Annotated in this window: 37 protein-coding genes (1 of these 37 cut by a window edge); 12 read left to right on the top strand and 25 right to left on the bottom strand. The window is 66.0% G+C overall.

The window, feature by feature from the left end; all coding sequences use genetic code 11:
* The first annotated feature begins 496 nt into the window (after positions 1-496).
* Positions 497-877: a tautomerase family protein gene (locus B5X73_RS16435; protein ID WP_079522575.1), complete on the top strand. Its 381-nt coding sequence runs from the start codon at positions 497-499 to the stop codon at positions 875-877.
* 4 nt (positions 878-881) lie between these two features.
* Here the strand turns inward: B5X73_RS16435 and B5X73_RS16430 are convergent, their stop codons facing one another.
* From B5X73_RS16430 to pilG, 20 genes are all read right to left on the bottom strand, one after another.
* On the bottom strand, positions 882-2,165 hold the full coding sequence (locus tag B5X73_RS16430; protein ID WP_079522574.1) for a threonine/serine exporter family protein: 1,284 nt from the start codon (positions 2,163-2,165) through the stop codon (positions 882-884).
* Positions 2,158-2,610: an NfeD family protein gene (locus tag B5X73_RS16425; RefSeq protein ID WP_079522573.1), complete on the bottom strand. Its 453-nt coding sequence runs from the start codon at positions 2,608-2,610 to the stop codon at positions 2,158-2,160. The genes B5X73_RS16430 and B5X73_RS16425 overlap by 8 nt, the downstream gene beginning before the upstream one ends.
* A gap of 4 nt (positions 2,611-2,614) precedes the next feature.
* Positions 2,615-3,589, bottom strand: coding sequence for an SPFH domain-containing protein (locus tag B5X73_RS16420; RefSeq protein WP_079522572.1), 975 nt, complete (start codon positions 3,587-3,589; stop codon positions 2,615-2,617).
* Positions 3,590-3,641: 52 nt separating this feature from the next.
* Entirely contained in the window at positions 3,642-5,006 is a 1,365-nt protein-coding gene (locus tag B5X73_RS16415; protein ID WP_254857318.1) for a sensor histidine kinase, read from the bottom strand.
* 37 nt (positions 5,007-5,043) lie between these two features.
* Positions 5,044-6,378 (bottom strand): sigma-54-dependent transcriptional regulator, encoded by a 1,335-nt coding sequence (locus tag B5X73_RS16410; protein ID WP_043695251.1) that lies wholly within the window; start codon positions 6,376-6,378, stop codon positions 5,044-5,046.
* A 75-nt stretch (positions 6,379-6,453) separates the two neighbouring features.
* A complete protein-coding gene (locus tag B5X73_RS16405; RefSeq protein WP_079522587.1) occupies positions 6,454-7,665 on the bottom strand; it encodes an ABC transporter permease in 1,212 nt (403 codons plus the stop codon).
* Positions 7,666-7,672: 7 nt separating this feature from the next.
* Positions 7,673-8,974 (bottom strand): ABC transporter permease, encoded by a 1,302-nt coding sequence (locus tag B5X73_RS16400; protein ID WP_079522570.1) that lies wholly within the window; start codon positions 8,972-8,974, stop codon positions 7,673-7,675.
* Positions 8,975-8,989: 15 nt separating this feature from the next.
* A complete protein-coding gene (locus B5X73_RS16395; protein WP_079522569.1) occupies positions 8,990-10,204 on the bottom strand; it encodes an ABC transporter permease in 1,215 nt (404 codons plus the stop codon).
* A gap of 10 nt (positions 10,205-10,214) precedes the next feature.
* Complete coding sequence (locus tag B5X73_RS16390) at positions 10,215-11,522, bottom strand: ABC transporter permease (protein WP_079522568.1); 1,308 nt, start codon at positions 11,520-11,522, stop codon at positions 10,215-10,217.
* A 32-nt stretch (positions 11,523-11,554) separates the two neighbouring features.
* Positions 11,555-12,265 carry an ABC transporter ATP-binding protein gene (locus B5X73_RS16385; protein WP_036111317.1) on the bottom strand — a complete coding sequence of 237 codons (711 nt, stop codon included), beginning with the start codon at positions 12,263-12,265 and terminating at the stop codon, positions 11,555-11,557.
* A 34-nt stretch (positions 12,266-12,299) separates the two neighbouring features.
* A complete protein-coding gene (locus tag B5X73_RS16380; RefSeq protein WP_036111315.1) occupies positions 12,300-13,571 on the bottom strand; it encodes an efflux RND transporter periplasmic adaptor subunit in 1,272 nt (423 codons plus the stop codon).
* Positions 13,572-13,733: 162 nt separating this feature from the next.
* Positions 13,734-14,297: a hypothetical protein gene (locus tag B5X73_RS16375; protein WP_051943389.1), complete on the bottom strand. Its 564-nt coding sequence runs from the start codon at positions 14,295-14,297 to the stop codon at positions 13,734-13,736.
* A gap of 89 nt (positions 14,298-14,386) precedes the next feature.
* Entirely contained in the window at positions 14,387-14,524 is a 138-nt protein-coding gene (locus B5X73_RS16370; RefSeq protein ID WP_051944201.1) for a hemin uptake protein HemP, read from the bottom strand.
* Between the two features lie 172 nt (positions 14,525-14,696).
* The gene (locus tag B5X73_RS16365; RefSeq protein WP_036111313.1) at positions 14,697-15,188 is read right to left on the bottom strand and encodes a chemotaxis protein CheW; all 492 of its coding nucleotides are present in this window, start codon (positions 15,186-15,188) and stop codon (positions 14,697-14,699) included.
* Positions 15,185-16,900: a chemotaxis protein CheB gene (locus B5X73_RS16360; RefSeq protein WP_139382812.1), complete on the bottom strand. Its 1,716-nt coding sequence runs from the start codon at positions 16,898-16,900 to the stop codon at positions 15,185-15,187. The genes B5X73_RS16365 and B5X73_RS16360 overlap by 4 nt, the downstream gene beginning before the upstream one ends.
* Positions 16,893-23,582, bottom strand: a complete 6,690-nt coding sequence (locus B5X73_RS16355) for an Hpt domain-containing protein (RefSeq protein ID WP_139382811.1) — start codon at positions 23,580-23,582, stop codon at positions 16,893-16,895. The genes B5X73_RS16360 and B5X73_RS16355 overlap by 8 nt, the downstream gene beginning before the upstream one ends.
* 4 nt (positions 23,583-23,586) lie before the next feature.
* A complete protein-coding gene (locus B5X73_RS16350) occupies positions 23,587-25,620 on the bottom strand; it encodes a methyl-accepting chemotaxis protein (RefSeq protein ID WP_036111308.1) in 2,034 nt (677 codons plus the stop codon).
* 171 nt (positions 25,621-25,791) lie between these two features.
* Positions 25,792-26,337, bottom strand: coding sequence for a chemotaxis protein CheW (locus B5X73_RS16345; protein WP_036111305.1), 546 nt, complete (start codon positions 26,335-26,337; stop codon positions 25,792-25,794).
* A 7-nt stretch (positions 26,338-26,344) separates the two neighbouring features.
* Complete coding sequence (locus B5X73_RS16340; protein ID WP_036111303.1) at positions 26,345-26,719, bottom strand: response regulator; 375 nt, start codon at positions 26,717-26,719, stop codon at positions 26,345-26,347.
* 37 nt (positions 26,720-26,756) lie between these two features.
* Entirely contained in the window at positions 26,757-27,113 is a 357-nt protein-coding gene (gene pilG / locus B5X73_RS16335) for a twitching motility response regulator PilG (protein ID WP_051944199.1), read from the bottom strand.
* A gap of 300 nt (positions 27,114-27,413) precedes the next feature.
* On the opposite strand from pilG, the gene gshB reads away from it, so the two are divergent.
* Positions 27,414-28,358 (top strand): glutathione synthase, encoded by a 945-nt coding sequence (gene gshB / locus B5X73_RS16330; protein ID WP_079522564.1) that lies wholly within the window; start codon positions 27,414-27,416, stop codon positions 28,356-28,358.
* The gene (locus B5X73_RS16325; RefSeq protein ID WP_036111297.1) at positions 28,355-29,215 is read left to right on the top strand and encodes an energy transducer TonB; all 861 of its coding nucleotides are present in this window, start codon (positions 28,355-28,357) and stop codon (positions 29,213-29,215) included. Before gshB ends, B5X73_RS16325 begins: the two co-directional genes overlap by 4 nt.
* A 168-nt stretch (positions 29,216-29,383) precedes the next feature.
* Here B5X73_RS16325 and B5X73_RS16320 read toward each other — a convergent pair whose 3' ends face one another.
* Positions 29,384-29,713, bottom strand: a complete 330-nt coding sequence (locus tag B5X73_RS16320) for a hypothetical protein (RefSeq protein ID WP_217699786.1) — start codon at positions 29,711-29,713, stop codon at positions 29,384-29,386.
* A gap of 91 nt (positions 29,714-29,804) precedes the next feature.
* On the opposite strand from B5X73_RS16320, the gene B5X73_RS16315 reads away from it, so the two are divergent.
* The 5 genes from B5X73_RS16315 to B5X73_RS16295 all read left to right on the top strand — a co-directional run bounded on the left by B5X73_RS16315 (position 29,805) and on the right by B5X73_RS16295 (position 34,153).
* Positions 29,805-30,371, top strand: a complete 567-nt coding sequence (locus B5X73_RS16315; RefSeq protein WP_079522563.1) for a YqgE/AlgH family protein — start codon at positions 29,805-29,807, stop codon at positions 30,369-30,371.
* Positions 30,372-30,384: 13 nt separating this feature from the next.
* A complete protein-coding gene (gene ruvX / locus B5X73_RS16310; protein WP_036111291.1) occupies positions 30,385-30,804 on the top strand; it encodes a Holliday junction resolvase RuvX in 420 nt (139 codons plus the stop codon).
* A gap of 24 nt (positions 30,805-30,828) precedes the next feature.
* The gene (locus B5X73_RS16305; protein ID WP_079522562.1) at positions 30,829-31,755 is read left to right on the top strand and encodes an aspartate carbamoyltransferase catalytic subunit; all 927 of its coding nucleotides are present in this window, start codon (positions 30,829-30,831) and stop codon (positions 31,753-31,755) included.
* Positions 31,756-31,819: 64 nt separating this feature from the next.
* Entirely contained in the window at positions 31,820-33,568 is a 1,749-nt protein-coding gene (locus B5X73_RS16300) for a hypothetical protein (RefSeq protein WP_079522561.1), read from the top strand.
* A 219-nt stretch (positions 33,569-33,787) separates the two neighbouring features.
* On the top strand, positions 33,788-34,153 hold the full coding sequence (locus tag B5X73_RS16295; protein WP_036111283.1) for a BON domain-containing protein: 366 nt from the start codon (positions 33,788-33,790) through the stop codon (positions 34,151-34,153).
* A gap of 123 nt (positions 34,154-34,276) precedes the next feature.
* Here the strand turns inward: B5X73_RS16295 and B5X73_RS16290 are convergent, their stop codons facing one another.
* On the bottom strand, positions 34,277-35,440 hold the full coding sequence (locus B5X73_RS16290; protein WP_036111280.1) for a PilT/PilU family type 4a pilus ATPase: 1,164 nt from the start codon (positions 35,438-35,440) through the stop codon (positions 34,277-34,279).
* 93 nt (positions 35,441-35,533) lie between these two features.
* The gene (locus B5X73_RS16285) at positions 35,534-36,571 is read right to left on the bottom strand and encodes a type IV pilus twitching motility protein PilT (RefSeq protein ID WP_036111278.1); all 1,038 of its coding nucleotides are present in this window, start codon (positions 36,569-36,571) and stop codon (positions 35,534-35,536) included.
* 117 nt (positions 36,572-36,688) lie between these two features.
* On the opposite strand from B5X73_RS16285, the gene proC reads away from it, so the two are divergent.
* Positions 36,689-37,513, top strand: a complete 825-nt coding sequence (gene proC / locus B5X73_RS16280) for a pyrroline-5-carboxylate reductase (RefSeq protein ID WP_079522560.1) — start codon at positions 36,689-36,691, stop codon at positions 37,511-37,513.
* Positions 37,510-38,091, top strand: coding sequence for a YggT family protein (locus B5X73_RS16275; protein ID WP_079522559.1), 582 nt, complete (start codon positions 37,510-37,512; stop codon positions 38,089-38,091). Before proC ends, B5X73_RS16275 begins: the two co-directional genes overlap by 4 nt.
* A 25-nt stretch (positions 38,092-38,116) precedes the next feature.
* Here B5X73_RS16275 and B5X73_RS16270 read toward each other — a convergent pair whose 3' ends face one another.
* Together B5X73_RS16270 and hrpA are read right to left on the bottom strand one after the other, a co-directional pair.
* Complete coding sequence (locus tag B5X73_RS16270; protein ID WP_079522585.1) at positions 38,117-40,222, bottom strand: bifunctional (p)ppGpp synthetase/guanosine-3',5'-bis(diphosphate) 3'-pyrophosphohydrolase; 2,106 nt, start codon at positions 40,220-40,222, stop codon at positions 38,117-38,119.
* Between the two features lie 20 nt (positions 40,223-40,242).
* Positions 40,243-44,280, bottom strand: a complete 4,038-nt coding sequence (hrpA, locus tag B5X73_RS16265) for an ATP-dependent RNA helicase HrpA (protein ID WP_079522558.1) — start codon at positions 44,278-44,280, stop codon at positions 40,243-40,245.
* 118 nt (positions 44,281-44,398) lie between these two features.
* Here hrpA and B5X73_RS16260 point away from each other — a divergent pair, with 118 nt between their 5' ends.
* Positions 44,399-44,866 carry a Dps family protein gene (locus B5X73_RS16260; protein ID WP_043695287.1) on the top strand — a complete coding sequence of 156 codons (468 nt, stop codon included), beginning with the start codon at positions 44,399-44,401 and terminating at the stop codon, positions 44,864-44,866.
* 230 nt (positions 44,867-45,096) lie between these two features.
* A protein-coding gene (locus B5X73_RS16255) for a glycosyltransferase (RefSeq protein WP_239709174.1) crosses the window boundary here: on the top strand, positions 45,097-45,534 show its 5' end (the start). It continues 2,205 nt past the right edge of the window; only the first 438 of its 2,643 coding nucleotides appear in the window; its start codon is at positions 45,097-45,099; its stop codon lies off the right edge, out of view.

Genomic DNA, 45,534 nt, shown 5'->3' with positions numbered 1-45,534 from the left:
GCGCAATGGTGGGATACATGGCGGCCTGTAGGAGCGCGCCCTGCGCGCGAAAAGCCAACAAAGCGAAGAAGCCACACCCCGCTCGACCACCAACCCACCTCGGTACACCAAAGAGACGGCGGGGGTGACCCTCGGGGCCGGTAGCCGCAGGCGAGGGCTTCGACTGGAAGAGGCCGCGAGAGCGGGGCCGGTCAGGGATGACCGGCCGTTTTCGGGGAGGCAGGGACAGCCGACTCGAAAACCCCCAGGCGAAGCCCGACCCGGCCGTAGGCCATTGATACACGGCCGCGGTAGCGGCCTTTCATTGAGGGGTCGCCGCAGGCGTGGCCGCGAGGGTCACCCCCGCCGGCTCTCCAACGCGACACAAAACGCTCGCGACAAAACCAAACGCGATGGCGCAAGCCGAGCCGAACCAAGCCCGCGAGATCGAAAGCACGCCCTTGACGCTCCCCCGCCCCCGGCGTAAACCGGGCGGATTATCCCCGGAGCCAACCACATGCCCCTCGTCCGAATCGATGTCCGCCGTGGCAAGGATGCCGCCTATCGCAGCGCGCTCGGCAAAGCCGTTCATGACGCTCTGGTCAGCATCGGCGTGCCGCACGATGACCGTTTCCAGGTCATCGCCGAACACGATGCGGAAGGTCTCGTCTACGACGCGCACTACCTCGGTATCGAGCGCACCGACGACATCGTCATCGTGCAGATCGCCTTCAACGACACGCGCACCCTCGAGCAGAAGAAAGCGCTGTATCAGGCGATCGCGGAAAATCTGGGCAAGTCGCCAGGCGTCAAACCGGGCGACGTTTTCGTCAATCTCGTCGAGGTCAAAAAAGAAAACTGGTCGTTCGGCAACGGCGTGGCGCAATACGCCAGCTGACCGCTCAAAGCGAACGACGCGGCGCGACGATCAGGTCGCCGAACAACAGGCCCGCCACCAGTGACACCAGCAGCGTGACACCGAGCAGGCCCGTATCCATGCCTAGTGAGGCATCCCGATCCAGCAGGTAGGACACGCTGCGGAAGCTTACCGAGCCCGGCACCAGCAGGATGATGCCGGGCTCGCGTACCACGGCGCCCGGTTGCTGGGCGTAGCGCGCATAGACATTGCTGAGTGAGCCCAGCAGGAGACCGCCGACAAACACGCCGAACGGCGCGCCCGGCAGCGAGCCCGAAATGCTGCCGCCCCAACGCGTGGCGAGATAACCGAGAATGACGGCCCCCATCACGACCAGCCAGTCGCGCCGGGCGGCGCGGAACAGGATGGCGAACGAGAACGCGCCGACCGCGAGCATCGGCCAGTCGGCCCAGCCGGGAAGTGGCGGCAGCGAGTAATCGCGCGACACGATACCGAAGGCCTCGCACAGCTGGCTGGCCGCCACGGTACCGAAGGTCAGCTTCAGCAGTGTGGCTACCGCGCCACCCATGCGCGCGACACCGGCCACGAGATGTTGACTGGAAATTTCGCGCACGGCCGTGGTCAGCGCCATGCCGGGCATCAGCACGATCAGGCTGCCGAGGATCACCGACTTGACCGCCAGCGGCACCAGGTAGGCGCTGACGACGATCGCGATGGCTGTGGCGACCATGGCGCTGATCGCATCGCTGGCGGCGGCGAGCCGCGGTCGGCTGCCCGACGCGACGGTAATCGAACCGATGAGAACGCCGATGAAACCCGCGGTGACCAGATCGGGCCACGCACTGTGCAACAGCAGGCCGACGACGGTCGCCGCGCAGAGGCCATAGCTCGCGATCACGCCGAGCTCGGCACGGAAGGTTTCCGGCGCACCCAGCTTGCGTAACAGGTGGAAGCCTTCGCGCAGTTCCATCCGGCCGTCGATCACGACGTCGGCGATGCGGTCGGCTTCGCAGAGTCGCGCGAGGTTGACGTCGCCGGGCGGCAGGCGCATGACCTGCGTGACCTGGGCGACGCCGTCGTCGCCCTGCCCCAGATCGGCGAACGACACGATGATCGCGGTGGGGCTGGACCAGACCTCGGCGGAGAGCCCCAGACGCTGCGCGGAGCGACCGATGGCGGTCTCCAGGCGTGGTGCGGTGGTGCCGTACTGGTGCAGGCGACGCGCCAGCTCGGTGAGGAACGCGATGCGGGTGTTGATCGCCGTGGTGGCGAAGCTCACCGGAACGGTCAGCGGTGCGACCTCAGGCAACGTCCGTCGCCTTCACGCGCAGGGTGGTGCCGTCGATGCCGATGACCTCGACGGTGGCACCCAGGGGCAGATCCGGGCCGGTGACCAGCCACATGCCGTCGCCCACCCTCGCCTTGCCGCGCCCCTGCACGATCGGCTCGCACAGCGTGTAGCGCTGACCGATCAGCTGTTCGCCACGACGGTTGAGGCGTTCGTTGCCTGCCGGAACGCGGTTGAGCCGCGGCCGCACCCATTTCCAGTATAGGAAGCAGGACGCGAATGCGAGGACGACGAAAATCACGGCCTGCGCAAGCGCGGTCAGACCGGGGACGGCCAGGAGCACGACGCCCATGACCGCCGCGGCGAGACCGATCCACAGCATGAAGTAACCCGGCAACAGCACCTCGCCGCCGAGCAGCAGCAAGGCGGCGATCCACCACAGGTAATGCAGCGCGATCTGGCTCATGGCGTCAGCGCGGCAGTGGCGGGGTGCGGTTGATGGTGCCGTCGCCCTGCGGCGGACGCGGCTGTTGCTGCGTGGCCAGCGAGGATTTGGCCAGCTCGGCGATGCCCGCCAGCGAACCGAGGATGCCCGTGGCTTCCATCGGCAGCAGCAACGTCTTCTGGTTGGGCGACTTGGCCATTTCCTTCAGTGCCTCGACGTAGTTGTTGGCCACGAAGTAATTCAGTGCGTTGACGTCGCCATGCGAGATGGCGTTGGAGACCATCGTCGTCGCCTTGGCTTCGGCCTCGGCGAGGCGCTCGCGTGCTTCGGCTTCGCGGAAAGCGGCTTCTTTTTTGCCCTCGGCGCTCAGGATGGCGGACTGCTTTTCGCCTTCCGCCTTGAGGATGGCCGCCTGACGGAAGCCCTCGGCATCGAGGATGTTGGCGCGCTTCTCGCGCTCGGCCTTCATCTGCCGGGCCATCGCGTCGACCAGATCGCGCGGCGGCGAGATGTCCTTGATTTCGATACGGGTGACCTTGACGCCCCACGGATGCGTGGCCTCGTCGATCACGCCCAGCAGCTTGGCATTGATCGCGTCGCGCTGGCTGAGGCTCTCGTCGAGATCCATCGAACCGAGCACCGTACGGATATTGGTCATGATCAGCGCCAGCGCCGCGCCTTCGAGGTTCGCGACTTCATACGCGGCCTTGGCGGCATCCAGCACCTGGTAGAAGACGACGCCATCCACGCGGACCACCGCGTTGTCCTTGGTGATGACGTCCTGCGAGGGAACCTCGAGGACCTGCTCCATCATGTTCATCTTGCGACCGATCGCATAGACGAAGGGAATCAGAAAATGCAGACCCGGTGTCAGCGTGCCGGTGTACTTGCCGAACATCTCGACCGTCCACTCGTAGCCCTGAGGCACGATGCGGATCAGCTTCGCCAGCACGGTGACGGCAACCACCACGACGACGAACGCGACGACGATATTTCCCATGGCCCTTCGCTCCCTATTTCCGGTGTCTTGCCCGGAGTATAGGCGAAGCGACTCAGGCCGGACCGGCGGGAAGCAACAGGGTGACGCGAAGGCCGCCGCCGTCGCGGTTGGACAGCGCGATACGGCCGCCATGGGCTTCCGAAATTTCTCGGGCAAGCGCCAGCCCAAGACCGGTACCCGAGCGCTTGGTCGAATAAAACGGCAGTAACGCCTGCGCCAGCACGGTGTCGCTCATGCCCGGACCGCGGTCGGCCACCTCGATCAGGGTCTCGCGGCCGATGTGGTGGACCGCCAGGCTGACCTCCGTGGCCTCCCCGCCGGCCTCGTGCGCGTTCTTGATGAGATTGATCAGCACCTGCTCGACCTGGGTACGATCGAACCACCCCGGATGCTCGGGCAAGGGCGCGGCAAGGCGAAATTCTGCGTGCAGAGCCAGATCGTCGAGAAACGGCGCCCAGGGGACCTCGCGGGCTTGCGGCGCAGGCAGTTTGGCGAAGCTGGCGTAGCCGGCAATGAAACTGTGCAGGTGTTTCGCACGGTCGCCGATGGAGGCGAATACGCCGGGCAAGCGGGCGAGATCGCCGCGACGTGCGAGTTCGGCACCGGAATGCGACAGCGACGAGATGGGCGCCAGGGAATTGTTGAGTTCGTGACTGATGACGCGGATGACCCGCTTCCACGTATGTACTTCCTGGCGGGAAAGCTCACGCGTCATGCGTCGGTAGAGCTGAAGCCGGTGAGGCCGCCCCTGCAGACGGAAGCCCCGCTGTGAAAGGTGGAAGGTCTCTTCGCTGCCATCCATCTCGACGTTGAACAGCGCGTCCTCGCCGGCGCCGGCGGCATCGCGAAGGTTGGCGGGCATGGCTTCGAGCACCGTCGCGAAGTCGAGACCCGCCAACGCCCGGCCTTCGTTAAAGAGATGCCGCGCCGCGATGTTCGCGTAGGTGACCTTGCCTGTCGCATCGGTCAACACGAGGGCGACGGGCGTGTTCTGTACCACGGTGTCCAGCAGCAGCTCGCGCTGGGCGAGATGCTGGCGTTGTTCGCGCAGCGTCTGGCCGAGCTCGTTGTGCATGTGGATCAGGTCGCCGAGTTCGTCGTTGCGACCCGATCCGATCGAGATGCTGAAGTCGCCATCGCGATAACTGGCCAGTGCGCTTTCCAGGGCACGCATCAGGCGACGCAGGGGCTCGACCAGAAGGTGCGCCACCCAGGCCGACAGCGGCAGCAACACGAGAAGACAGATGACCAGGGCCGTGGTGCCGTCGAACGCCTCGATCGGCCCCGGCGTGGGCAGTTTGCCGGTCTTGTCAGGCACGGCGCGCATCCACGCCAGCACCTGCGGGAAAGGCCAGATGGACACGCCCGCGAACACCAGCGCGCCGACGATGGCCGATGCGGCCACCACGATCGTCATGCGTCCCTCTAGCGTGAGCGTCCTCATCGGCGGCCCGTCAGACAGCCAGCCCGTATCGCTCCATCCGCCGGTAGAGCGCTTGCCGTGACAGGCCCAGGCTGTTCGCGGCGCGACTGATGACCCCGCCCGCCGAGGCCAGGGCTGCTTCGACCGACTCGCGGCTGGGTTCGTCGAGGTTGCGCGTGGCGTTCGCCGACGGCGGCGGCAGGTTGAGGTGTACCGGCTCGATGCGACCATCCGGTGCCAGCAGCGCCGCACGCGCGATGGCGTTTTTCAGCTCACGTACGTTGCCCGGCCATGTGTGCGCCAGCAGCGCTTCGCGAGCGTCTTCGGTCAATGTGGCCTTGCCGTCCAGGAAATGCCCGGCCAGCGGCAGGATATCGTCGCTGCGCTCGGAGAGCGGCGGCAGGTTCACGTCGATGACGTTGAGGCGGTAATAGAGGTCTTCGCGGAACGTGCCCGCGGCGATCATCGCCTTGAGGTCGGCATTGGTCGCGCTGACCAGGCGCACCTTCACCTGTCGCGTCCGCCCCGAACCCAGTCGCTCGAACTGGCCCGTCTCGAGCACGCGCAGCAGCTTCATCTGCCCCGGCAGCGGCAGGTTGCCGATCTCGTCGAGGAACAACGTGCCGCCATGAGCCATCTCGAAGCGGCCCTCGCGCGCCTTGTTGGCGCCCGTATACGCGCCGGCGTCGGCACCGAACAGCTCGGCCTCGATCAGCTCCCCGGGAAGCGCACCGCAATTGACCGCGACGAACGGCCCGTGCCTCACGGCGGAATTGGCGTGCACGATCGCGGCGATGCGTTCCTTGCCGGCACCGTTGGGACCGGTCACCAGCACGGATACGTCGGAACGCGCGACCTGACATGCGAGCTCGATCGTGCGGCTCATGGCCTCGGAAGCGAATACCAGGCCATCGAGTTCGTAGCGGCTTTCCAGAGCTTCACGCCGGCGACGGCGTTCGACATGGACGCGCGTGGCCTCGCGGTTGGCTTCGGCCAGTTCCAGCAGGTTTTCCACCGTCGCCAGCAGCTTGTTGTCATCCCACGGCTTGGCCAGATAATCGGACGCGCCGGCCTTGACCAGTTCCACCGCGGCTTCGAGGTGCGTCCACGCCGTGAGCAGGATCACCGGCAGGTCGGTGTAACGCGCGCGGATGGCCTTGAACAGCGCGATGCCTTCCTCCCCCGACGTGGTGTCGGCGGTGAAGTTCATGTCCTGAATGACGACATCGATCCGTTCACGGCCAAGCATCGCCAGGCCTTCTTCGGGTGTGAGCGCGACAAGGGGCCGGATCTCGCGGAGGCTGAGAGCAAGCGAAAGGGCCTCGCCGACGGCGGGGTTGTCGTCAATGATCAGTACGCAGCGCATGTGAACCTTTGGCATGCAGGCATGGATGCTTCTCGATGACCAAAAGGTTGAAAGCCTTTCGCATGAATCTTTATTCTAACCACGTGTCGCGACCACCGGGGGGACGGCCGCCGCGCGCAGGGCCGGTGCCAGCACGGCGACCTGCCCGAGCAGCCAGAGGATGATCGCCCCGGCCGGCAGATAGACCAGCGGAAGTCTCGGCACTTCGTATTGCCACATCAGCAGCAGGTTCATCCCGTAAGCCAGCACCATGCCTAGGCCGATCCCGATGCTGGCCAGCAGGAAGTTTTCGGTCTGAAAGTAGCGCAGCACGTCGACCCGGCGCGCGCCCAGTGCCCGCCGTACGCCGATCTGCCGACGCCGCTGGCCCACCCAGAAGCTGGCCAGACCGACGATGCCCAGCGCGGTCACCGTGAGCAGTGCGATACACACACCGACCAGCAAGACAGCCATGGCACGATCGCTGGCGAAATACGCGTCGCGGATGTCGCTGTAACGCTGTTTGCCGGTGACCACCCGTCGCGGGTCGAGCTGGCGAAGTTTGGCCGCGGCGGCCGTCAGTACGCGGTCCGCCTCGCCCGGCCTTACACGCAGCACGAAGGCCGCGCCCATCGCAGGATATTCCCGGAGCGGCACCATCGTGCTGAAGGCGACCTGCCCACGGTCGCCGCCCCCGGCGCGCGACAGGCGTTTCACGACACCGACCACACGCATATCGTTATCGCCGACGAACACGCTTCGACCGATCGGATGTCCGTCGGGGAACAGCCGGTCGGCGGCGTCTTTCGAAAGGATGATCGACGGGGCCACCTTGACCTTCGCGCTGACGACATCGTCCATCCAGCGATACTCGTCGGGGTGGAACCACCGGCCTTCGGCCAGCTGCACACCCATGATCTCGCCGATGCGTTCGCCGTAGAAATTGCCCGTATTCAGGCTCGACACATGCTGATCGCGCTGAAGACCGAGACCACTGTTCCAGCTACGGTCGCCGAAAGGCACCGAGTTGGCCACAGTGGCGTCTTCCACACCCGGGATCTCGCGAAGAGCGGCCAGATCCGCGAGGGTGCGAGCATGCATGTCGGTGTGGATACCGATGTCCCCCACTTCGATGCGCACCAGACGGTCTTCGTCGACACCACTGGGCGTGTCCATCCACGCCAGCCGGTCGCGCACCAGGAAAACCGCGTTGCAGACGATCGCGCACGTCAGGGCGATCTGCAGGACGAGCAGCGTGCAGGTGAAGCGATGGCGTCGCAGTGTGGAGAGGATAGGTCCGATCTGCATGTTCATGTCATTGACTCTTCAGCTGCAGCGCGGGTGTGATGCTGCACGCGCGCCAGGCGGGAAGCAGGCCGGCGATCAACGTAGCGATCACCGAAAGCAGCAACGTGGCGACGAGCATGGCCAGATCGAGATGAGCCAGCCGGGCGAACGCATCGGGCTGCCTTCGCACCAGGGCGAGTCCGGCCCACGCGAGGATCAGCCCACCCACGCCTCCGGCCACACCGATCAGGCCGGCCTCGGTGAGCAATTGCGCAAACACGCTGCGCCGTGACGCGCCCAGCGCACGCCGCACACCGACTTCGCCGGCGCGTCGCATGAACTTGGCCAGCATCAGCCCCACGGTGTTGACCAGGCACACGACAAAAAAGCCGAGGGCAAGCCACACCTGCAGGCGTACATCGCTCGGAACGACCTTCTGCTCTTCCAGGAAAGCGAGCAGGCCGGTCACCTCCGGGTGCTGGAGACGCTGAAAACGGCCAAGCGCCGCCTGCTCGTGCGCGTAGCCGTCGAGGTAGCGACGATACGCTTCGAGGTGCGCCGCACTGTCGAGCTGTACCCAGTACTGCAGCCAGGTGCACGAGGCACGTTCCATCTCGTTCTCGGCGGTCGACCCCTCGCCCCAGCAGCTGATCCCACCTTCGCGGCCCATCTCCAGCGCGCGGGCCGTCGAGAGCGGGACGAACACGCCTTCGCTGCCCGAAAAGCTGCCGGTATAGATATCGTAGAAATGCGGCACGGGTCGCCAGACATCGAGCACGCCGATGATGCGAAGATCCGCCCCGTTAGCGCGTATCGTCCGGCCGACGCTGTTGGTGCCGCCGAACAGCCGGTCGTTCAGATCGGCGCCGATCACGGCCACGTGTGCCCTGGACTCGTCCTCCGCATCGCTCCACGGCTGCCCGTAGCGGAACGGCACATCGAACATCGGGAAGAAGTCCGCCGTCGTATAGCGCGAGTGCTCGATGAACGGATCCATGGCCCGATCGTCGGACTGGACCGGTACCGTGCCACCCACCATCAGGGCTTGCCGGTCCGCCCGACGGTCCTTCAGCAAGCGCATGCCGTCGATCCAGGTGACCTGCACGGGTAGCTTCGTATCCTCCGCGTGGCTCAGATCGCGAGGGTCCAGCCGGGGCATGTAGATCGATCCGCTGCGTTCCGGCAGCGGATCGCCCGACAACACGTGCAGGACGGTCAGCGTGGTCATGCTGGCCCCGATCCCTAGCGCGACGGCGAGAATCATGAGCGCCGTCAGTGCCCTGCTCCGCCTCAGGCTGCGAAAGGCGAGTTCCAGGTAATAGGCGAACATCGATACTTCCACGCCTCAGACGCTCCGCGTCGCTTCGACAGGCGACACCCGCGACGCGCGCAGCGCCGGCGCGAACACCGCCGCCTGACCGAGGCCGAGCAACGCGACCACACCGACCATCACGTACGTAAACGAAAGCCGCTTCATCTCGAAATGCGTGAACATCCACTGGCTCAGCCCCAGCGCGAGCATCGTGCCGACGACCACGCCGGCGAGCGCGATCAGGAAGTTCTCGGTCATGAAGTAACTGAGGATATCGCTGCGCTTCGCCCCCAATGCGCGCCGCACACCGATCTGCTTACGCCGCTGCCCGACCCAGAAGCTCGACAAGCCCACGATGCCCGCCGCCGTGATGGCCAGCAACACGCCGCAGACGACGCTCATCAGGATCGCCATGCCGCGATCCGCCTCGTAGGCGTTCGCACGCACCGTTTCGAAGGTGCGGATGCCATATTTTTCGGGAAGGACACGCATGCGGTTGACGTCGAACAGGACTTTGGGAACGCTCTTGAATACGGCGTCCTGCTGCCCCGGCTTGGTACGGATCATGAAACTCTGTCCGCCGTCGTTGAACGTCAGCGGCATGATCGTCACGCTGTCCATGAAGTCCATGTCGATCCACGGAACGGTCAGCTTCGCCACGATGCCGATGATGGTCGAAGGCTTCCCGCCTCGGTAATAGATGACCTTGCCCAGCGCATCGCCGTTGGGAAAAAGTTTGTCGGCCAGCGTCTTGGTCACGATCACCTGCGGCGGGGACGGCGACTCCTGGCGCTCGAACGAGCCGACCTCGGAGGCAGTGAAATTCCGGCCGGCGATGAGCTGCACGCCCAGCGTCTTGAGCGTGTGCTCGTCGCCGAAGTAGAGCGCGGTCTGCGCGCCGCCCTTGGTCGCATCCGGTGCCGTGCGCGCGGTCAATGACCAGCCACCCCGGCGCAGCGGATACGTGTTGGTGACATACGCATCTTCCACGCCGGGCATGGCGCGAATGGCCTGGATGTCCGTCCTGATGATCGGAAGGTAGGTCGAGGGCGCACCTACATACCGGTTCTGCACGGCGATCAGGTTCGACTCGTTCATGCCTGTCGGCCGGTTCGCCCGCTCGACGCGCTCATGCACGATGAACAGGGCATTGCAGACGATGGCCAGGGTCAACGCGATCTGCAGCGCGATGAGGATGGTGCCGGCCTTATGCCGACGCAGCGCGGCGAGGATGGGAAGTATCTGCACGATGAAATCCTCAGTTCGACTTCAGCTGCCAGGCGGGCTGCACTTGGGCGGCGCGCCAGGTCGGATAGAAAGCGGCGATGATCGACGCGGCGATCGACACCACGAGCGTGAGCAGCACGAGCATCGGGTCCAGTGTCGCCAGCCGGGCGATGGGCTCGGGGAAGACCAGCCCCACGCCGAGCACACCCAGCCCGGTAAGGATCAGGCCCAGGACGCCCCCTGCGACACCGATCGTGCCCGCCTCGATCAGGAACTGCGCGTAGATATGCAGCCGTGACGCGCCCAGCGCCCGGCGAACGCCGATTTCAGGCGCCCGACGCATGAACTTCGCCAGCAGCAGACCCACCGTGTTGACCAGGCAGATCACCAGGAAGCCCAGCGATACGACCAGCGACACCTGCGACTCCGGCGGAACGACGTTCTGCACCGACAACCAGTCCATCACGTCACGCACGCGCCCGTTGGGTGCCCAGCGAAAACGGCCCGCACGTTGTTGTTCGGCGCCATAGCCGGCGATGTACTGACGGTAGGACTCCGCCGCGGCACGGGTCGGCAGCTCCGCCCAGAGCGACAGCCAGATGCACTCGGAACGCAGATAGTTGTCCCAGCCTTCACCGGGATCGGCGACGCAGTTGTTATTGCCACTATTGGGCAGCTTGAGATCGACAGCCCGGTTGAACGGCACATACACCGAGGCGCCATCGTTGAACCCGCTCGTATTGGGCACGTCGAAAAACAGCGGCTGCGGCGCCCAGTCCTGGATCACGCCGCTGATGCGGAACAGATGGCCATCGATGTTGATCTGCTTGCCGACGCTCTGGCCGCCGTCGAACAGCTTGTCGTTGAGCGTCTTCGAGATCACCGCGACGCTGGCATGGCGCTCGTCGTCGTCCAGCGTCCATGCCTGTCCCTGAATGAAGGGCACATCGAACATCGGGAAGAAGTCGGCGCCTGTCGCGTACGCACCTTCGCGCACCGGTAAACGGCTCGGGTCGTCCGGGATCACGGAAATGCCGATCGGATAGGTCACCGTCTGCCGTTCGGCCTTGTGTGCCCGCAGCAGCGCCGTCGCGTCCTTGTACGACAATGCCGGGGGTGGCTCGCCCTTCTCCGTATTCTCGGGACCCCAGTTGTCGACCTGCACGTTGTAGAGCACGGCCGACTTCTGTGGAATCGGATCCCGCGACGTCGCGCGGAACACCGAGTACGTCGTCATCGACGCGGCCACGCCGAAGCCGATGGCCATCACCATCAGTGCGGTGAGGACCGGGTTGCGCCGCAGGCTGCGCATACCGAGTTGGAGGTAGTAACTGAACATGGACGGATTCCCCCGGAGAAGCGGCGGTACGATCAGGAGTGGGCGACGTTGGGATGCGAGTGGAAGCGCGGTTCTTCAGCGAGGTCGACCACCTGGCCGTCGATCACGTGGACGTTGCGCTGCGCGCGTGCGGCGAGTTCCGGATCGTGAGTCACCATGACGATGGTGGCGCCTTCACGGTGGATCTCTTCCAGCAGTTCCATCACGCCGCGGGCCATCTGCGTATCGAGGTTACCGGTCGGTTCGTCGGCCAGAAGAAGACGCGGTGAGCCGGCGAGTGCGCGGGCGATGGCGACACGCTGCTGCTGACCGCCGGAGAGTTCGGCCGGGTAATGCCTCGCGCGCGAGGCCAGGCCGACACGCTCGAGCGCGTCCATGATGCGCTGCTTGCGCTCGGCGGCTTTCATCCCGCGATAGCGCAGCGGCACTTCGACGTTGTCGAACACGTTGAGGTCGGGGATCAGGTTGAACGCCTGGAAGATGAAGCCGATCTTCTCGTTGCGGATCTTCGAGCGGGCGTTATCGTCGAGCTTGCTCACTTCGACGCCGTCCAGGTGGTACTCGCCACCGGTGAACGTCTCGAGCAGGCCGGCGATGGTGAGGAAGGTGGTCTTGCCCGAGCCGGACGGTCCGGTGACGGCCACGAACTCGCCTTCCTTCACATCGATGTTGAAGTCGCGCAGGGCGTAGGTCTCGACGACTTCCGTGCGGTAGACCTTGGCGAGATGGTTCATCTTGAGCATGACGTTTCCCTCGGTGGATGAATGGTTGGAACGGTTAACGGCTGATGGCGATGTGCTTGGCGGTGCCAAAGGTGTCCGCCCCGGAGATGACGATCTTGTCGCCCTCCTTCAGGCCGTCCAGAATCTCGACCTTGTCGATGCTGCTGGCACCGACACGGATATCGCGACGATCGGCCATGCCGTCGGCCACGACGTAAGCGTAGCGCCCGGCGCTTTCGTCCACGAACGAGCCGCGCTCGACGGTCAGTACGTTGTCGCGTTTGTCGAGCAGGATACGCACGGACATGCGCTGGCTCTGGCGCAGCTGCTTGGGTGTATCGCCGTCGAAACGCAGTCGCGCCGCGACTTCGCCATTGACCACCTCGGGCGAGATCGCGCTCACCTTCCCGTCCCACACCTTGCCGTTACCGGTGATCTCACCGGGCATGCCGATCGCGAGGTCGCGCGCGAAGCTCTCCGGCACTTTCATCTCGACTTCGAGGGCGGACAGATCGATGACGCTCAGCAGCTGGGCATCCTTGGCGACCGTGGCGCGCTCGGCGATGAACAGCTGACCGACCTGCCCGTCGACGGGCGACTTCACGTTGAGGTCGTCGACCTGGCGCTCGAGGTCTTTCACCAGCAGCAGCTGACGGTCGTGGGCCAGCTTCTTCGACTGCACGTCGAAAGTCAGGCTGTCGTTATCCGTCGCCAGGTCGGACTTCGCGTGCTTCGTGGTGATCGCCGCCTTATCCAGCGTGGACTTGGCCTTCTCCACTTCGGCGGCCGGCACGGCACCCTTGTCGAACGCGCTCTGGTAGCGCTTGAGGTCACGCTCGGCGGCGGTCTGATCGATGGTCGCGTTATCGAACGCCTTCTGCAGCTCGGAGCGCTTCTTCGTCGCGTCGATCTGCGCGCGCAGGAACTCCACTTCCATCGCATCGGCCGCCGACTGCTCCTGCGCGAGCTTGCTGGTGAGTTCGGGGCTGGTGATGACGGCGAGCGGCTGATTCTTCGTCACCACGTCGCCCGCATGCACTTTCAGCACGACCGCACCGGCGGACGCGGCATACATCGTCGGGCTCACGGCGGCGACCACTTTGCCTTCCGCCGCGATGTCGCGAACGAAGGGGCCACGGGTGACGGTGCCGAACGAGAGGCGCGAGGCGCTGACCGACGAATCCGCGGAGAACATCGTCGCGACCTTCGGCGCCGCGAAAACGAGTGCGGCCATGACCACCACGCCCGCGCCACCGAGCAGCAGTTTGCGCCGATGGCTCGGGCGGACTTCGACGAGGCGGTCCTGTGCGGAGGTGTCGCGGATCATGTTGGGTATCCCTGGTGATTTCCAGGGAGTAGCAGCAAGCGGCGTGCCAACACGAAATACTAAATCAGATCATAGCCTTGCAAGGAATCCGGCGTGTGAGACGTGTGTCCGCGGACAAAGTGTCCGGACACCCGCGGGTGGCGGACACGTCCGCGCGAGGCATCAGCCAGCGATGCCCACGGATTCGGACATCGCGATATCCCGCGCCACACCGTGGCCGAGCGTGGATATGCATGCGTCGCGCGCACCAAGCACCGTGAAGCCACTCATCCGTCGGCGGGTGAAGGTGAGCACGCGCGCGCGCGATGCACGCAACCATTCGCGGTTCGGCGATCGCCGCGCCGGCGCCGCGATCGGTGAGGCGTCGGCGAACAGGCCATCCCAGGCGAGGTAGTCCGTGTCGGGCAGCAGATAGATGCGGGCGACGGTGTCGCCTTCGGCGCTGACGCAGTCGATCCACTCGCGCGGCCCTTCCGCCGTGATGGCGCAGGTCAGGCCCACGTAGCGGGCGACCAGCAGTGGCGCCAGATCGGCCGATTCCACGAGGCAGCCGTCGGCGGCCGGCGCGCTGAGCGCACAGCCGGACAGCGGCGGTGCCAGGTACAGCACACCGCCCAGCTGCCCCAGGCCCTCGAACAGGGTCCGCGGTGCCAGCGCCAGCCAGCGCGTGGTCGAGGTGGTACGGGCGCGCGAGAGCACGCCGAAGGACGATAGCCAGCCGAACATGTCGCCTCCCGGTATGGGACGAGGAACGGAGGCCTGGCTTGCGCGGTCCGGGGAGGTCCCGCGTGGCTTGGCGTCGGGGAGAAGTGCGCTTACTTGGTAAGGATCAGCTTGTCGTTGCGAGTCAGGCGCAGGTGGTACTCGCTGCCCTGGTGCTCGATGACGAGCTCACGCGAACCGTCGAGGAGGTTCTTGCTCTCGATGCGCCGCGTCGCGACGGGGGTCGCCATGCGAAGGGGTACGACCTTGTCTCGGCCGCCGTTGTCGGTCAGGGGAAGCGTTCTCAGCAACATGGTCAGCTCCGCGGTTGAGGGTGCGGAGTTGATGATAATGATTCTCAATTACCTGTCAACAGGCAATGGGGTCTCTGCTGAGAAAACGCCGCCCGACGGCGGCGTCGTTTCAGCCCTCGCCGGCGAGCCGCGGGGCGTCGGCAAGCATCCCGGCCAGCGTCCGCTCCAGTTCTTCGAGGTCCGGAATGATCGCGGTGTCGTCCCGGACGAGCACCCGCGCACGCACACCGAACGGCAGGTCATGCCCGTCGTGGGTCGGCAACAGAAGCTCGGCATTGAGCGTGGTCAGGCGCGGGAAGCCGTGGGTCACCACGGCGATGTACGGCAGCCCTGCCGTATTGCCGAGCGCCTTCAGCACGGCGACGCGGGCGGCCTGCGGCGGTGCGTCGTCGGGCAGGCGGGCCACATGGTCGAAACGCACCAGCGGAATGCTCCAGCCACGCCAGGCGATGCGCCCCAGCAGCCAATCGGGCGCATCGGCGACCGGCTCGACGCCGGCCAGGGTAATGACTTCCGCCACCGCGGCGTTCGGCAGCAGCAGGCGTACGCCCGCGCTGGGAATCAGGACGCAGCGGATTTCGCGCGGTAACGGCTCGCTCATGGGAATTCCTCGATCAGTTTCTGCGCCAGCGCCGCGACGTCGCCGGCATAGGCCGCCACGCGCTCTTCGCGGATGCCCGCGACCATGTGGCCACGTTCTTCGTCCACCGGCACGCTTTCCACCCAGACGCGACCACCGGCGTCATAGATCGCCTGTGCTCCCGCCACGGCATCGTTCCCGCGCCCGGCGAACACGATAGCCAGCGCGTCGCCGCCGAAGCCGCCGGCCAGCGTGCTCAGGACACCGTCGATCGACGGGCCCGCGCTGCCGGCCGCGCTGGCGTCTTCGCGCACCGTGACACTGCCGTCGCGGCGGATCTGTACATGCGACCCGCGCGGCACCACCAGGCGCTCGCCGTGGGCCGTATGGTCCTGCTCGCGGGCGATTCGCAGATCGCCCAGGCGGCGCGCGAATGCCTGGGTGTCATCATGATGCGCGACGACGAGCAGCACCGCGGGAAGACGTGCGGGGACCGCGGCCAGGAACGCGGCGATCGACGCTTCGCTTTCGCCTGCGCCGCCAAGGGCGATCACGCGGCGCACGGCACGCGAGCTGCCTTCGAGGAACATCTCGTGAGAGAACTCGCCATCGGTGCGCGGCGCGATGGCTTCTTCCATCGAGACCAGTTCGAGCGTGAAGCCCGCCTCGATGCCGTGCGTCCCGTCGTCGACGATGTCCTGTGCGAGGTATTCCGCAGCCGTGAGCGTTTCGATACCGAACTCCGAAGCGGGCGGGCGAGCCACCGTTTCGGTCACGACGGCGTCGTGGTCGATCAGGTCCCATTCGGGCGCCGGGGGCGGTACGTATTCGGTGGCGCGGCCTTCGATCTCCAGCTTCGGCGTGCCTGCCTGCGCCGTGCCCGGCAGGGCATCGTCCTCAGGTGCGAGCGAGAACTGGCTCAGGTCGAATTCGCGTTCCGGTGCGGGCGACGGCGGCGGCGTTTCGTCGATGACCTCGAAGCCGGACAGATCGAGCGACGCCAGCTCGGTCAGTTCGACCGGTGCGGACGGCACCTCGTCCAGGCCGTCCGTGCTGATCGCGGAGGCATCGGTGTCGGCCAGCAGCGCTTCGAGTTCGGCGGCGAGCTCCGTCGGATCGGCCCCCTCACCGTCGTGTTCGCCCGTGGCGGACAGCGTGGTCGAAAAGGCCAGTTCGTCGGGCACATCGTGCTCGACACCCGGCACCGCATCCATCGACACAGGCGCAGGCTTGTCGACGGATGCCATCGGCTCCTCGGGATAACCGTGCGTACCCGTGATGGCCAGGTCATCGACCAGGGGTTCGTTGAAGGTCTCTTCGGCCGGCGCGGCAACGCCGGCCATCGCGACCACACGCGGTTCGATGGCTCGGGCGTCTTCGGGGCGTGGCGGATCCATCGGTGACACGCCGACCAGCTTTGCCGCGAGATGCCGGGCCCAGCGGGCGCGGTCCCAGCCTTCCAGCGTGCGGCTCACGTCCGCATCGTTGAACACCAGGCGCGGATGCCCGCCTTCGACCGTGTCGTACAGACGGTCGAGGTCGTCATCACTGGGGTCGTCGAGGTCGACCACGACCACATCGGCCGACGAACCGACCAGTTCGGCGGGCGCGAAGGCACGAAGGTCCGATTCATAGACGATCGTCGCGCCCTGCTCGACCAGCGCGTCGCGCAGGTGTCCGGACAGCGCTGAGTCGTCGAACAGTAACGCCACCAGGGGCGCACGATCACCCATGGTGAACTCCGAGCACATCGTTGATCTGGATGACCAGATCGTTTTCCTGATACGGCTTGCCGATGTAACGGTCCACGCCGATGTCGAACGCGCGCTGACGATGTTTGTCGCCGGTACGCGAGGTGATCATGATGATGGGCACGCCCGCCAGACGCTCATCGGCCTTCATCTGCGTCGCCAGTTCATAGCCGTCCATGCGCGGCATCTCGATGTCGAGCAGCATCAGGTCGGGCACGCGCTCATTGAGCTTTTCGAGCGCGTCGATGCCGTCCTTCGCCGTCATCACCTCGAACTCGTGACGCTCCAGCACGCGGCCGGTGACCTTGCGCATGGTGATCGAATCGTCGACCACCATGACCAGCGGCTTCACGCGGATCTCGTCCTGCGCGCGCGGTGCGTGCGGGATGGCCGCTTCGGCTTCGAAGGCGCGGCGAGCCATGCCATGACGCACCAGGGGCGCGAGGTCGAGAATCATCAGCACCGAACCGTCGCCCATGATCGTCGCGCCGAGGATACCCGGCACCGAGCTGACCTGCGGACCGACCGGCTTGACCACGATTTCGCGCGAGCCGAGCACGGCGTCCACACGAATCGCGGCGCGCAGGTCGCCGGAGCGAGCGAGCAGCAGCGGAATATCGCCCTCGTCCGGCGACGCGACGATATGCACGCCCAGCAGCTGCGGCAGGTCGTGGATGGCGAACTCTTCACCCAGATAGTCGAACGCGGGCTGCTCGTCGGCCATGCGGTGGGCGAGCTCGTTCGGCTCCACACGCGCCACGCCGTTGACCGAGGTCATCGGGATGGCGAAGTTCGTTTCACCGATACGCACGATCAGGGCCTGGGTCACCGCGAGGGTGAACGGCAGGCGCATCACGAAGGTCGTGCCGCTGCCCTTCTCCGATTCGATCGCCAGCGTGCCGCCGAGCTGCTTGATCTCGTTGGCGACCACGTCCATACCGACACCACGACCGGCTACCTGGGTGACCTTCTCCGCGGTGGAGAAGCCCGGTACCTGAGTGAGCTGAAGGATCTGGTCGTCGGAGACACGGGCATCCGGACGCAGCAGGCCGCGCTCGATCGCCTTGGCGCGAATGGCGTCGCGGTCCATGCCGGCACCGTCGTCGGACAGGCGCACCACGACCTCGGTGGCTTCGCGCGCCACCTGGATACGCACCGTGCCTTCCGGATGCTTACCGTTGGCTTCGCGAGTGTCCGGTGTCTCGATACCGTGGGCGACCGCGTTACGCAGCATGTGCTCGAACGGCGCCTTGATACGGTCGAGCATGTTGCGGTCCATTTCGCCGTTGGCGCCTTCCACCACCAGCTGCGCCCGCTTGCCAACGTCGTTGGCGGCCTGGCGGAGCGTGCGGCGAAGGTTGGGCACCATCGCGTCGAACGGCAACATGCGGGTCTGCATGAGACCTTCCTGCAGTTCCGCGTTGACCCGCTGCTGCTGGAGCAGAAGGTTTTCGGACTGACGGGTAAGCTCATCGAGGATCGTCTGCAGCGAGACCAGATCGGATACCGACTCGGCCAGCGCTCGCGAGTACTGCTGAAGCTGCGAGAAGCGATCGAGTTCGAGCGGATCGAACGTCGCCGATCCGGTATCGCGGTGTTCCTGGTGGTAACGCGCGATGATCTGCGCTTCGGTTTCGATTTCGAGCATGCGCAGCTGGCTGCGCAGACGGCTGACCGTCTGCTCGTGCTCGGTGAGCGTCGAGCGGAAGCTGGCCGTCTGCTGTTCCAGGCGCGAGCGGTAAATCGACACTTCGCCGGCGTGGTTCACCAGCGTGTCGAGCATGTCCGCGCGGACACGGATCTGTTCCTGCGACGCGCGCTGCAGTTCTTCTTCCTCGAATTCCGGCAGCAGGTCCGGCAGTTCGTGGTCGAGGACAGGAATGACTTCCGGTTCCGGCAGGGGCTCGGTCGCCGGGATGTACTCGGCGGCCTCGCGCTCTTCGCGGTACGCCTCGGCGGTCAGCGTATCCGGTGCGATGGGCGCGCCGGCCAGGCGTGCGAACGGCTCGATGTCGGCATCGCTGAGCGCGATCGCGCGGTTCTGCGCGATGCTCTGGATCATGCCATGCAGACGATCGAAACCGACTTCCATCGCTTCGATGGAGGCGCGGTCGCTTTCGCGCTGGCCCGTGGCCACCGCGTCGAGAAGGGCTTCCATCGCATGCGCGAAGTCGCCGACCGGCGCCAGGCCAGCCATGCGCGCACTGCCCTTCAGCGTGTGCAGATCGCGCTGCAGCGAGGTGACGTGTTCCGCCACCTGCGGCTCGATGCGCCATGCGGCGAGCGCGCCGTCGGCGTGATCCAGAATCTCGCGGCCTTCCTCGACGAACACCTCGAGCAGGTCGGGATCGATATCGGCATACGGCGAAAGCTCCGGCACCAGGGCCGGTGCCGGCTCGTCCACCGGCGTATGCACCGGCGCGGCGACCGGTTCATGCGACTGGTCTTCGATGACGACGGACTCGGCCACGGCGGGCTCGGCCACGTCTTCCGGCTGAGCCACGTCTTCCGGCTCGGCCACATCTTCCGGCTCGGCCACTTCGTCCGGCTCGGCCACTGCTTGCGGCTCAGCGGCTTCTTCCGGCTCAGCCAGCTCGAACGATGCTTCGGACTCCGCCATGTCAGCGGCGTACGGCGCTGCTTCCGGAGCCTCGACCTGGTCGACAGGCATTTCCTCGGCCACCGGCTCGACGACGGGCTCGGTGGGAGCCGACTCTGCCGGCGCGTCGGAACCCGCCGACGCCAGCGGATCGGGATCGACAAACGAATCCTCTTCCGACGGCGTCTCGTCGATCGCTTCATCGTCGGCGGAAACGATCTCCCCGACACGCGAATCCTCGACACGCGGTTCGACGAGGCCATCGTCGGTATGCAGCACGTCACCGTCGTGCGACATCGGCTGCGGCAATGCTTCGGCTTCGGCTTCGGCTTCGGCTTCGGCTTCGGCGTCGGCCTCAGGCGCCGCGTCGACCGACGGCCCGGCCGGCGTCGTCGCGGCGGCATCGAAACCCTCCACCAGCGCGCGCCAGGCAGCCGCTTCGTCGACGTCGTACTTCGCGATCGGCTCGACCACGCCTTCCGGTTTGTCGACCTGGAAACGTTCGAACGAAGCGAGCAGCTCGGCCGTGAGATCGTCCGTGCTGTCGATCGGCTCGACGGGCGCCAGCTCGATTCCGGGAATGGCCTGACTGTCCGTCTCGGCGTCGATTTCGGCCTGAAGCTCGGCGAGCGTCGGCTCCTGCTCTTCGGACGTTTCGGATTCAGGCTCCACGTCGGCGACGACGTCGGCTTTCGTTTCGACCACGGGCGGAGCGGCGGCCTCGAGCTCGGCAAGCTCACGGGCCAGCATCGCCTCCAGTTCGGCTTCGAGGTCGGCCGGAGCGGCAGCATCCTCTTCCACGCTGTCGTCGGCGATGGTTTCCGTGTCGAACGACGACACGGGGGCCGCGTCGTCTTCCGGCAAGACCTCGTCCACGACCGGCGGCGGGACGTCGTCGACGACGTTCGCAACGGGCGGCACGACGTCTTCGAGGTCGTCGATGTAGTCGATGTCGGCGACGACCGGCGTCGCGGACGCCGCGTCGAGGGGCGCCTCGTCCAGCGGCAGCGGATCGGGCTCGTACAGGATGTGCGCGACCGTCGCTTCGGGCTGTTCGTCGCGCATGGCGATGATATGTGCCGCCAGCGCGGCCACGTCCGGTACGCGCGGATCCGGGGCATCGAACTGGTCCATCACGTGATCGACGAGATCGGCCGTATCGGTCAGCGCGTCCACGCCTTCCACACGCAGCGGCAGGCCGCTGGCGCGAACGCGCTTGATCAGGCCTTCCAGCGGTGCGAGCACCTGGATGAGCACCGGGATGTCGACCATACCGATGGCACCGTGCAACGTATGCACGGCACGCAGCAGCGCGTCGTCGACAAACAGTTCGCCGTCGCCGGCGCGGGCCAGGTTGGCACGAATGATCGTGAGGTACTGGGCCACCTCGGTACGCAGGATGTCGAGCAGGACGGCGTCGACAGGCGGCAGCGGCGGCGCGACATACACCGGCTCGCTCGGCGCGGTTTCGACGGGCTCGGCGGGCGTCTGACCGTAGCTGGCGAAAGCGGCGGTCGGCACGGCGGCGATGGTGTCGCGAGGCACGCGACGCTTCACCTTGGTGCGGACCTTCTGTACGGAGCTCTTCGCGACATCTTCCACAAAGGCCATGTCGCCCATCGCGAGGCGATCCGCGGTTTCCATGATCGCGGCGATCGGCGCACCCGGGGTGCTCTCGCCTTCGAGAGCGGCCTTCAGCTGCGGCAGCGCATCGATGGCATGACGGACCAGCGCCTGCACGCCCGGATGCGGTTCGATGCTCTTGTCGAGCACGCGGTTGAGCGTGTTCTCGACCTTCCAGGCGAACTCGCCCAGAAGACGGGCGCCGACCAGACGACCGGAGCCCTTCAGCGTATGGAACGAGCGACGGATCGGAACGAGCGATTCGCTTCGTTCCGGATTGGCCAGCCACACGCTCTGCGCGGCGCGGAGGTTGTTGATCTCTTCCTCGGTTTCTTCGAGGAAGATCTCGCGGATTTCGTCGTCGATACCGTCGACCGTGATCTGGAAGCCGGCGAACTCGGCATGGCCTGCGCCGCCCACTTCCTGCTCGATCTCTTCCTCGATCTCGACCCAGTCTTCCTCGCCCGCGGCAGCGGCGGGCTCCGCAGCGGCCGCGACCGGCGACGTCGCTTCAGGCGCCGTCGCTTCGGGCGCGGCGACCGCGGCGGCGGCGGCGATTTCCGCCTCGGTCGGCGGCTCGTCGACCAGATCGAACGATTCGGCAAACGTCGATACCGTCTCGCCCGCATCGACGCTGGTCGACGGCACGGCGATGTGCTCGATCGCCGCGCTTTCGATGCGCTCGATCGCGGCTTCGCCCAGCGGCTCGGCTGCATCTTCCTCGGCGGCCGGCAGCGGCCAGTAACCGAGCTCGGCCAGGCTCTGCTGCGTCACGTCCAGGATGTGCTCGAGGCCACCGCGGTGTTCGCGGGCGGCTTCGAGGTAATACTCGAGCGCCGCCAGTGCGTCGGCGAGGCGATCCATCTGCGCGCCGTTCGGCACGCGGCGGTCGCCGAGCAGTTCACGATGAATGAACAGGCCAATGCCATCGGCGAGCTCGCCGGGGCGCGGAGCGCCCAGCATGCGCATCGCGCCGCCGATTTCGGCCATCAGCTCCGGCGTACCGTCCAGCTGGGCGTGATCCCAGGACGATTCGACGAAGGCGACGATCGCGTCCTTGACCTTCGACGTGTTGCCCGTGGCTTCGCGCATCAGCGTGGCGAGAATGTGGCGTGCCTCGCTGCGCGGAAGCGGCGACGGACCGAGGTCTGAAACGACCTGCTCCTCGCCCTCGGCACCGAGGCGTTCGATGTGGTCGTCGAGCGAGGCTTCGACGTAGAGCAGCGCGCCCGCGACATCGAGCAACGACTCTTCGTCGGGATCGCGCGCACCGGTGGCGATTTCGCCGAGGATCCGGCGCTGTTCGCCCACCACGCGACGCGGCACGCCGAGGGCGAGCATGCCCAGCGTGTCACCGACGCGATCGAGTACGTCAGCCTGCGGGCCGAGCTGGGCGGGATCGCCATCGGGGCGACGGAGGAACAGATCGAGCGATTCCTTCACCCGCAGCAGGTCTTCCTTGATCGCCACCGACACGGTGTCGAGCAGCGCGCGGTTGTGACCGGACATCGAGCCACGGGCATGCTCGACCTCGGCCGCCTGCGGCAGCAAGCCGTCGAGGCGATAGGTCTGGCGCAGTTCTTCGAGGCGTTCGCTGCCCGGTTTGGCCTGGGCGACGTAGTACAGCAGCTTGCGTGCGAGTTCGTCCGCATCGCCGTTGAGCAATGCGTCTTCGCCACCCTCCACCAGTTCACGGATGGAACGGTCGACGCGGCCGATCAGCTGGCGCACGTCCTTTTCGTGGGCACGCAGCACGCCACGCTCGAGGCCCTCGAGCACACCGGCGGCGATCCACCACAGGCGACGGCCGGCGATGGTGTAGCAACGCGCGGCAATGCCGTCGAGCGTCGCACGCATGCCGAGCAGCTGACGTTCGTTGCCCTGCCCGCGGAACCAGGCCAGCAACTGCTGCTGGAAACGCACGCGCAGTTCGGCGATCTCGGCGCGATGGCTTTCCGCCGCCGCGGGATCGTTCGCACCCGGCGCAATGGCCGGCAGCATGGTGTCGAGGTTGGGCGTGAACAGTGCCGACTCGTGCAGCGACTGCTCGCCACGGCTCGAGCGAAGATCGTTGAGCAGCGGCAGGAGCACGATGGGCACGTCGCGGTGGCCACTCTGCAGACGCTCGAGGTAGTCGGGCATCTGCATCATGCCGCGCATAAGCGCGGCATAGGCGTCGTCGCGATGGGCCACGCGATCGTCGATCAGCGCGGCGACCAGCTGCTCCATTTCGCCGACGACCATGGCGGCGCCGTACAACTCGACCATACGCAGCGTGCCGTGGACCTGGTGAAGGTCCGCGGCACAGGTGTGCATGACGTAGGCGTCGCGGGAGTCTTCGACGTAGGACTCGAGGGCCTGGCGTGCCTTGGACAAGGCGTCGTCGAGCTCCGCCTTGACCCAGTGCAGCGTAGTGAAATCGGTATGGTCTTGAAGTCTCACTGCATTAGCCCGGCAGCTTGAAGTTCGCGACGGACAGTCGCAGGTCGTTCGCCAGCTGTGCCAGGTTTCCGATCGACTCGGCCGTCTGACTCGCACCCAGCGAGGTCTGCGAGGTGATCTCCTGGATGACGTTCATCGTCGCCGAGGTATCCGTTGCCGCGGCCGACTGCTGGCGGGCAGCGGCGGAGATGTTCTGAATCAGTGCGGAAAGATCGTTCGAGACGCGCTCGATGTCGCCCAGCGCGGTACCCGCGTCCTCGGCCAGTCGTGCACCGGCCACCACCTCGGCGGTGGTCTGCTCCATGGAGCTGACCGCCTCGTTGGTATCGGACTGAATGGTCTGGACCAGCGTTTCGATTCGCTTCGTGGCGCTGGCGGAACGTTCGGCGAGTCGCTGGACTTCGTCCGCGACGACCGCGAAACCGCGACCCGCTTCACCGGCCGACGCCGCCTGGATGGCTGCGTTCAACGCGAGGATGTTGGTCTGCTCGGCAATGTCGTTGATCAGTTCGACGATCGAGCCGATTTCCTGCGAAGACTCGCCCAGTCGCTTGATTCGCTTCGAGGTTTCCTGGATCTGGTCACGGATCGAGTCCATGCCCTGAATCGTTTCCCGCACCACTTCCGCGCCACGCGATGCGATCTGCACCGAGCGCTGCGCCACGTCGGCCGACTCGGCCGAGTCCTTCGACACCGTATCCATCGAGGTGGCGATCTGGTTGATGGCGGAGGTCGCCGAGGTGATCTGCTGCGCCTGCTGTTCCGCCGCGTCGGCGAGGTGCATCGCGGTGGCTTGGGTTTCCTGCGCTGCCGCCGAGACCCGCACCGCCGTTTCGTTAATCGTGGTGACGAGGTTGCGCATCTCGTCGACCGCGGAGTTCATGGCGTCCGCGATGGCGCCCGTGATGTCCTCGGTCACCGTCGCCTTGATGGTCAGGTCGCCTTCGGCGAGCGAGCCCATCTCATCCAGCAGTCGCATAATCGCGGTCTGGTTACGCTGATTGAGTTCGGACGTGGTTTCCAGGCGGCGACGCTGATCGCGCACGAGGTTGTAGACCAGCAACAGGGCGAACGCCACCGCGCCGATGGCGCCGATCAGGCCCCACCATACGTTCGGGAACAGACGGGTCAGCGGCAGCCTGGCGATCTGGTCGGCGGACTCGTTCGCACGCAGCAACACGGTCTGCGAATCGAGCGAGGCCTGGTTACCGGCGCGCTTAACGTCCTGCAGGTTCGGCGACGCCGAGACCAGCTGGGTGACGGGATCGACCAGGTCGCCCCACGACGTCTGCATGTCGGTCAGGATCTTGTGGGCATTGCTGTCGGAGATGGCACGGACACCGCCGTCCGGGTTGCCATCGATCAGGCCCTTGAGCACCGAACCGTACAGCTGCGCATCGCGCGACAGGCCGTCAGCGGCGGACTGCGCACCGTCGCCACCCTGCAGGATTTCCTGCACGCGGCGGATCATGCGGTCAGCCATGAGCATCCAGCGCGCGATGGTGAAGGTCTGCTCCACCGAGGCGTTTTTCTGCTGGACGATGTTGAGCACCTCGTCGGTGCGCGCGTTCAGCAGCGGCATCTGCCTGGAGAACAGATCGGCGCGCTCACCCGACGACAGGACGAGGTCCTTGTTGGAGAGAATCTTGCCGATGTCCGCGTCGAGCTGGTGCCAGGCGTTGGCCAGCGCGCCCACCGAGCGACCGGCCTGCGAGCCGTTGTCGTCCGCGTAAGCCGGCATGCCGGTCTTGTCGTCGCCCTTGACCAGGCGCTGCACCGCCGAATCGATCGTGTTCCGGGTGGCCGACAGTTCGCGGAAGGAGTCGCGGTTGCCGTCGGATGCCTCGAGCGCGTACTTCGCGGTCTGCTGCGAAAGCACCTGAACCTGGGTCGTCAACGCGATGGCTTCGCGATCCTCACCGTTCCTGGTGTTCAGCCACCAGAAGTCGACCGACGCCAAACCGATCGCCAGGAGAAGAAACACGATAACGATCGTGTAGCCACGTTCCCGGCCTGCGCCGCCTGCTGTCGTGCTCATATCTACCTCACCCAAACCTGGCAAAGCTAGCCACCGGCGCCTCGAGGCTGCCGGCAAGACGAAGCGACCGAAGTGATCGCCCCCCCGTTCCCAATGCGAAAGCGGCCAAGCCACCTCCGCCCATCCTGTAACGGGCCGGCCAAGAGGCCGCCCCGTCCCCCTGGAGACGCCTTACAGCGCCGCCTGCCGGAAATCCGGCGCACGAACCAGACGGCTCATACTGAACAGCCCGAACGATTGCTCGCCAAGTGTCACGTTTTCAGCCACGAACCGCGTCAGGCGCGGATCGCGTTCGTCTTCGCCCGAACCGCGCTGGGCGTCGTCCATCGTCCGCTGGCCGAAAACCTCGTCGACCAGCAGCCCCACCGTGCCGCCGTGCTGGCGTACGAGAAGCAGACGCGTACGCTCGGAAGACGGCGTACGTTCGTCGAACAGGAACCGGCCCAGATCGATCGCCGGCACCAGGTTGCCTCGCACGTTTGCCACGCCCATCAGCCAGGGCTGCGTGCCCGGGACGTTGGTCAGCGAGGGAACCGCCAGCAGTTCGTTGATTTCCTCGATGCCGCTGACGAAGGCGCGCCGACCCACGCGGAAACCGATGCCACGCCACAGGCCCGTCGAGTCGACGTGCGCCGGCGCATCGGCCGAGTGCGCCAGACAGGCGCGTTCGTAGAAGGCGAGCAGTTCGAAGGGCGACGTTGCAACGTTTTCGCTCATATCGCCCTCAGTGCGTCTTGTTCGGGAGCAGGCTGGCGATGGTCGAGAGAAGCTCCTTCTCGTTTACCGGCTTGGTGATGAAGGCCTTCGCACCCTGGCGCAGGCCCCACACGCGGTCGGTCTCCATCGATTTGGTCGTGATCATCACCACGGGCACGTCCGCCGTGGCCGGGTCGCGGCTCAGCGAACGGGTGGCCTGGAAGCCGTTCATGCCGGGCATGATGACGTCCATGATGACCAGATCGGGCTTGTTCTCCTGGATCCGCGCGATGCCTGCTTCGGCATTGTCCACGCTGGAAACGGAAAAACCCGCCTTTTCGAGCAGCGTGGTGAACACGCGTACGTCGGTGGGCGAGTCGTCGATGATTAGGATATTTGCCACACGTCCCCCTGGACGTCGTTAAGCGAGATCAGGTCGGTCAGCTCGCCGTCGCATAGCGGTGAATCGCGCCGAGAAGTTCGTCGCGGGTGAATGGCTTGGTGAGGTACTGCTCGGCCCCGACGATGCGACCGCGCGCCTTGTCGAACAGACCGTCCTTGGAGGACAGCATGATTACCGGCGTACCGCGGAACTGGGCGTTGTTCTTGATCAGCGCGCAGGTCTGATACCCGTCCAGGCGCGGCATCATGATGTCGACGAAGATGATGTTCGGCTTCTGGTCCGAGATTTTCGCCAGCGCCTCGAAGCCGTCGACGGCGGTGAGGACGTCGCAGCCTTCCTTCTTCAACAGCGTTTCCGCCGTGCGCCGGATGGTTTTCGAATCGTCGATGACCATGACCTTCAAACCGGTCAGGTCGGTACCGCGTCCGCTTTCGTTCACTGCGCCCCCGTGCCACGCAAAAAAAACCGCAAATCCCCGCGCAGGATAGCCCCTTTCCGGGGCGTGTTCCGTGCGCTGGGTCGTCGTCCGGAACCTGCGTCCCGGCGGCCCGCTCTTCGGCGTTCCTCCCGACCGCTGTTTAATGGTTGGTGAGAGTTACGTCAAGATGAATTGTTCTTAAAAGGGGGACGGGCTTGTGAAATGGACCCTCCCGCTCCACTAGACTTGGCACCTTTCCTGCTCGCCGGACCCGCCATGTCCCTCACCGTCGCCGTCCTGATGGACCCGATCCGCGCCATCAAGATCGCCAAGGACTCCACCTTCGCCATGTTGCTGGAGGCTTCCCGCCGCGGCCACACCCTGTTTTACATGGAGCAGGGCGACATGGCCCTGCGCGACGGCGAGGCCTGGGCACGCCTGCGGCCGCTCACCGTGAAAGACGATCCCGCCGGTTGGTACACGCTGGGCGAAGCCGCCTGGCGCCCCCTTGGCGAGATAGACATCGTGCTGGCCCGCAAGGATCCGCCGGTCGATGCCCAGTTCGTCTACGACACCATGGTGCTGGAGCGCGCCCAGCGGGCGGGCGCCAGGGTCGTCAACGACCCGCGCAGCCTGCGCGACTGCAACGAGAAGCTGTTCGCGCTGGATTTCCCGCAGTGCATCGCCCCGACGCTGGTCTCGCGCGACCGTGGCGACCTCAAGGCCTTTGTCGCCCTTCACGGCGAGGCGGTCCTGAAGCCGCTGGACGGGATGGGCGGCCGCGGGATCTTCCGCGTCCGGGCCGGCGACAGCAATCTCAACTCGATGCTGGAGACCCTCTTGGGTCCGGCAGGGCATGACTTCGTCATCGCGCAGAAGTACATCCCGGAGATCACGTCGGGCGACAAGCGCATCCTGCTGATCGACGGCGAACCGGTGCCTTATGCCCTCGCCCGCATTCCCCAGGGCGACGAATTCCGCGGCAACCTGGCGGCCGGCGGCCGTGGCGAAGGCGTGCCGCTGTCCGAGCGCGACCGCTGGATCGCCGCCCAGGTCGCGCCCGAGCTGCTGCGTCGCGGCCTCCGCTTCGTCGGTCTGGACGTCATCGGCGACTACCTGACCGAGATCAACGTCACATCTCCGACCTGTATCCGGGAACTGGATGCCCAGTTCGGCATTAACATCGCGGGGCTGATGTTCGACGCAATCGAGGCCCGATGACGACCCGCACCACCGGCGCCGATCTGTTCGGCGCGACCCTGCTGTTCTCGCTGCTGCTGCACGGTGTCGTCATCCTCGGCATCACCTTCGACGCGGAGAAGCCCAAACCGAGCGTTCCCACGCTCGACGTCACCCTCGTGGACGTCGCCAACCAGGAGCCGCCCGACAAGGCCGACTTCCTGGCCCAGGCGAACAACGCGGGCGGCGGTGACAAGGACAAGGCGGCGCGCCCATCGGAGCCGGTGTCCGGCCCCCTGCCCACTCCCGTACGCGGTGTCACGCCCGAGCCGAAAGAAGCGCAGGCACCCGCGCCTCAGGACCGCACGCCGCAGCAGTTGCTGACGAGTTCCGGCGAAACCGCCTTCGCGGTCGATACGACGAAACAGCAGACCGAGCACCAGGAGCACCCGCTGCCCGTGTCGGACGAGGAGATCCAGCGCAAGCTGGAGATGGCTCGCCTGTCGGCCGAGGTGCGCGAACAGTCGCAGGCCTACGCCAAGCGACCGAAGAAGAAATTCATTTCGTCCAACACGCGCGAGTACGTCTACGCCGCCTACATGAAGGGCTGGGTGGGTCGCGTGGAGCGGGTGGGCAACCTCAACTACCCGGACGAAGCCCGCCGCCAGGGGCTGTACGGCGAGCTGGTCCTCACCGTCGGTCTTAACAAGGACGGCTCGATCAAGAGCATGGACGTGATCAAGAGTTCAGGCCATAAGCTGCTCGATGACGCCGCCCAGCGCATCGTCCGGCTGGCGGCACCCTTCCCCTCGCTGCCGGCTGACAAGACGAAGGTGGATGAGTTGTACATCACCCGGACCTGGCAGTTCTTGCCGGGGAACGTTTTGAGGAACTATTGAGGCGGGGGACCGGGCGGACGCCCGGGTCGCGCGCGGGGCGCGCTCCTACAGGGACCTTATCGCGCGCGGGGCGCGCTCCTACGGGGCCGGGTCGCGCGCGGGGCGCGCTGCTACGGAGCGATGCGCCTTGTAGGAGCGCGCCCTGCGCGCGATTCACGCCAACGCGATTCACGATGCCGGCAGCAGCTGATCCGCCTCACTCACATAGGCCTTCTGCGCCTTCCTGTCCCAGACACACAGCTCCCGCCCCGGCCGGTTCTTCATGTGCTTCTGCGGATAACGCCCCGCCAGCACCAGCGCCGTCACCGGCACCCGGTCGTCATACGCGATAGGCCGCCCCACCGGCTTCACATCCTTCAGGCCGCTTGCCGCGACGCAGGCCTGCGTCAGCCGCTGGTCATAGTCCTTCCATGCCGACGGCGTCGAAGCCTGCGCCAGCGAAGCGGCGAGCGCGCCGGTCGCCGCTACAAAACCCTTTGCGAACATCATCTTCTTCACGAGTTTGCCTCCTTGTGACCGGGCGCACACGGTACCTCCGGCGCGCTGAACCCATCCGCACGCCCGGGCGAACAGCGGCTACAATGTGGTCATGACGATCGCCAACACATTCGCGGGTCAATTCCTCATCGCGATGCCCTCGCTGGCCGAACCGCCGTTCGCGCGTGGCGTCGCGTTTCTTTGCCAGCACGGCGAAGACGGAGCGGTCGGGCTGCTGATCAACCAGATCTCCGAGTACCGCCTGGGCGACGTGCTCGCGCAGATGAAGCTGGAGTGCGAGGACCCCGAGATTGCCGACTACCCGGTACTCATCGGCGGGCCGGTGCAGCAGGAACGCGGATTCGTCCTCCATCGCGAGCCGGGCAACTGGGACTCCAGCTACCGGGTAAACGAGGACTGGTGCGTCACCACCTCGCGCGACATCCTGGTCGCCATGGCCAAGGGCGAAGGCCCCCGCCGCGCGGTGGTCACGCTTGGCTACGCGGGCTGGGAAGCCGGCCAGCTCGAACAGGAAGTCATGGACAACGCCTGGCTCACCACGCGCGCTGACGAGCACATCATTTTCGACACACCGCTCGACGAGCGCTGGGTCGCCGCGGCCCGCAAGCTGGGCATGCAGGACCCCTCCCAGCTGACCGGCTACGCCGGTCACGCCTGAGCATCCGTTCGCGATGAGTTGCCTGTTCGGTTTCGATGTCGGCACCAAGGTCGTCGGCGTCGCCGTCGGCAACCGCCTTACCGGAACGGCCCGCGGCATCGCAGCGGTGCCGGTGCGCGACGGCCAGCCCGACTGGCAGGCGCTCGACACGCTTCGCCGCGAGTGGCTGCCCGAGGCGTTGATCGTCGGCCTGCCACTCGACAACGAGGGCAAGGAACAACCGATGACCCGCACCGCCCGCCGTTTTGCCGAGCGCATCGGCGAGCGCTACGCCCTGCCCGTGACCTTCGCCGACGAGCGCATGAGCTCGCAGGAGGCCGCGCGCCGCTTCGCCGCCGGACGCGCCGCGGGCACGCGCAAGCGCTCCGATGTCCGCTCGATCGATGCCGAGGCCGCCGCGGTCATCCTCGAGTCTTATCTTCTGCAGTCATGATCCATCCCCCACCTTGAGGCCGTCATGTCCCAACGCCTGCGCCATCTGACCACCCTCGAGAACCTGCCGCGCGAAACGATCGAGCGCCTGCTCGACCGCGCGAACTCCATGCGCGACGCCAGCGCCCATGGCACGCGCAAGCTGGACCTGCTCGGCGGTCGTACCGTGCTCAACCTGTTCTTCGAGCCCTCGACGCGCACGCGCACGTCGTTCGAGCTGGCCGCGCGTCGCCTCGGCGCCGATGTCGTCAATTTCGACATCGGGCTGTCCTCGACCAGCAAGGGCGAAGAACTGTTCGACACCCTGCACACGCTCGAAGCCATGCATCTCGACGCCATCGTCGTCCGCCACAAGGTCTCCGGAACGCCCGAGGAACTGGTCAGGCACGCGATGAGCGGCGTGTCCGTGGTGAATGCCGGCGACGGCAACCGCGCCCACCCGACGCAGGGCCTGCTCGATGCGCTGACCATCCGCAACCACCACCCGGACATGCGCAAGGTCAAGGTCGCCATCTGCGGCGACGTGCGCCACTCGCGTGTCGCCCGCTCCGACGTCCATGTGCTGACCGCACTCGGCGTGAAGGACGTCCGTATCGTGGGGCCGACCGCGCTGCTGCCCACCGAAGGCGAGTTGAACGGCGTCACGTACCACGAAGATTTCGACGAGGCGATCGCCGGTGTCGACGCCGTGATCATGCTGCGCCTGCAGAAAGAGCGCATGGCCTCGACGGACCTCCCGGACGAAGCGGCCTACTTCGAGCGCTATGGCCTTGATACCAGGCGCCTCGCCCGGGCGGCGAAGGGTTGCCTGGTGATGCACCCGGGCCCGATCAACCGTGGCATCGAGATCGCCTCCGACGTCGCCGATGGCGCCCAGTCGCGGATCCTCGAGCAGGTCGGCAACGGGGTGTTCGTGCGGATGGCGGTTCTTTGCGAAGTGCTCGGCCGCTAACCGGCACCGCGCCTTGCGTTCCGGCATAATGCCGGGACCTAGGGACCAAACAATGGGATACAGAATGCGACCGACCAAGCGACTTCTCGCGCTCGGCGTCGCCAGCTTGCTGCTGGCGGCCTGCGGCCACAAAGACAAGGATGCCCCTCTGGCCTTCGTGCCGGCGGATACGCCGTACGTGGTCGCAAGCCTCGACAAGCTCGACGACGACGCCTATGAGGCCATGCTGGCCCAGGCCAACAGCGAGCTGCCGGGCCAGGTGGGTCAGATGAAGGCCTTCGCCTCGGACCTCGAAAGCAAGGGCAACAAGGACGGCGCCAACCTCGTCAATGCGCTGGCGGCCGAGTTCGACGGCAAGACCGCCGAGGCCGCCCTGAAGAACATGGGCCTGGATGCGAAGAACGGCACGGCCTTCTACGGCCTCGGTCTCGCTCCGGTCGCGCGCATCACGCTGGCCGATACCGCCGCGTGGGACGCCTTCGTCGGTCGACTGGAAACCGCCTATGGCAAGAAGCTCGAGACCGCCGATGCCGGTGGCCAGCCGTACCGCCACGTCGCTCTGTCCGACTCGGGCATCCAGCTGATCATCGCCACCGTCGGCAAGCAGGCCGTGGTTTCGCTGCTGCCGGCGGACGCCGCCCAGCCGCTGATCCGTCAGGCGCTCGGTGCCGATCGCCCGGAAAAGAGCATCCAGGAAGACGGCCGCCTTGCCGATCTGGCCAAGGAAAAGGGCTACAAGGACTACGCCGTCGGCCAGGTCGACCTGACCCGCCTGCTGCCCCTGATCGCCACGGGCAAGGATCCGCTGTTCGCGACCTTCCTCAAGCACCAGTCGGCCAAGACCGGCGAACCTGTGCCCACGCTGCCGCCGAGCTGCCAGAGCGAAGCGTCGCGCATCGCCGCGCGCGTGCCCTCCGTCAGCTTCGGCTACACCCGCCTCGACCTGCACCACCAGGAGCAGCGCGTGGACATCGCGCTGGCCGACGACATCACCAAGGCCTTCTCCGGTCTCAAGGTCGAAGTCCCGGGCCTGGGTAGCGACGCGACCGGCGCGTTCGACATCAGCCTCGCGCTGCCCGTCGAACAGCTGCGCACGTTCTTCACCGCGCAGGCGGAAGCCGTAGCGGCCAAGCCGTTCGAATGCCCGGCCTTCGCCAGCATGAACGACAGCTTCGCCAAAATGGGTTCGACCATGCAGCAGGCGGCCATCCCGCCGATCGGCGACCTGCGCGGCCTTCGCGTGCTCATCGACTCGTTCAAGCCTGCCGCCAACGCGCAGCAGATGCCGCAGCTCACCGGCCGTGTCGTGATCGCGACGCGTAACCCGGCGGGTCTGCTGGCCATGGGTCAGGCGATGCTCGGCGGCGACTTCAAGCTGGCCGGCGACGGCAAGCCGGTCGCTCTGCCGCCGAACATCAGCGGCATGCTCGGTATGCCGGGCTGGGCCGCCATGAACGGCCAGGCCATCGCCATCGGCCTGGGCGCCGGCGAAGACGCCAAGCTCGACGACGTCCTCATGGGCAGCACGGGTGATGCTGGCCGTGTCTCCCGCCTGCATCTGAACGGCGACATGTACCGCTCGTGGGTCGACGTGATGGCCGATAAGGCTCAGGCCTTCGCCAGCAACATGACCGAAGCCGCCGGTGCCGATGGCGCCCCGGACGGCCAGGCCGACACCGCCGCGGCGGCTCAGCGCTCCAAGGCACAGTTCGATGCGATGAAGGCTCAGGCCGCCCGCGTCATGCAGGTCTCGGGCGAGTCGCATGTCGACGAGAAGGGCCTGGTGATCTCGGGCGCGGTCGAATACAAGTAAGCCGCGTTACGGCGCCAAAGAGGAAGGCGGCCCTCCGGGGCCGCCTTTTTTTTATGCGCTGAGCAGACACTGATCACCCTTTCGGCAAAGCTGAACGGAGCGGTTTTTCGGGCACGAATCGTTCACGGATGCGCTGTTTCCATAGGCCCCGCGACACGGCAGCCACAGTGCGCGGCGCCGTCGCCAGTCCCATCACAGATTCGTATAAAGGAGTTCCCCATGAACCATTCGAACCTCCGTAAGGCCCTGTTCGCCGCCGCTCTCGTTGCCGGTCTCGGCACGGTCCCGTTCGCTCAGGTCAATGCACAGGACTCCGCGGCGGCCACGAGCAAGGGCGACAACCAGACGGTCGCCGGCAAGGCGGACGACACGTGGATCACCACCAAGGTCAAGTCCGAGTTCGCCGCCAACAAGAGCGTCAAGGCCACCGACATTTCGGTCTCGACCGCTGACGGCGTCGTCACCCTGACCGGCACCGTCGCCACGGCGAAGGAAAAGAGCCACGCCGAGATGATCGCCAAGAAGATCAAGGGCGTGAAGAGCGTCGACGCGAGCGGCCTGACCGTGTCGGCTGCCGCACAGTAAGACTTCGCTTCGGCGGAATCGAAAAGGGAGCCGAAAGGCTCCCTTTTTTTGTGCGGTCCCGGGCAGCCTTCGCGCTCGCCTGATCCGATAGCCGCCAGCCAGTCCTGCTGACGACGCGCCCGCCTACCGGCTCAACATCCCGCCGAACGTCTGCTTGTCGTTCGTCGAGTCGATCTCGACACCTTCCAGCCCCTGCGACAGCGTATGCGCATCGCCGCCCTGGGCCAGCTTGATCCGCAGGCGCACTTCGTTCGAACTGTCCGCGTGACGCAGCGCGTCTTCGTACGAGATCTCACCAGCGTGGTACAGCTCGACCAGGCTCTGGTCGAACGTCCGCATGCCGAGCTGATTCGAGTCGCGCATCAGCTCCTTGAGCTTATGCACCTCACCCTGGCGGATGTAATCCTGCGCGAGCGGCGTGCCCAGAAGCACTTCCACCGCGACGCGGCGCGACTTGCCGTCCGGTGTCGGGATCAGCTGCTGAGCGACGATGCCCTTGAGGTTCAGCGAGAGGTCCATGAACAACGCGCTGCGACGATCTTCCGGGAAGAAGTGGAGGATACGGTCCAGTGCCTGGTTGGCATTGTTCGCATGCAGCGTGCACAGGCACAGGTGGCCCGTCTCCGAAAAGTTGATCGCGTGCTCCATCGTCTCGCGCGTACGCACCTCGCCGATCATGATGACGTCGGGCGCCTGGCGCAGCGTGTTCTTCAGCGCGTTTTCCCAGTTGTCGGTATCGATGCCGAGTTCGCGCTGGGTGATGATGCAGCCTTCGTGCTTGTGCACGTATTCGATCGGGTCCTCGATCGTGATGATGTGACCCGTGGAGTTCTGGTTGCGGTAGCCGATCATCGACGCGAGCGACGTGGACTTACCGGTACCGGTACCACCGACGAAGATGATGATGCCGCGCTTGGTCATCGCCAGCTGCTTGATGATCGGCGGCAGACTCAGTTCTTCCGGCGTGGGGATCTTCGACTCGATCCGGCGCAGCACCATACCGACGCAGTTGCGCTGGTAGAAGCACGACACACGGAAACGTCCGACACCCGAGGCGCTGATGGCGAACTGGCACTCGTGGGTCTTTTCGAACTCTTCGCGCTGAGCGGGCGTCATCACGTTCAGCACCATGTCGCGCGACTGCTGCGCGGACAGCGGGCTCTGCGTGATGGGAACGATGCGTCCCTGGACCTTCATGGAAGGTGCGACGCCGGCGGTGATGAACAGGTCGGATGCCTGCTTATGCACCATCAGCTTCAGAAAAGAGGTGAAATCGAATTCGCTCATGGCGGTCTGGTCCCCGTGTGCCGGACCGGGCCGGCGCCCCTGTCGCGATCATATACCGGCGACGGGGGCGCTTGCAGCGGACTGTTTCACGCCTTAGCGGAACGATTCCTTGTTCTTGGCGTACATCATGCCTTCCTGGCGGGTGATCTGGCCGCGCTTGACCAGATCGAGCAGGTTCTGGTCGAGGGTCTGCATGCCGTACTGCTGACCGGTCTGGATCGCCGAGTACATCTGGGCGACCTTATCCTCGCGGATCAGGTTACGGATGGCCGGGATGCCGACCATGATCTCGTGGGCCGCCAGACGACCGCCACCCACCTTCTTCAGCAGGGACTGCGAAATGACCGCGCGCAACGACTCGGACAGCATCGAGCGGACCATCGGCTTTTCGCCTGCCGGGAACACGTCGATGATGCGGTCGATGGTCTTGGCGGCCGACGAGGTATGCAGCGTACCGAACACCAGATGGCCGGTTTCCGCGGCGGTCAGCGCCAGGCGGATGGTCTCCAGATCGCGAAGCTCGCCGACCAGGATGTAGTCGGGATCCTCACGAAGTGCCGAACGCAGGGCCTCGTTGAAGCCATGGGTGTCGCGGTGCACTTCACGCTGGTTCACCAGGCACTTCTGCGAGGTATGCACGAATTCGATCGGATCCTCGACGGTGAGCAGGTGACCGTATTCGTTCTTGTTGATGTGATCGACCATCGCCGCCAGCGTCGTGGACTTGCCCGAACCGGTCGGCCCGGTGACCAGGATCAGGCCCTGCGGCTGTTCGATCAGCTCGCGGAAGATCTTCGGTGCGCCGAGGTCTTCCAGCGTGAGCACCTCGGAAGGAATGGTACGGAACACCGCGCCGGCACCACGGTTGTGGTTGAAGGCGTTGACGCGGAAGCGCGCCAGCCCGGGGATCTCGAACGAGAAGTCGGTCTCGAGGAACTCTTCGAAGTCGCGGCGCTGCTTGTCCGACATGATGTCGTAGATCAGCGAATGGACCTGCTTGTGCTCCAGCGCGGGGATATTGATACGCCGCACGTCACCATCGACGCGGATCATGGGCGGCAGGCCCGCGGAGAGGTGCAGGTCGGAGGCCTTGTTCTTCACTGAGAAGGCAAGGAGTTCGGCGATATCCATGAGGGTCCCCTTTCGATGTGGGGCATAGGTAAACACGCCGGAGGGTCGGCGGCAAGGCGCGGCACCATATATGCTTCGGTGACTGTGAAAACCATCGCGAACGGAGCGGACCACCCCATGAATCGGATCGCCTTTATCGGCGGCGGCAACATGGCCACGGCCTTGATCGCCGGCATGCTTCGCCACGGCGCCCAGCCCGGCGGCATCGCGGTGGCCGAGCCCCGCGCCGAGGCCCTGCAGGAGCTCTCCCGCGAATACGGCGTGGCCACGTACACCGACAACCTCGACGCCGCCGAAGGCGCGTCGATCCTCGTGCTGGCGGTGAAGCCGCAGATGATGACCGAGGTCTGCCGCGGCCTCCGTCCGGCGGTACAGAAATACCGGCCGGTGATCATCTCCATCGCGGCGGGCATCCGCATCGCCCAACTCGAGCGCTGGTTCGACGCCGCCCTGCCCGTGGTGCGCTGCATGCCCAATACGCCCGCCATGTTCGGCGCCGGCGCCACCGGGCTGTTCGCCAACGGGCGGGTGAGCGCACCGCAGCGGGCCGAGGCGCAGCACGTGCTGGACGCGGGCGGCCTGACCGTGTGGGTGCCTGACGAGGACCAGCTCGATATCGTCACCGCCCTCTCCGGCTCGGGCCCGGCGTATTTCTTCCTGATGGTCGAGGCACTGGAAAACGCGGCATTTTCTCAAGGGCTGTCCCGTGAGACGGCCCGGGCCCTCGCGGCGCAGACGGCGTTCGGCGCCGGGCGCATGCTGGTCGAATCCGGCGAGAGCGCCGCCACGCTGCGGCAACGCGTCACCTCCCCCAACGGCACCACCCAGGCTGCGCTGGAGAGCTTTCGCGACGATCATTTCCCTGCCATCGTGGCGCGGGCGGTCGACGCGGCGCGCCGACGCGGCTTTCAACTATCCGAAGACATGGAATCGAACACGTGAACTACCTGACCAACGCCGGCGGCCTGCTCCTTGAAGTCGCTTTCGGCGCACTCGTCACGCTTTTCATCCTGCGCATCCTCGCCGAAGCGTACCGGGCCGACTTCCACAACCCGATCTGCCAGTTCCTCTACCGGTTCACCAACCCGGTGCTGCGACCGCTGCGCAAGGTGCTGCCGCCCGTGCGCCGGGTGAACACCGGCGGCATCGTGATCGTGTACCTGCTCGAATGCGTCAAGTGGCTGCTGATCGCCGCCATGGCGGGCATCGCGCCGAACGTCCTCGGCCTGGCGATCACCGGCCTGGGCGAGACGCTGGATATCTTCCTGCTGACCTGGGTGGTGCTGGTCTTCGCCTGGTCGATCATGAGCATGCTCTCGACCGATCGCTACCACCCGGTGGCGCGTCTGGTGACGAGCCTGGCCGAGCCGCTGGTGCGGCCGCTGCGTGGGCGCATGACGATCGGCGGACTGGATTTCTCGCCGACCGTCGTGATTCTCGGCCTGATCCTGGCGCGGATGCTGATTGCCGCGCCGATCAAGGACTGGGGCGTATCCATGATGCTGGGCGCGGCAGGCTGAAGGCAGGAGCGCGCCCGGCGCGCTCCTATCTGCCCCCTACCCTACGAGCATCCGTCACGTTCGACAGCGCGCTCAACCGACCGAGCAGCGTCGAGAGCTGCTCATAGTCCTTCACTCGCAGCGTAAAGCGCATGTCGACCTCGCCCGTCCGCACATGCACGCGGCTGGAGGACGCGACGATGTGCGGTCCTGTGTTGCTGATCGTGGTGGCGACATCCTTCTGCAGCCCCTTCCGGTCGTAACCGCGCAGCTCGATGTCGATCTCGTAACTCTGCACCTCCACGCGGCCCCAGCTCACGTCGATGACGCGTTCGGGGCTGCGGCGTGCGAGCCGTGCCAGGCTGGCGCAATCGGAGCGATGAACCGATACGCCACGTCCGCGGGTGATGAAGCCACGCACCGGGTCGCCCGGCAGCGGCTGGCAGCAGCGCGCAAGCGTCGTGAGCAGATTACCCAGGCCCTCGATCGACAGCGCCCCGCGGTCGTGCTGGGCGGCGCGCGACGCGACGGGGTTGCCCGACTGCGTGATCTCCGGTTCCACCGGCTCCTGCAGTGACCGAGCCACCTGCCCCAGCGTGACCTCACCGAGTGCGATGGTGACGTAGAGCTCGTCGACCGACTTCAGGCGGAAGTGCGTGGCCAGCTTGGCCAGATCGACGTCGTCGAGCGCCAGCCGGCGCAGCTCCTTCTCGAGGGTGATCTTGCCCGTCACGATGTTGGCGTCGTGCGCCTCGCGCCGGAACCAGCCGCGCACCTTTTCCTTCGCGCGCGAGGTATGCAGATAACCATGATGGGCCGAGAGCCAGTCACGGCTCGGCTCCGACACCTTGGTGGTGAGGATCTCGATGCGGTCGCCGCTGCGCGGCTGCGTGGTCAGCGGCACGATGCGGCCGTTGAGCTTCGCGCCACGGCAGCGATGACCGACCTCGGTATGGATGTGGTAAGCGAAATCGAGCACGGTCGCACCGCGCGGCATGTCGATGACCTCGCCCTTGGGCGACAGCACATACACGCGGTCTTCCATCAGCTCGGTTTCGAAGCCCGCGGCGAGTTCGGCCTCGTCTTCACCGCGCGGTTCGAGCAGCTTGCGCATCCAGGCGATCTTCGCCTCGAATTCCGCATCGGCACCGCCGCCTTCCTTGTAACGCCAGTGCGCGGCCACGCCGAGTTCGTTAGCGCGGTGCATCTCGTGCGTACGGATCTGCACTTCCAGCGTCTTACCCTGCGGGCCCAGCACGGCGGTATGCAGCGACCGGTAACCGTTGCCCTTGGGTCGCGCGACGTAGTCGTCGAACTCGCCCGGCAGATGCGGCCACAGACTGTGCACGAGACCCAGCGCCGCGTAACAGTCGGCCACGCTGTCGACGAGGATGCGCACCGCGCGGATGTCGTAGAGGTCGGAGAACTCCAGCCCCTTCTTCTTCATCTTTTTCCAGATGGAGAAAATGTGCTTCGGACGCCCGGCGAGATCGGCATGCACGCCGGCACCGTCGAGCGTCTCGCGCAGCGTCGTCAGACTCGCGGCGATAAACGTCTCGCGATCGGTGCGGCGCTCGTCGAGCAGACGCGCGATACGGCGGTAGGTGTCCGGCTCCAGGTAACGGAAGGCGAGATCCTCCAGCTCCCATTTCAGCTGCCAGATACCGAGGCGATTGGCGAGCGGCGCATGGATGTCGGACGTGAGCTGGGCCAGTTCACGACGTTCGTGATCCGGCAAGGCCATGGCGGTGCGCATCGCGGCGAGCTGGCGTGCGAGCAGGACGAACACGACGCGGAGATCGCGGATGATCGCCAGCAACAGGCGACGCAGGCCTTCCGCGCCGCTCGCCGGACCGCGCTGCGCATGCAGTGCCCAGACCTTTTCCGCTTCGCCCTGCCCTTCGACCAGGCGGCGCAGTGTGAGCGCCCATGTCTTCGCCGCCTCGTCGGCCGCGCCGGGCAGCCCGTTGACCAGCGAAAACCACAGTGCCGAGGCGCAGGTTTCGTCATCGCAGCCGAGCAGGCGCAACAGCTCGATGACGGTCTCGCCTTCGGCCCGCGCCGCCACGGGCAGCACGGCACAGGCCTCGCGGGCACGCTCGGTCAGCGGCATCGCGTTGCCTTTCGCCTCCGGGGAGCGCGTCTCGCTCATGGCTTCATCCTCGCGGGTTTTCATCGTGACGCCGCCTGCGCGGTTTCCAGTGCCTTCGCCAGCCGTTTGGCTGAAACCGGCTCGGCCGTTTTCAGCTCCTGGGCAAACAGGGACACGCGCCATTCTTCGAGCAACCAGCGTAGCTCGCTCCAGTCCGTCGCATCCAGCGCGGTGCCGCCACCCTGCAGCAGTGCGCGCCAGTACGGCAGCACCTGCAGCATACGCGACTGGTCGCGCGCGGGATCCTGGCGGAGACGCTCGCCACGCAGACGCATGGCTTTCAGGTAACGCGGGATATGCGCGAGCCGGGTGGTCGGCAGTTCCCGCAGAAACCCCGGCTGCAACAAGGCCGCGAGTTGCTCGCGCAGGTCGTCGTAACTGGCTCTGGCGAAGCCCATCAGTGGCGGCTCCATCCACGGCTTGAGTTCGGCCTGTGCCTCGATAATCGGTTCGGCGAGCTTCTGCCGCGCCATCGCGGCGCCGAACAGCTTCTGGGCGAATTCCGTGCGCAAGGCTTCGAAGGCACCCTGGGTGCGCATGTCGAGCCGGCGACCGTCGAGCAGGTCGCTGAAGCCACCCTCCACGAGGTCCTCGCGCAGATCGTCGACACTGCCCATCGGCGCGTATTTGAGCGAAAGCGGATTGGCGATCGGCAACTGCCGTTTCGCGCGCTTGAATTCAGGGCCGAGCGCTTCACGCAGCAGCCGCTCCACACCGCCCGCATGTGCTTCGGCGGCCTCGTCGGCGCGCTCGAAGACACGCAACGCCACCGCTTCGCCGAGGTCGACCAGCGCGGGGTAGGCCTTCAGGCCGGCTTCGGACGTCACTTCCGCCGGGATCGATTCGAAGTCCCACGTGACGATGTCCTCGCGCGTGAGTTCGATGTCGGTCTTGCGCGAGAACGCTTCGCGCGCCTTGCCTTCCCACTGGGCACGAATCGCCGCAAGGTCACGGCCTTCGGCCACGGTGCGACCGTTTTCGTCGTGCACGCGGTAGCGCATCAGCAGGTGCGGTGGAAGCTCCGCATCGGCAAACGCCGCGGCGTCCACGTCGACACCCGTGGTTTTCTTCAGAAAACGGGCCAGCGCCAGCGGCAGGGATTCGTCGCGCGGCGATTCGGCTTCGGCGAACGCGCGTGCGAAGTCCGGCGCGGGCACGAAATTGCGCCGCAGCGCCTTCGGCAATGCACGGATCAGCTCGGCCACCTTGTCGGCGAGCAGGCCAGCGACCAGCCACTCGCCACGCGCCGTCGGCAACGCATTGAGGAAAGCCAGCGGCACATTCACGGTGACGCCATCGGCGTGATCGCCGGGGACGAAGCGGTATTCGAGCCGGTAGCGGTGCTGACCGATATCGAGGGAGGCGGGGAACGCCTTCGGATCGAGCCCGCTGCCGGTATCCATCACATCGGCGAGCGTCCAGCGCAAGGCGGCCTGTTCACCGGGCGATGCCTTCCGGTACCACGCGTCGAGCGCGCGTACGTCGGCGATCTCCTCAGGCAGCTTGCCGTGGAAGAAGGCGACCAGGTCGTCGTCGGAACGCAACAGCCCGGCGCGGCGCTGCTTGGCTTCGATGTCATGCGCCTGCTCGAGCACGCGCGCATTGGCTCGGACGAAGTCGGCGCGACTGTCGATATCCGCGCGCACCAGCGCCTCGCGCAGAAAGATCTCGTGCGCCAGCCTGGGATCCTGCCGGTGGAAGGTCACCGGACGACGCTCGACCAGCACCAGGCCGAACAGCGTGACCTGTTCGTACGCCACGACGGTCCCGCGCTTGCGCGACCAGTGGGCGTCGCGCGCCGTCGCGCGGACGAGGTGACTGGCCTGTGTTTCGATCCACGCCGGATCGACCCGCGCATTCATCATCGCCCAGATCCGCCCACCGATATCCAGGATCTGCGCGGCGAGGATCCATGCCGGCGGCGACTTGGCAAGCGCGGAACCGGGGAAGACCTGGAAGCGGCGCTCGCGCGTCCCGCGGAAGATGCCCTTCTCGTCCTTGTGGCCGACCTGGGTCGGCAGGCCCGCGAGGAGGCTGCGGTGCACGGCTTCGAAGAGCGCGTCCGCGTTGCCCTCACCCTGGTGGGAGCCAACCCTGTTGGCGATCTCCCCGCTTTGGTGGGAGCTGACCCTGTTGGCGACCGCACGGTTGCGGCGGCGCTTATCGCCAGCAGGGCTGGCTCCTGCCACAGCCGGCTTGCCCTGCACTGCCTTGTCCTCGGACTTATCCCGGTCCGACCAGCCGAGGTCGCGCGTCACCAGCACGAGCTGCCGGTGCAGCTCGCGCCACTCGCGCATGCGCATGAAGCTCAGGAAGTGACGCGAGCACCAGTCGCGCAGCTTCGACGAGGTGAGTTCCTCGGCGGCGGACAGATAGCCGCGCCACAGATTCAGCACGCCGACGAAGTCGGATTTCGGATCGGCAAACTGTGCATGAGCCGCATCGGCCTGGCCGCGCGCTTCCGGCGGACGCTCGCGTGGGTCCTGGATGCTGAGGAACGCGACGATCGTGGTCAGTTCGGCCAGCGAACCAAGCCGACGCGCTTCCACCAGCATGCGCGCCAGCTGCACATCGATCGGCAGACGCGCGACGGTACGCCCGGTCGCCGTAAGACGGCGGTCGTCGTCGATCGCACCGATCTCGGCGAGGCGGCGGTAGCCATCGGCCACGATGCGGGGATCCGGCGCTTCGAGGAACGGAAAGTCCTCCACCTCGCCCAGATCCAGCGCCAGCATGCGCAGGATCACGTTGGCGAGCGAGGATCGGAGCAGTTCCGGGTCCGTGAACTCCGGACGGAGATTGAAGTCGGCTTCTTCGTAAAGCCGATAGCAGATGCCCGGTCCCACGCGTCCGCAGCGGCCCTTGCGCTGGTTGGCGGCGGCCTGCGAAATGGGCTCGATATGCAGCCGCTCCAGCTGCCCCCGCTGACTGTAGCGTTTGACCCGCGCCGTACCGGGATCCACGACGTACCTGATGCGCGGCACGGTCAACGAGGTTTCGGCCACGTTGGTCGCCAGCACGATGCGCCGCTTCGGCCCGGGACGGAACACGCGATCCTGCTCGCTGGCGGAGAGTCGCGCGTAGAGCGCCACCACCTCGGTCTCACGGTACTGCTTGCGCGACAACAACAGATGGGTGTCTCGAATTTCGCGCTCGCCGGGCAGGAATACCAGCACGTCACCACGCGGATCCTCACGCGTGATGTCGTCCATCGCGTCCGCGATCTGCTGCGCGACATTGCCTTCGCCGCGCTCGCCGGGCGGCCGGTAGCGAACCTCGACCGGGTAGGTACGCCCCTCGACCTCAACCACCGGCGCATTGCCGAAATGGGTGGCGAAGCGCTCGGTGTCGATCGTCGCCGAGGTCACGATGATCTTCAGGTCCGGCCGGCGCTCGGCCAGCCGCCGGAGGTAGCCCAACAGAAAGTCGATGTTGAGGCTGCGCTCGTGCGCCTCGTCGATGATGATCGTGTCGTAGGCGGACAGCCAGGGATCCGACTGGGTCTCGGCCAGGAGGATGCCGTCGGTCATGAACTTGACCAGCGCCTGATCGGACACCTTCTCGGTGAAGCGCACCTGGAAGCCGACCTTGTCGCCTAGCGGCGTGCCCAGCTCCTCGGCCACGCGCGTGGCGACCGAACGTGCGGCAAGACGCCGCGGCTGCGTGCAACCGATCAGCCCCGCCTCGCCGCGCCCGGCCGCAAGGCACAGCTTCGGCAACTGCGTGGTCTTGCCCGAGCCGGTCTCACCGGCCAGCACGACGACCTGATTTTCGCGAATCAGCTTGATGATGTCTTCCGCGCGCGCCGCGATGGGCAGCGAGGCATCCACCGTGATCGCCGGCTTGGACGCGGCTCGCGCCGCGCGCCGCGCGCGCGACACCTCGATATCGGCGGCGAGGGCGTCCACGCGGGACGGATCCGGCTTGCGCTGGAGACCGCGCCAGCGCCCGAGCAGGCGACCGAAATCGCGGCTGGCCACGTGATTGAGCGCATCGCGCATCGCGCGCAGGCGCGGATCGGGCGACGGGGAACGGGCGGGAGGTGTGGTTGTACTCATGGGGACGCCAATAATAGCGTGCGCCTATGGACGGCATCGGAACGTTTCATTTCACCTCGTCCGGTCCGAACGTTAAGATTTCAATCCAAAGCAAGATCATTCCAAGGAGAGTCGTAAGATGGCCATCGATATCGGTATTGCCAAGAAAGACCGTGAAGCGGTCGCGAAGCACCTGTCCAAGCTGCTGGCGGACACGTATTCGCTGTATCTGAAGACCCACAACTTCCATTGGAACGTGACCGGGCCGCAGTTCAACAGCCTCCACGCCATGTTCGAGGTGCAGTACAACGCCCTGTGGCTGGCCGCCGACGAGGTCGCCGAGCGGATCCGCATCCTCGACGTGTTCGCCCCGGGCTCCTACAGCCAGTTCGGCAAGCTCACCTCGATCAAGGAAGAATCGGGCGTGCCCGAATGGAAGGACATGGTGGCCCAGCTGGTCGAAGGCCACGAGATCGCCGCCGCCACCTCGCGTGACACGATCAAGGCTGCCGAGGCCGCAGGTGACGAAGGTACGGCAGACATGGTCACCGGGCGCCTCAAGGAACACGAGAAGACCGCCTGGATGCTGCGCTCCCTCCTGAAATAAGCGGCAGCCCCTGTAGGAGCGCGCCATGCGCGCGATGGATTTCCCGCATCCCCGCCCTGTTGGCTTTTCGCGCGCGGGGCGCGCTCCTACCCGGTTGCGGCCCCCGGTTTCGGCTTTTTCTCTGAGGCCAGCCTGACCGGCTTTGCTGCAATGCGTTGAGCCGGTCCCTCGCGTTGGTTAAGCTCCCCCGGTTACCTTCTGACTCCATTTGGGGGCCGACCGGTCCGGGGATTGTTTTGAGCTCAGCCACCAAGACCGAACGAAGCCATCCGATTCTCGCCGCGCTGATCCTCGCGATCCTCGTCGCGGGCCTTAACTTCGGCCTCTGGCTGGTAGCCAATCTGCCCAACGGGCCGACCGACTGGCACGGCCCGATCCCGGGCTTCGCGTTCACCGCCTACCAGCGCTACCAAAACCCGATGAAGGGCGACTTCGCCACGGATCCGGAGATCGACAGCGATCTGAGGCTGGTCCGGAAGTATTCGCCCCGCATCCGCACCTACTCGATGCTGGAGAACCCGCAGACGGTTCGCCTGGCCGCGAAGGAAGGTCTGGACGTCATGGCGGGTGCCAACATCGACACGCGCCTCGAAAACAACGAGCGCGAGATCGAAGCGCTGATCGCCCAGGCCAACCGCTATCCCAAGACGATCACCCGGGTCATCGTG

Origin of the sequence: Luteibacter sp. 22Crub2.1, from assembly GCF_900167995.1 — a bacterium.
GTDB classification, from domain to species: Bacteria; Pseudomonadota; Gammaproteobacteria; order Xanthomonadales; family Rhodanobacteraceae; genus Luteibacter; species Luteibacter mycovicinus.
This window is presented reverse-complemented; position numbering and strand designations above follow the sequence as displayed.

What these genes read in the sequence shown, in the direction of transcription:
- pilG (WP_051944199.1), bottom strand. Translation starts at nt 27,113, where the DNA reads ATGGTCATCGACGATTCGAAAACCATCCGGCGCACGGCGGAAACGCTG.
- B5X73_RS16405 (WP_079522587.1), bottom strand. Translation starts at nt 7,665, where the DNA reads ATGCAGATCGGACCTATCCTCTCCACACTGCGACGCCATCGCTTCACC.
- B5X73_RS16385 (WP_036111317.1), bottom strand. Translation starts at nt 12,265, where the DNA reads ATGCTCAAGATGAACCATCTCGCCAAGGTCTACCGCACGGAAGTCGTC.
- B5X73_RS16400 (WP_079522570.1), bottom strand. Translation starts at nt 8,974, where the DNA reads ATGTTCGCCTATTACCTGGAACTCGCCTTTCGCAGCCTGAGGCGGAGC.
- B5X73_RS16270 (WP_079522585.1), bottom strand. Translation starts at nt 40,222, where the DNA reads ATGAGCGAGACGCGCTCCCCGGAGGCGAAAGGCAACGCGATGCCGCTG.
- ruvX (WP_036111291.1), top strand. Translation starts at nt 30,385, where the DNA reads ATGAGTTGCCTGTTCGGTTTCGATGTCGGCACCAAGGTCGTCGGCGTC.
- gshB (WP_079522564.1), top strand. Translation starts at nt 27,414, where the DNA reads ATGTCCCTCACCGTCGCCGTCCTGATGGACCCGATCCGCGCCATCAAG.
- B5X73_RS16390 (WP_079522568.1), bottom strand. Translation starts at nt 11,522, where the DNA reads ATGTTCAGTTACTACCTCCAACTCGGTATGCGCAGCCTGCGGCGCAAC.
- B5X73_RS16365 (WP_036111313.1), bottom strand. Translation starts at nt 15,188, where the DNA reads ATGAGCGAGCCGTTACCGCGCGAAATCCGCTGCGTCCTGATTCCCAGC.
- B5X73_RS16325 (WP_036111297.1), top strand. Translation starts at nt 28,355, where the DNA reads ATGACGACCCGCACCACCGGCGCCGATCTGTTCGGCGCGACCCTGCTG.
- B5X73_RS16285 (WP_036111278.1), bottom strand. Translation starts at nt 36,571, where the DNA reads ATGGATATCGCCGAACTCCTTGCCTTCTCAGTGAAGAACAAGGCCTCC.
- hrpA (WP_079522558.1), bottom strand. Translation starts at nt 44,280, where the DNA reads ATGAGTACAACCACACCTCCCGCCCGTTCCCCGTCGCCCGATCCGCGC.
- B5X73_RS16425 (WP_079522573.1), bottom strand. Translation starts at nt 2,610, where the DNA reads ATGAGCCAGATCGCGCTGCATTACCTGTGGTGGATCGCCGCCTTGCTG.
- B5X73_RS16345 (WP_036111305.1), bottom strand. Translation starts at nt 26,337, where the DNA reads ATGAGCGAAAACGTTGCAACGTCGCCCTTCGAACTGCTCGCCTTCTAC.
- B5X73_RS16305 (WP_079522562.1), top strand. Translation starts at nt 30,829, where the DNA reads ATGTCCCAACGCCTGCGCCATCTGACCACCCTCGAGAACCTGCCGCGC.
- B5X73_RS16295 (WP_036111283.1), top strand. Translation starts at nt 33,788, where the DNA reads ATGAACCATTCGAACCTCCGTAAGGCCCTGTTCGCCGCCGCTCTCGTT.
- B5X73_RS16300 (WP_079522561.1), top strand. Translation starts at nt 31,820, where the DNA reads ATGCGACCGACCAAGCGACTTCTCGCGCTCGGCGTCGCCAGCTTGCTG.
- B5X73_RS16290 (WP_036111280.1), bottom strand. Translation starts at nt 35,440, where the DNA reads ATGAGCGAATTCGATTTCACCTCTTTTCTGAAGCTGATGGTGCATAAG.
- B5X73_RS16410 (WP_043695251.1), bottom strand. Translation starts at nt 6,378, where the DNA reads ATGCGCTGCGTACTGATCATTGACGACAACCCCGCCGTCGGCGAGGCC.
- B5X73_RS16375 (WP_051943389.1), bottom strand. Translation starts at nt 14,297, where the DNA reads ATGTTCGGCTGGCTATCGTCCTTCGGCGTGCTCTCGCGCGCCCGTACC.
- B5X73_RS16380 (WP_036111315.1), bottom strand. Translation starts at nt 13,571, where the DNA reads ATGATCCGCGACACCTCCGCACAGGACCGCCTCGTCGAAGTCCGCCCG.
- B5X73_RS16435 (WP_079522575.1), top strand. Translation starts at nt 497, where the DNA reads ATGCCCCTCGTCCGAATCGATGTCCGCCGTGGCAAGGATGCCGCCTAT.
- B5X73_RS16360 (WP_139382812.1), bottom strand. Translation starts at nt 16,900, where the DNA reads ATGGGTGATCGTGCGCCCCTGGTGGCGTTACTGTTCGACGACTCAGCG.
- B5X73_RS16415 (WP_254857318.1), bottom strand. Translation starts at nt 5,006, where the DNA reads ATGACGATCGTGGTGGCCGCATCGGCCATCGTCGGCGCGCTGGTGTTC.
- B5X73_RS16260 (WP_043695287.1), top strand. Translation starts at nt 44,399, where the DNA reads ATGGCCATCGATATCGGTATTGCCAAGAAAGACCGTGAAGCGGTCGCG.
- B5X73_RS16370 (WP_051944201.1), bottom strand. Translation starts at nt 14,524, where the DNA reads ATGGCGACCCCCGTCGCGACGCGGCGCATCGAGAGCAAGAACCTCCTC.
- B5X73_RS16350 (WP_036111308.1), bottom strand. Translation starts at nt 25,620, where the DNA reads ATGAGCACGACAGCAGGCGGCGCAGGCCGGGAACGTGGCTACACGATC.
- B5X73_RS16420 (WP_079522572.1), bottom strand. Translation starts at nt 3,589, where the DNA reads ATGGGAAATATCGTCGTCGCGTTCGTCGTCGTGGTGGTTGCCGTCACC.
- B5X73_RS16315 (WP_079522563.1), top strand. Translation starts at nt 29,805, where the DNA reads ATGACGATCGCCAACACATTCGCGGGTCAATTCCTCATCGCGATGCCC.
- proC (WP_079522560.1), top strand. Translation starts at nt 36,689, where the DNA reads ATGAATCGGATCGCCTTTATCGGCGGCGGCAACATGGCCACGGCCTTG.